The sequence below is a fragment of the uncultured Campylobacter sp. genome (assembly GCF_938045345.1).
Taxonomy (GTDB): domain Bacteria; phylum Campylobacterota; class Campylobacteria; order Campylobacterales; family Campylobacteraceae; genus Campylobacter_B.
Genome location: NZ_CALIMS010000008.1, coordinates 1 through 44,127, shown reverse-complemented (window position 1 = coordinate 44,127; position 44,127 = coordinate 1). Strand labels below are relative to the sequence as shown.

Below are 44,127 nucleotides of genomic sequence, written 5' to 3'. Positions count from 1 at the left end.
GCTGCGTGATGAGCCACAGAAGCGGCGAGAGCGAGGATAGCTTTATCGCGGACTTCGCCGTCGCGATGAATACTGGCCAAATCAAAACGGGCGCGACCTCAAGAAGCGAACGCAACGCAAAATACAACCGACTGCTTGAGATCGAGCGCGAGACGGACGAGTTTTTGGGAAATCAAATTTAAAATGTTTTTTAAAAAAAAGTCCAAGCGGGGCTTAAAAGGCGGCGCGCAGCGCACCTATACGGACGGAGCGGATTATACGGACACGCAAGGCGGATATTCAGACGCAGACTTTGACGAGGACGATTTTTTTGACGATGATGAATTTTATAGCGATGAAGATTTTAGCGGAGGCTTTAGCGAGGTAGGGGCTGGCTTCCGGAAAAATCGCAACGGAACCTCACACAGCGTAGACGAAACAGGCTCTGCCTCTGAAGCCACAAGCAGCAGCTCTAATTTAAGTGGTAAAAGCTCCGCTGCAAACGGAAACTACGAAGGCAGCACGCAAGCAGACGCGGGCTTTTACAGCGCGGAATTTATTGGGGGCGGCGATTTAAAGAGTGCAGAATTATACGCGAGAGAAAATCACTTTCCAAACGACGCGGATTTTGCGGCTCAGAGCGTAGAGCATGGCTTTAATGGCACGGGCTTTGCGGCGCAAGACATAAATTATGCCACGCAAGGATTTTCTTTTATGCCGCAGAACGCAGATCCTGCCGCTAAAAAAGCTTTAAAAAAGCGTAAAAATTTAAAAGAACGGCTGAATTTTATCAATCCGTTTTCACCGCTTAAGCAGATTTTTGCAGCTCTTGCGCTGATCGTCTGCGTTGTTTTTGCAGGCATCTTCGTGGGTGATGTGCTATTTGGCAAGCGATCGTTTGAAGTGCTGCGCCAGCTGCAAAAAGAAAAGGCGTTTTTATTCACCGACGTCGAGCGGCTAAAAGAGGAAAACGCTGAGCTGCAAAAGCTTTATTTAGAGCGTCGCTCGCTCGATCCGGACCTTAAAAAATGAGAAAAATTTCTTTGCTAATTTTAGGTCTTTGCGCTTTTTTAAACGCTGAGAATTTAAATGGCGCAAATTCAAACGCTACGAAACCTAGCATCGTCGCGGTAAAAGAGCAAAATTCTACCGATTTGGCGATTAAAGAGCCAAAAACAGGTGCGCAAAGCCCAAACGCTAAAAAGCAAGCTGTAATGAGACCTGAAACATCTAAAAGTCCTACCGCAGCAATCCAAAAAAGCGCCGCAGAAGCTAATTCTAGTATTAAAGCAAGCGCCGCCAAAAAAGCCGTGAGTGCACAGCTCTCGCAGACCGAAAAAAAAGCTCCTGGCCCCAAAGCGGGCATCGACGCTCCTTTGCAGGTCATTAAAACGGAGCTGAACTCTTCTGTGCAGCCTTCAGTTGCGACGCTTCCGCCTCCTGATGAGTTACCGATCGTGCCAGAAGTAAGCGAGCCAAATTCTACGATAGCGCAAAATTTCAAGGCGGTACAGAATTCTACAGCGCAAAATTCTACAGTGCAAAACTCCACTATGCAACAAAACGCGCAATCTGCTCCGCAAAATTCCAATCCGGCGCAAAGCTCTGCCGCCACGCCGCAAAATACGCCCGCGCCTAAAAATTTCACGCAGCAAACCTTTGCGCTTCCCTCCGACGCCCTTACGATCGAAAGCCTGATCGTGCGATATAGGGACGACGACGGGGTCTTACACGAAAAGATCGTTGATATCAATCGCTCGATTGATTGGCACGATGATTTCGTGCTAAGCGCGAGCGCCAAACCTGCACTACATAGGGCACTGGACGTCTCGGTTACTTCGACTGATCCAAATTTACAAAAGCAGGCCTCGCAAAGTGGCATCACGCCTAGCTTCGCGCCGCGTTTGGAACTGCCGCTGGAAACGCTTAAATTTGACGATGGACTAAAATTCGTCATTCGCAAAGACAGCGTGCAGCTCATCACCGCAGATGATTTCAAAAGCTCCGACGCAAACGCTTCGGGCACGCTTGAAGCGGAGTTTTGGCGCCAAGAGATCCCACTTAGCGGCGCGAGCTTTGCTGTAAATATCGGCGGCTTTAGCGATATTAATGTCACTAAAGAGGACGGCTACTACCGCATCGGCGTGCGCTCGCATGAGGGTAACCTCAGCATCAGACGCAAAGATGGCGGGTATTTGATCTACAAAAATTCTAATTAAGGAGAGACTATGACACATTTAGAGATTATGAAATTTCGCCACGCGTGCAAAATTTTTGACGAGAACAAAAAAATCGGTAAAGCCGATTTTGACGCCATTTTACAGGCAGGCATCTTAGCACCTAGTTCTACGGGGCTAGAGCAATGGGACTTTTTGGTTGTGCAAAACAAGGCGTTGCGCGAGCGGATCCGCGAAAAATCGTGGAATCAGCCGCAGATCACCTCTTGCTCACATCTGGTCGTGATTTTAGCAAAGATCAAGGACATAAAGCTAGGAAGTGATTATATCGAGCGAATGATTACGCGTAAAAAAGATGAAGCGCCCAAATATATCGGCGACAGGCATAAATTTTATCAAGATTTTTTAAGCGGTTATTTTCACAACGACGATGAGGAGCTATTTAATTGGTCGCACGCGCAGTGCATGTTCGCAGCACTTGCGATGATGAACGAGGCCGCAAGTCGCGGCATCGACAGCTGCCCGATGGAGGGCTTTGATCGCGCAGCGCTAAATGAAATTTTAGGCATCGATTGGAATGAGCGCCGCGTGGCGCTACTCGTGCCTTTCGGCTACCGCGTAAATCCGCAGCCGCAAAAGATCCGCCGCAGCATGGATGACGTGGTAAAGTGGATCGAATAAGCTAGCAAGCGCTTTTGAATCGCTAAGCTTGAGGCGCAGTAAATTCCAAACCGAGTGCGAAAGCGCGGTACGCGCATTTTTAGGAATTTACCGCGCTTTAGCCTTTTTCTCGCCCGCAAATCTTGTGCGGCGAGATTTAAAATTTTTTAGTATCTCAAAATAAAATCTATCTCAATAAACATACAGCTGCAAAACGACTTAAATTTTAAGACGGGATTTTAAAATTTCATCGCAAAATTCTAAGATACGCGCAAATTCTTAGCGGGCGCAAGAAAAGTTAGAATTTTTTGCTAAAATTTTGCGAAATTTACATAAGCAGGATCAAAAATGAAACTTCCCAAACAGCTTTTAGATCGTTACGGCGCCGAGCGTCAAAGCGCGGGCGAGGCGCAACGGACGGCGAATGAGATCGCCTTTGCGCCGGTGGTCTTTCAAGTCTCGCGGCTGATGAAAAAATTTGGAATTTTAAGCGCGCTTCATGAGGCGCGGGACGGACTAAGCATAAGTGAGATCGCGCAGAAGACCTCGCTTAGCGAATATGCCGTAAAGCTGCTTTTGGAAAGTTCGCTTAGCATCGGCACGGTGCTGCTGTGCGGCGAGAAATTTAGGCTCAGCAAGGCGGGGTATTTTCTGCTTACCGACGAGCTCGTCGGCGTGGATATGGACTTCATCCACGACGTGTGCTACGAGGGGCTATTTAGGCTTGAAGAGACGCTAAAATCAGGCAAACCAGAGGGGCTAAAGGTTTTTGGACAGTGGGCTACGATCTACGAGGCGCTTTCGCATCTGCCGCCGCATGTGCGCAAGAGCTGGCTCGCGTTTGATCATTTTTATTCGGATTTAGCGTTTGAGCCCGCGCTAAAGATCATTTTCTCGCGCAAGACGGATAAAATTTTAGACGTAGGCGGCAACACGGGGCGCTTTGCTAAGCGGTGCATAGGCTACGACGAAAATGTGCGCGTCACGATAATGGATCTTGCGGGGCAAATTTCGATGATGAAAGACGCCGTCGCAGGCGCGCGCGGAGCTGAACGTATAGAGGGGCTTGCAGCCGATCTGCTAGATCCCGCTACGCGCTTTCCGCGCGGCTTTGACGCGATCTGGCTTAGTCAGTTTTTGGACTGCTTTGCAGAGGAGCAGATCGTAAGCATCCTCTCGCGTGCAGCGGAGTCGATGAGCGAGCAGGCGCGGCTTTATATTTTGGAGCCGTTTTGGGACAGGCAGCGCTACGAAACCGCCGCGTATAGCATGACGCAGATCAGCGTGTATTTCGCCGCGATGGCAAACGGCAATAGCAAAATTTATCACTCGGACGATATGATTAAATTTGCTCAGCACGCGGGACTTAAAATTTCACAAATTCACGACGGGCTGGGCGTCGGACACACGCTGCTGTGCTGCGAAAGGGCGCGATGATGGATGCGCGAAGTTTAAGCGCGCGGCTAAATAAGCCGATTAAAATTTTGCTAGTGCTTTTTGGAATCGGAATTTTGGCAAACGTAGCGATGGAATTTTATGCGGAGAAAAAACGCGGCGAGCTAGAGCGAAATTTCTGCGAAAGCAAACAGGTGCGAGATGCGCTAGCGCGGATAAACGAGGGCGCACCACGCAGGATCGACGATGCTACGATTTTAAAAGGCGCCGCATGCGAAGAGGGTAGCTTCATATACGACTACGCGCTAAATAGCTCGCCAAATTTAGACCTTAGCGCGCTGGATGCGGGCGATGCGGAAATTTTAAAAGAGATGCTGTTTGCCAAGGCGAAGGCCAGCTTTTGCAGCACGGAATTCTCGCAGCGTCTGCGGGAGCTCGGCAAAACGATGGTGTTAAATTACGAAATAGAGGGCTTGCCGCCGATACGGCTAAAGCTTGATAAAAATAGCTGCGCGCGGTGAATTTTAAAACCCAAGCGAGGCATTTGATTAGCCGCGTTTTGTGCGGCGGCACATTGGCGGCTGACACATCTGCAAGTTTGTGAACAGGCTCATGCTTTGACGCAGAATTTATGTGAGCAGGTCGCGGATAAAATTTAGTAAGATTTCATCGCAGCAAATGCAGCGTAATAAATCCTAAAATTCTGACTCAAAATCTATGATGCTGTTTCAAATAAAATTCCGCGCAATTTATAGAATTTCGCGCGAAAGCTTTACGCGGTGTTTGCGCTGCTACACAGATATAATTCCGCGTGAAATAGTGAAATTTTAATGAAAAACGCCAATGGCCGAATCTGACGCAAAATTAGATCGTGGCTCAAAAAGGACTCGGCGCGTTTTAGCGCTTTGTGGCGACGAAATACACGCTGATCTGCGTCATACTATACGCGGCGGCGCTGTAAAAGCTAAGCAGAAATTTTAGCATGTTGCTTTTGCACAGGCGAAATCAAAAGCGAAGCGGATAAATTTTAAACGAATGCTGCGCGGGCGAGCAGGCAAAGGCTCACGCCACGCTAAATTTTAAATCTCGCGCAAGCGCTACTTGCAGTCGCTAGGCTTAAATTCTACCCTTATAAATTCTTCGCCACTTTTTATCTTATAGCTCCATATCGCGCTGTTTATTAATGGATGCATTACCTTCATCTGGTTGCAAAAAATTTGCTTATTTTGGCTATCTATGACATTTTGTATCACGGTTTTTTGATCATTTCCGACACTGTCAAATTTCATCCCCATGCCGTCATTTAGCTCGTAGTTATAGATGAAGCTGCCATCCTTGCACTCGGCGCCCGTTAAAGTGGTAATCTCGTCGACTCGCATCGGCGCACTCTTATTGATACCTTCCACAGCCGCTTTGAGTTGGACATTATCGCAGCTTGGTGCCGCAAAAAGCGCCGCGAAAGCAAACGGAAGCAATAAAACTTTTTCATAATTCTCTCCTTAAAAAATTTAGTAATGACATAAAAATTAATATTAATCGGTGCTTTAAATTTAGGGCGAATTTTTGGTGCTGCGAATATGGAATTTTATGCAAGCGTAGCAGCGAACGCGAAAAGTTTATTTGCGGAGCTTAGCCCTAAAAAACGTAATTAGGCAGTATGTCAAAGTGCGGAATTTATTGGCTCGCCGCACTTAAATACAAACTGCTGAGTTAAATTTCATAGTGCATTTTACGGAATTTACCCAGCTTGCGGGATTAAATTTGATGCCTGGAGCGCTGGCAAACTCGATATCAAAATCCAATGCCCCAAATGAGTAAATACCGCAAGAAAGCGCGTCTATGGGAGCTTTAAAGCCATGCTAATTATATCGCAGAGCTTTAGGCGCAACGATCCGCAAGTGCGTGTCGTAAGATCGCCGCGACAAATTTTACCACAAGACGGCAGGCAAAAATAATCGACCAGATGCCACTTACCACGCACAAAGGCGCAAGCGCGATTAGTTATCGTTGATTACGTCCAAAATCTCTCTAGCGTGTACGGCGTAATCATTCGCCATAGATTTTTGAAAGATCCCGCCGATCTGCGCGTATGAGCCCTGACCGCCACCGAAGAATTCCTCCTCGCCGAAGTTGCGCTCGTTTACGGCGATATTTTGGTTGTAGATCGGCTTTCCGTTTTTAAACATTTTTAGGCGTAGATTGTAGCGCACATAGGGCTTTGCCGAAACGTCGATGCCGTCGGAGCTGTAAAAGCCAAAGCCGAATGAGCTAAGCTCAGGCGCGATAACGAGCCCTTTACCTTGCAGCGCTTTTTCGTCGTCGGTAACGCTTACGCGCCTTAGGTAGGTGCCAAAGAAGCGCTTTGCCTCGCCTGCGACGAACTCGCCGACATCGATTTTAAGCTCATCGTCTCTGCCTAACTTCGAGCTTGCGGCGTAGCTTTTCGTCCCCATTAGCTCACTAGGGATATAAATGAGCGCGCTTTGCATGGCGTTAGTCGCGCTTATAGTATCGTCAAACGGCGCCACATCGGCGTTTTGATTAAACTGCGCTTCATATGCACAACCGCTAAAAAGCGCGCAAACTATTGCGGCTAGAAAGAAATTTTTCATTGTTTGCTCCATGTAAAAATTTTTGTAATTCTACCCCGCGGGTCTAAATTTTACGCTGAAACGGGCGGAATCGCTCTTCAATCCAAGCTAAAAAATCGCCTAAGCTTTCGCTTAAACGTGTCTTTTGGAATTTGCGTATCGCCGAAATCATCGCTCCAAATTTCGTTTTTATCAGTGAAATAGGTAAAATTTTGCCAATGCGGGATGAAATTTATTTTCTGCTCCACGGTTATATTTTTGTCTTTGCAATACTGCAAAATTTCATCCAGTTCGCGCTTTGAGTAGATGTTTATCAAAAAATAGTTGCGATTTTTAAATTTAATCACGACATTTTTATTTAGCAGACTTAGCGGCTCTTTGTTTTTAATCAACATAAAAATTTTAAATGGCAAAACAAGCAAGATAAAATTTATCGTATAGTATAAAAATAGCGCCAGTTTGCCGATATGCACTCCAATAGATGATTTTTTATAAAGCTCGTAGGAGGTAAAGTAGTGAAATCTACCGAAGCTATCCATAAGCTCTGAAAGCACGCAAAAGCTTATTTTCTCTATATCCGTAAGATTGCATATTTTATTGGGCTCTGTACCTTGCATGAAATTATAAAATAGCTTGTCATTATAAAACGTAAAATAAGAGGCTTGGAAATTGCATTTTACGTACCACCATATCTGTGCGATGAATAGCACTACGGCGCACAATACCATAAACAAATCGTCGCCTTTTATAATATCCATAAAAGTGGCATTAGTCGTATATGCAGAGTAAAAAAGCACTATGGATAAAAATAGGCTTTTTTCTTGAAAATATACCGCCCTATCTATAATTTTGATCGGCTCTTTGTCGTAATCCCTCATAAAATTCCTTTTCGATATGATTTTTGACGAAGCGCATTTTATCACCGCCTCGCTTTCGACGCGTTTAAGAGCGTAGGATATTTGCGGAGGCGCTTGCGGCGAGGCGAGTTGCGACGAGCGGCGATCATCCTCACTAAGCGGACGGACAATGTGGATCTTTGCGACTAATTATGGGGCTTTCAGACACAGAGCGAGCTTGTTTGCGACTGCTTAGAGGACTACTTCGAGTACTGAGCGATCTCATCTGCGACTGCTGAGGACGGAATTTTGCTCGAATCCAGCCCAATCTCGCCGTGAAATACTCGCGCGGCATCCGCCTTTGCGCTTCGTTTACGTTTAGTTTTACCCAGACATCCAGCGGGTCTATTTTACGCTGAAAACCGAAAAATTTTACGCCTTAATGTCGTAGCTGAAATTTTTCAAAAAATATATCCGTAAAGCTTCGCGCTCGGCGCGGCTAGGACGGATGCAAAAAAATACCGCCGCGCCCGTATCGTCCCTCCCGCGCAGTAGCAGGCAGTCGCGCAGTCGTAGCCCCGCTCGTCCGTCTAGCCTTCGCGCGACGACGAGCTTTGAGGCGATCAAAATCGCAAAAATGCCTGCCGCTGCATAGATCGCAGCTTCGACAAGGCCGAATTTGATCGTCAAAAACACGCCCGCGGCGTATGCGAAAAGAAGCAAGAACTTTAAAATTTCTTGCAGTTTCAAAAACCGTTCGTAGCTTAGAAACGGCACGCGAAACGTCCGCACGAGGCCGAGCGACGGCTCTATTAGATCAACGCATCCAAGCATAAGATCGTATTTGTCTAGCCCTCTGCGAAAGGATATTTTAAGCTCGTCAAATTCCATGCGCGCCGCCTCTTTGCTGCCACTTCGCAGATAAAGTAACGCTAAAAACACAAAAACAATCGTCAGGCTAGGTTTGGCTCGCTGCGAGCGTAGCAGGCTGTCCGTGTAAAACAGCTCCCCCGATCCACCGATGTCCAAAGAGATAAAAATGCAAAAAAACGCAAGGATAGAGGCGGAGAAAATTTTATAAAACGTATCGTCGCAGATGAGGCTGAATTCGGGCTTTTGCATTAGTTTTTATATAACGGCGCGTCGGTGATTTTAAATCTAAATTTATTGCCCGCGCCGGTAAATTTCACGAAGCTCGCTACGTCAAATTCCTGCTGCGGCGCCGTTAGCGGCGGCTTAGCAAGGATCTCGAAGCTTAGCCCCGCGTAGTTGAAAAACTTGCCGCAGCGCCGAAAGCCGTGCCTGCCGTAGAATTCTATGCGGCGCAGGCGCTGCGCGAGGTTGGGCGCGTCCTCGTGCGGCGGCTCGACGTCAAGGACGATTTGCGCACGTGGATTTTGCTCGGCGATGAGCGCGAGTAGCCTTGAGCCGATCCCCAGCCCGCGAAATTTCGCATCGATGCCGAGGTAGGCCACGTAAAAAATCTCGCTCTCTCCGCCGCTTGGAATTTCACTCTCATCGTAGCGCAAAATTTCGCTTTCTACGGTACCTGACGAAATTCTGCCCTCTGCGGCGCTTGATGAAATTTCATCCCTTCTGGCGCTTGATAAAATTTTGCCGCCCGCACCGCAAATCAAACAGTCTGCGTCGATCGAAATTTTGCTATCTGCGCTCGCGTTTAAAATTTTATCGCCGCTCAGAGACTGCGTTTTTTGACTTGCGATTTCGCCGCTTGCAACGCTAAAAAATTTTGCCTCGTCGCTTAGAATTTCATCCTCTGCGCCGTCAAATGCGCCGTCAAATTCCGCGCCGCTATGGGCTTTGGATTTTAAAATTTTATCCGCATTGAGGCGAGGCGGCGGCTGTTTGTGGTGCGAAATCACGCGCTTGTAAGTTTGCTCGGTTCTATAGACGCAAAACCCAACCAGCTCCTCGCCGCTTAAATTTTGCGCTGCCGCGTTTGAATTTTCGCCTGTCGCCGCGCTGGAATTTTTACTTTCCAAGCTGGATTTTTCACACGTCGCATTAGATTTTTTATCCGCCGCGTCGCGATTTTCGGAACTCAAAGAGGTTAATTCTGCCGCGCCGCAGTCGCTCGCATCGGAATTTTTACTCGCAGCATCGCGATCTTGGCTAGCTTCGCCGCAATCCCGCTTTGCCGCGCAAAAATCCTGCTTCGGCGCGCATAAATTTTCGCTCGACGCATGATGTTTATCTGCCGAGCCGCCGCCCAGGGCGCTAAAATCCTCGAATATCGCCGCGATTTCAAGCTGTCCTTTGCTCGACATTTTTAAAAAATTTTTTATGCTGATACGCTCGATTTCGGGGAACGCCGCGACATTGATCGCCTCTATGCGCACGATCAGTGCCGAGTCCTTGCCGATACGCTCAAGTCTCATTTGTTCTCCTTGTCGCGATAGGCCTACCGCGTAAATTTAAAATTGCCCGCCTAGCTCGCGGGAATTTCATCGCTTGGCCCTTAAATTTAATGAAATTTCACAAAATTTAAGGGCGCCCCTCTAAATTTAATCCTCGCCGTAAATTTGCTTCAAATTCCCCAGCGTCGCGCTCGCGTTTAGCAGTAGCGCATCGGCGATCGCCAGTCGCGCCATCGCGGTGGCTACGACGCTGCCGCGCACGGCGATACACGGATCGTGCCGCCCGCGCAGCTCGCAGACCGCGTCCGCACCGTGCACATCCACGCTGCGCTGCGCCATAAAAATGCTCGGAGTGGGCTTAAAATGCGTCGCAATCTCGATAGGCGCGCCGCTACTTATGCCGCCCAAAATTCCGCCTGCGTTGTTACTTGCAAAATTTGCGTCGATCTTGCCGCCGTTGGTACGGATCGCATTCTTGCTAGCGCACATAAAATCGCTATTTTCGCTGCCTTTTAGCGTGCTTGCCTTCACTCCTGCGCCGATCTGCACGGCCTTTACGCCGTTTATGCCCATCAGCGCGCCCGCAAGCGCCGCGTCTAGCTTGCCGTACAGCGGTTCGCCGAGCCCCGCAGGCACGCCCGTAACGCGAGTTAGCACGCAGCCGCCGATACTATCGCCGGCATTTTTAACGCTTAGAATTAGCTCCTTCTGCGCGCTCTCCGCAGCGGGATCGAGCGCGAAAATTTCGCTGTTTTGCGCAAAATCAAAATTTAAATCTTTGGCGTAAATTTCGCCCACGCCGCAGATTCCGCTTTTTACGGAAATTTTAAAGTGATCTAGCAGGATCTGCGCAAACGCTCCCGCAGCCACGCGCACGGCGGTTTCGCGCGCGCTTGCCCGTCCGCCGCCTCGGTAATCGCGCAGTCCGTATTTGGCAAAATATGTAAAATCGGCGTGTGCGGGGCGGAAAATATCCTTTAGATTTTCGTAGTCCTTTGAGTGTTGGTTTGCGTTGCGGATGATAAATCCGATCGGCGCGCCGGTGCTGCGACCGTCAAAAATCCCGCTTAAAATTTCGATCTCATCGGCTTCTTTGCGCGGCGTAGCGTATCTGCCGCCCGGTTTGCGGCGATCAAGCTCGCTTTGGATATTTGAAAGCTCGATCTCCACGCCAGCCGGCAATCCGTCCAAAACGCCGCCTATCGCCGCGCCGTGGCTCTCGCCGAAGGTGCTAAGGCGCAATCTCTCGCCGAAGGTATTCATAGCGCGTCTCCTTGATCGCCGCCGCTTTGTTTATCCGTATCGCGCCCGCTTCGCTCATTGCTTTTTTTAGCGCTCGGCGTGCCGCCCGATGTGCCGGCGCGATCGCTTTTTTTGCTACCATGCGCCCGTCCGTTGCCGCCTCGTGAGCCTTTTTTGCCGCCCTGTGCGCAGTTCGCGCCGCTTTGTGCGTCGCCGCATGCCGTTTGCTCGCCATTTTGCGCGTCAGTGCCGTGCGAGGCGCCGTTTTGTAAAAGCTCGAGCGCGATTTGCGCGCATTTTTGCTCGGCCTCTTTTTTGCTCGCTCCCACGGCGGATGATAGCCGCTTGCCGCCTACGAGCGCCGCCATTTCAAAGCTTTTTTTATGATCGGGGCCGCTCGAGCCTAAAAGGATATATTCGGGCGTGACGCCGAATTTTGCCTGCGTGAGCTCTTGCAGCGCGGTTTTGTAGTCTCGCACGAGCTCGTTAAAGCTGATGCGCGGATAGAGGATTTCTAAGATTGCGGTCGCGATGCGGGCGGTGTTTTGCAGCCCGCTCTCAAGATAGACGGCGCCCATTATCGCCTCAAAGGCGTCCGAAAGCAGCGATGGCTTCTCGCGTCCGCCGTTGCGCTCCTCGGACAGCGACATATTCAGGTTCTCCCCGATGCCCAAAAATTTTGCAAATTTAGAAAAGCTGCTTTCGTTCACGAGTGCGGCGCGCAGCTTGCTCAGATCGCCCTCGTCGCTACTAAATTTTTTGAAAAGATACTCGCCCACGATTAGATCCATCACCGCATCGCCTAAAAATTCCAGTCTCTCGTTGTTATGTCCGTTTTTGGCGCTTTTGTGCGTAAGAGCGATCTTGAGGTGGGTTAAATTTTTAAATTTGTAGCCCAGTTTTTCTTGTAATTTTTCTAAATTTTGCATCTTTGCCCTTTTTTATAAAATTTTACGAAATCAGTGGCGGTCCGCACGCAAACGGCATCCGGTGCGAACAAAACCTACGCAAGCGAAACGAACGCGAGCAAGCACAGCCCGCGCTAAATTTGTATTAACGCCGAATGAAACGCGCTAGCGCCAATCTGCGGCGAATAAAATTTAAACGTAGCCCGCTAATTCTAACGCAAACCGCGCTAAGGCTCACTTGCCGCAAACGAAATTCTCGCCAAAAACACACTCGCCGCGAATACAGTCGCACCAAAGCCTGCTCACTGCTAACGAAATTTCCGCCAAAGCTCGATTGCGTGAACGAATGCGCTAAAACCGGCGGCGATAAAATTTACGCCGAAGCGGCTCTGCGTGCAAAGCAAACGCGGGCAAATCCATGCTTAATCCGCGCAACCGCGAGCTTTGTCGTAGAATTTCAGCCTTTTATCGCTTCTGCAGCCGCGCGAGCCATAGCGTCGCACTCCTCGTTTTGCGGATGACCCGCATGCCCCTTGACCCAAGAGGCCTTGATCTCGTGAGGCGCCGCCGCCGCAAGGTATCTGCGCCACAGATCTGCGTTTTTCTTGCCCTTGAAATCGGTAACGACCCACTTTGCGAGCCAGGAATTTATCGCCTTAACGACATACTCGCTATCGGTAAAAAGCTCGACGCGGCAGGGCTGCTTAAGCGCGCTAAGCCCCATTATAGCGGCCGTTAGCTCCATTTGATTATTAGTCGTCATCGCTTCCGCGCCGCTTGCCTTTTTTATCGCGTCGCCGTATTGCAAGATGTAAGCCCAGCCGCCTGCTCCAGGGTTTCCGAGACAGCTGCCGTCGCTAAAAAGTTTGACCGATTTCACCGGTTTTCTCCGAAATTTGCGCTCTGATCTCCATGCTGCCTAGCTCGTAGCAGACCGGGCAGCGGTGTGAGAAAAGCCCCACCGAGCTTTTGCACTTCGCGCAGGTGTAGCTAAAGCTAAGCCTTGCGTCCTCAAAGCCCGCGTCTTTCATAGCCATAAGCGCGTTGATCTCAAAAATTTTACTCGCGCTCTGCGGCTTTTGATCGCTTTTTCCAAGCGCATAAAAAAGCGCGTTGTACTCCGCATCCTGCGTATTTACCGCCGCAGGGAAATCATAGATCAGATCGATTGCCTGCTCGATCGGCGGGAAGCGGTCAAAGCCCTCCATAGGCTCTTTGTTTTTGATAAAAAGCTCCATGCAGAACCGCCCTGCGCCTTTGAAGTTTAGCTTTGAAATTTTGGCGATCTTTTTATTAAACGGCGTATTCGCGTCGTTTGCGATGATCTGGGCGCGCTCGAACTGGCTTTGGGCGTATACTTCGGCATCCTGTTCGCGCAGCGCGTCAAGCACCTCAAGCGCCTCATTAAAGCGCTTCAGCCGCTCATAAATCACCGTAAGATGCGTAAGAGCCTCTTTGTTTCTCGGGCGCAGCTTCAGCGCCTGCAAAAACACCTCTTCGGCGCGTCCCAAAAAGCCCGCTTTGAAATATACGATACCGAGATTGGTGAGGATAAACTCCCTCTGCACGCCGCCGCTAGCCTTACTTAGCGCAATTAGATAAATTTCTATCGCACGCTCGAAGTCGCCGCTTTTGACGAAAGAGCTAGCTAAAATTCCAAGCGTCGGGATGTCTATTTGCGGGCTTGCCAAAAGCTGTCTGTGCTCGGTGCTAAGCGCGTCTAGGGTGTCAAATTTTTTGATGAAATTCTCTAGGCTCTGCCTCTCGTTTTTTTTAGAAAAAACTCCCCAAATGTAGCTTAGAATCGACACTAGCAAGATTATGCTTATCAGCATGATAAGCCCGAAAATCGGGTCGCGATCGTCTAAGAAAAAATTATCCAAATCAAACCTCGTCGCAAAAATAAAGGGCAATTATAGCAAAGTGCGGGTATAATTTCGCTTATGATTAAAAACGAAAGCATAGAAAATCTGCTGGCCACCGTAGATATCGTAGACGTCGTAGAAAAATATGTCCCGCTTAAGCGCAGCGGCGCAAATTTCGTGGGCGTTTGCCCCTTCCACGACGATTCGCATCCGAGTATGAGCGTGAGCTCCAAGCTCGGAATTTTTCACTGCTTTTCGTGCAAAGCAGGCGGCAACGCGATTAAATTTATCCAAGATTACGAAAAGATAAGCTTTCCCGAAGCGGTCGAAAAGCTTGCGGGGATGTATAATTTCGCGCTGCAATACACCGGTGCCAAGGTGCAGGAGCGCAGCGAAGAGAAGAAGGTGCTCGGGATTTTAAACGCCTATTACCAAAGCTGCCTTTATCAAAATCCTACCGCCGTGAAATACCTGCACGATCGCGGACTGAGCGATCAAAGCATTCGCAAATTCGGCCTTGGCTACGCAGGAGCTAGCGCGCAGACGATCAGGGTTTTGCAAAACGAAGAAATTCCGCCGCAAGACGCGCTAAATGCGGGCGCGGTGAAGCAAAACGAGCGCGGGCTCTACGCTAGCTTCATCGAGCGCATCACCTTTCCGATCTACAACCACGCAAGCAAGCTCGTGGGCTTCGGCGGCCGCACGATAAGCGATAATCCCGCCAAATACGTCAATTCGCCGCAGTGCGCGCTGTTTGATAAATCTAAAATTTTCTACGCATTCGACCTTGCGAAAAAAAGCGCGATCGCTAAAAAAACCCTCATCATCACCGAGGGCTACATGGACGTTATCATGCTTCATCAAGCGGGCATCGATAACGCCGTAGCGGTGCTCGGCACGGCGCTGACGCCTGCTCATCTGCCGCTCATAAAGCGCGCGGAGCTTAACGTCGTGCTTAGCTTCGACGGCGACGCTGCGGGCATCAATGCGGCGATAAAATCGGCGCGGCTTTTGTGCCTGAATAAGATCGACTCAAGCGTCGCTATAATCGGCGGCGGTGCCGATCCTGCGGATATGATTGCGGCGGGCAAGGTGCGCGAGCTAGAGCAAATTTATGCTAGCGGCATGGAGAGCGGGGAGTTTCTGATCCGAAGAATCGCTAAAAAATACGACCTCGCCCGTCCTATGCAAAAAGAAGCGGCGCTAAATGAGATCAAAGAATTTACCGCAGCGCTCGGCCCCGTGCTCGCCGAGTCCTATCAGAGCCTAGTGGCGCAAATTTTAAACGTCTCGCCCGCTTCGTTTAATCTCTCTAACGGCGGTAAAAATTTCGGCGCGGGCTTTGAGGGGCAAAATTTTAACGAGAGCGAAAGCTTCGGCTCTCGCGATTTCGGCTCTTACGAGGGGCGCGACGCAGACGGCAGGGGCGGTGCAAGCGGGAGCTTAAACGGCGGAAATTTTGATCGCACGCAAAACACGGCGCGCTACGAAAGCTCTGCGTCGCCTGCCGCTTCGGCGAGGCTCGGGCGGACGCTACTGCGCCGCAAGGAGATCGCGGAGCTTCAGATCATAAAATCGATGCTGCTTGATGGCGAGATGGCACAGCTCGGGCTTGGCTGCTTGGAGCGGCGCGATTTTCGCATGCACGGCGATATTTTCGAGGCGTTTTTGGCTTTCTCTCGCAGCGGCGGGAATTTTAAAAATTTCATCGCAGGCGAGGGCATCAATGCGAATAGTAATGTAAGCGAGAATTTTACCGCAGGCGGCGCGGGAGAAAATTTTATCCGTAGCGAGAGCGTGAATTTAAAAAGCGGTGAGAATTCTATCGAGCAAAATTTTATCGGGCAAGGCTCCGCAGGCGCCGTAAATTTAAAAGGCTCCTCCGCGCAGCAGGGCGCAAACGGCGGCGAGAAGCAAGACGTAAACAACGTCGCAAAGCAGGGCGAGAGGGAAGCCGCAGCTCAAAATGCTCAAAACGCCGAAACCGAAGCCTGCGAAAATCTGCGCGCGCTTGCGCTGGACGATGAAATTTTGCCGATCGGCGGTACGGCGCTTTTTAATGACGCGTGCAAAATTTTACGCCGCAACGCCCTGCAAGATCTGATGCAAAAGCTCAAAAACTCCGACGCGCCCGACAAGATCGAGCGAATCTTGGAGTATCAAAAAAAGATCAATCAACTCAAGTAAAGGAACGAAATGAAGGCATTGGCGCTCTTTAGCGGCGGGCTTGATTCAATGCTCGCGGTCAAACTCATCGTCTCGCAAGGCATCGAGGTGCTCGCGCTGAATATGGATATCGGATTTGGCGGCAAGGACGATAAGAGCGAGATCATGCGCCGCAGAGCCGCAGCCGCGGGGGCGGATTTTAAAAGCGTCGATATCAGAAGCGAATATCTACGTCAAGTGCTTTTCGAGCCCAAATACGGCTACGGCAAGCACTTCAACCCCTGCATCGACTGCCACGGATATATGTTTAAGACCGCGCTTGCGATGCTACAAAGCGAAGGGGCGAGCTTCATCATCACGGGCGAGGTGCTCGGACAGCGCCCGATGAGCCAGCGCGCGCAGGCTCTAGCACAGGTCGGCGGGCTTAGCGGCGATGAGGAGGGGCTGATCCTGCGTCCGTTGTGCGCGAAGCTGCTGCCACCCACGACGCCTGAGATCAAAGGCTGGGTGGATCGCGACGCGCTGCTTGACATCAGCGGGCGCGGGCGGGTTAGGCAGATGCAGCTGGCGGCGGAGTTCGGCTTTGAGGATTACGAAATGCCCGCAGGAGGCTGCCTGTTGACCGTGCAGAGCTTTAGCGAGCGGATCAAGGATGCGGTAAAATTTGAAAAGATCGAAACGCCCGCGGACGCTGAAATTTTAAAATTCGGACGCCATCTGCGCCTGCCGGGCGGCGCGAAGCTCATAATCGGGCGAGATGAGAATGACAACAAAAAGCTTGCCGCAGTGCAAAATCCAAAATTTAGCGAGATAAAATTTAAAGATGGCGTCGTGGGCGCGCTAAGCCTGCTAAGCAGAGGCGCGAGCGAGGCGGATAGAAAGCTTGCGGCGAGGCTGGCGCTAACCTATGCCAAAACGGACGCCGCGCGCCGCTACGCTCTGCTCATAGACGGCAGCGAGCTGAGCACAAGCCCATTTGAGAGCAAGGATGCCGCCCGCGAGTATTTTGTATGATAAGCCATGTCAATAAATATAGGGATTGGAGTGCAATATGAAGCTTGAACGTTTTCCCGGTATAAATATTATAGTTGAAGAAAAACGTGTTGTTTTTGAATTAAAAATTAAAAACCAAAAATCTGTATATATGTGCCACCCATTTACAAATAACACTGGAGATATTGCGTTTGTTGATAGCATAAAATTCTTAGAATTATGACGTAATAGTAAAATTGATGTAGATAAAGAAATAAGCAATAAAACGGAAGATGGTTGGCGAGACGATTACAAATATAGTTGGGCAGAAGAGGGCTTTAACGGGGTCTTGGTAATCCTGTGCCATTGGCTAGAGTTTGTTGTTATTCTGATGAGTATTATGTACCAATAAAAGCAAGATGTATTCCGTTTTTTAAAAGGAATATGTGAAAGAAATAAAATACGCTTGTTCATTTTCTGACGGAATAACACGTGCTATTTGGCTGCTTTCTAATGGAGTGAAATCATTTCCAGTACATTTAAGCTCTTCCGATGAGACAAAAATATTGGCAAAATTTGCAGGTATTACAGAAAATTTTTATTATATAAAGACAGAAATCCAAAGTGAACTGAATTTATGGGATAAGAAATGATATATAAAATTTTAGTCATAAATTTATAGAATTTTAGTTAAAATCCTTTCACCAAAATTTCGCGTAAAAGCTCTGCGAAAATGTCAAATTTAGGAGAATCCTTGAAGCTTCAAATGTCCTTGATGTCGGTTGCCTGCGTCATAATCATCCTGGCTGGTCTTAAAGCCGCGCAGGCTATCGTCGTGCCATTTTTGCTAGCTATTTTCATCACGGTGCTCGTCTCGCCGCTGGTGCTTTATGTCCAAAAGATCCGCGTCGGGCGTGTTTTTAGCTTCCTCATCATTACTTTCGCTTTCGTAGCGATTATAGTGTTTTTCGGTGCGGTCATCTTTGATGCGATCAAGGAATTTTCAGCGCGCCTGCCCGAGCTTCAAGCAAAATTTGAAGAGGTGCTAGGAGGCGTGAGCGCGAAGCTCTCTCGATTTGGCATAGAGCTTAACGCCGCAAGCCTAGGCATCGATCCGAGCGAAGCCGCCGCGCAGCTATCTGCACTACTGCGCAAAACAGGCTCGATAGTCTCGACGGGATTTTTCATTTTTATAATGGTTTCATTTATGGTCTTTGAAAGCTCCGTAATCGACGAAAAAATCCGCTATTTTTCGCAAAGTAGCCGCGCTACGCACACTTTCGTGAAGAAATTTGCCTCCAGCCTCAAAAAATATCTACTAATCAAAACTATCGCTTCAGCTTGCACTGGCGCGCTCATCGGACTTGGGCTGTGGGCGCTCGGAGTTCCTTATGCTGCGCTATGGGGGATTTTAGCTTTCGTGCTAAATTTTATTCCTACGATAGGCTCGATCGTAGCGGTCTTTCCGACGCTTTTCGTGACGCTAGCTACGATGGATATAAGCTCTAGCATCTGGACTATCGCAATCTATTTAGTCGTAAACGTAGCGATCGGAAATATCATCGAGCCACGATTTTTAGGGCAAGGGCTCGGGCTTTCAACGATCAGTGTGCTTGCAGGACTACTGCTGTGGGGCTTCGTGCTTGGTATCGGCGGGCTATTTTTGGCTGTGCCGCTTACGATGAGCTTGCAAATCGCGCTTGCCTCAAACGACAAAACACGCTTCATCGCGACTCTATTAAGCAACAAGGTCGAAAGATAAAGCGAAATTCCGCGGAATTTTAAAATTCTATAAATTTTAGCTTGAGCGCGCTCAAGAGTATTTTTGTCTCTTTTAGATAAAATCCGCCCCAAAGGATTAAAGATGACGAGTGAAAAATTTATTTACGAAGTAAACACGGTGACGAAATTTATCCAAATTTACTGCGACGATAAGCACACGGACGCGCCCAAAAAAGATGGCGCCGTGCTTCATGACTACAAAGACGATAAGGGGCTAGTGCAGACGCACTTTCATCTCTGTAGCGACTGCGAGCGAATGCTACGCTATGCCTACGCGCGCCTTGGTGCCTGCCCGCATACCGAAAAGCCGCGTTGTCACCACTGCCCGCATCCGTGCTACGAGCGTGAAATGTGGGTAAATATGGCTAAGATGATGAAATATAGCGGCATGAAGCTAGGACTTACAAAGATCAAAAAGCTTTTTTCGTTTAAAAAAAGCTAATTTGTGCGGGCAATTTAGTTAAAGTTTGCGGGTAAAATTTATCTCTGCAAACCCGCTTCATCTCTACACAAAAAAGTATAAAAAAGCAGCGTGAGAAGAAGCACAAAAAGATATAAAAATCAATCAAAATGCTAAATTTTAGTGCGTAAAATTCTGCCTTGCAAACGCAAATCCTCCGCAATCCTTGATAATAAATAATTAAATTTGAGTTTATAGTTTTAAGTTAGAATTGTGCCCAATCAAAGGAGAAAATATGAAGGTCATTACCATCGCGGTCGTTAACGGCAGGGTCGTAAACGAAAAGGAGCTGATCGCGGGCATCATCGACTACGACGATTTTACCGCAGTCGCCGAGCAGCTTCGCAAAGCGCTGAAATCCTCTTATTTTACGGCCAACGAGCATGCTAGAATTTATAAAAAAATCAGCGCCGAGACGGGCTTTAGACGCGTGCGATTCGACTACAAACCGTATAAAGATAAAATTTCAAACCTCATCGCCCAAGGCTACACCGTCAAGGCGATCTTAAAAAAGATCGGCGAGGAGGACGAAGCGTTCAAAAACGCCGTTACTGCGCCCGGGCTTACGCACTTTATCTCCGTGACGTTCAAAGATGAAAAAACAAGACTTCGCGCAACCGCCAAAAAAAGCGAAGATTTCTTATACGCATATCGCTTCGAGATTAAGAAAATGCACTTCCAAGGCGTTAGCAATAAAGAAATTTTAAAGCATATGAAATCTCAATACGAAAAGGATTTTGCCAAAGTAAGCGAGCGCGATCTTGCCGCTTTTATCGAGGCAAACGCCGTGCTTGATACCGACCGCAAACTCTCGCTGTATAAAAAGCCGAGCCTTTATGATCCGCATTTTAGCGAGATTATGAAGCTTTACGCAAGCGGTATGCGCGTCTATGACATATGGAAGACGCTTAAGGCCAAATACCCCGAGCTAGCCAAGCTTCAAGCGCCGAGCCTTTATCAGTTCATCGCAAATAACGCCCTTGGCAAAGCCAAATATATGCAAAAAGACTGATATGCCCACGCTTCTTTCAAATTTTACTTTCAAATTTAAAATTTCGCCGCGATAAAGATCGATGAAAGCCGGTGAAATTTCGATGAAAACCTGCGTCATTCTCTGCGGCGGCAAAAGCTCGCGTTTCGGCAGCGACAAAACGCTGTTTCCATTTCGCGGGTATCCCAGCATGACGCACTTTCTTTTCTCGCGCCTAAGCCGCGAGTTTGAGCGGGTTTTCGCCTGCGCCAAAAGCTCTAAATTTAACCCGCCGCTTCCTATGATCTACGACGAATTTGAGGAATTTTCGCCGATGGGCGCGCTATATTCGGCGCTAAAGCCATTTAGCGACGAGCGCATTTTTATCATCCCCGCCGATATGCCATTTGTAGAAATTTCCACTATTCGCGCTCTTAGCGAGCAGGAGGGACAAATTTGCGTGGCGGGCGACGAAGCGCATAGACACAGCCTGTGCGGATTTTTTGACGCAGCTCTCGCTCCGCGCGCGCTTGAGCTCTACCACGCAGGAGAGCATAAGATCGGCGCACTCATCGGATCTGCAAATTCCAAAGTGCTAAATTTCAAAAACAAAGAGCAGTTTTTAAATATAAATTATCAAAACGATTTAAAGGGCGTAGATGAAATTTAAAGCTTTAGCGCTCGCGCTTTGCGCCATGAGCCTAGCCGCGCAAGATCTATCCGAGCTATACGCAAAGGCTAGCGAATACGAGGCCAAGGGCGATTACAAAAACGCGATGATCTATTACAAAAAGATCGCCGCGGCAAATCTAGCGGAAAGCGGCGAAAAGTCGCGCCGAAATTCAGCAAAAAATTCTACCTCGTCCGCAGAAAACCGCGCTTCGCACGATGATACCGCCGTTTTAAACTCCGCTGAGTCGCAAAATTCTGTCGCACAAAATTCCGCCGCGCCAAAACCTGTCGAGCCACATTCCACTTCGTCAAATTTCGCAGACGCAGGCTCAGCTGTGTCAGACTCCGCGTCAAATTTAGAATCATCAAATTCCGCCTCGCTATCTCAGAATTCCACGACATCGAGTTCTGCGATGCAGGACGAACGGAATTTTCTAGCGCAAAATTCCGCGCCGCAAGGCGAGCAAAATGGCCGAAATTTCGGATTTTTAGGGCTTAAATACTACGAGCCGATCTATATGCTCTTTACTCATGATTTTAGCAAAAAATCCGATCGCAAGGCGGATGAGCTACATTTTGAGTTTAGCTTCGAGCGCCCGATTACCTACGACGCGCTGGGACTTGGAGAGAAAATTTCATTCGCTTACGCGCAAAATTCCTGGTGGCAGATTACGCAGGATAGCGCCCCTTTTCGCGAAAGCAACTATCGCCCAGAGCTCTACGTTAGCGCGCCGGTACCGTTTGCGGACGAGCTAAAGATAGGCGCCATGCACGAGTCAAACGGCAAGGGCGGCGAGGAATCGCGCTCATGGAATAGGCTCTACGCGCAAAGCACGTGGAGCGCGGACGGATTTTCGATCACCCCCAGAGCCTGGTATGCGTTTTGGCTGGACCGCACGAACGAGGACATCGCGGATTATATGGGCTACGGCGATCTGCGCGCGTCATATACCTTCGGCAAGCAGCGACTCAGCGCTCTGTGGCGAAACAACCTCCATTTTGACGGCAGTAACCGCGGCGCGATCGAGCTGAACTACAGCTTCCCGATCTTTAACAGCGGATTTTACGGCTATCTGCGCTACTTTGGCGGCTACGGCGAGAGCCTCGCGGACTACAGACGCAGCGTCAATAAGATCGGCATCGGGCTTTCGTTCGTAGAATTTTAATGCCTTCTGCACCGAGTTTCGGGCCAAATTTGAACTCATGACTCATTGTGCGTCTTAAAATCGCACCAAATTTCAACCGCTTTTAAATTTCTTAGAAATTAATATTGTTTTAGCTAAAATCGCAGATTAAATTTTAAACAAAAGGATCAAAAAATGGCACAAATTCAAGAGGCCGAGCTCATCTGGAAAGACGGCAAGCTAATCCCATGGGCGGAAGCCACTACTCACGTTTTGACGCACTCTTTGCACTATGGAAACGCCGTATTTGAGGGCGTACGCGCTTATAAAACCGATAAAGGCTATGCGATTTTTCGCTTGGATGAGCACACTCGCAGGCTTGAAATTTCGGCAAAACTCTGCCTAATCAAGCTTCCGTTTAGCTTCGAGCAGCTCCGTCAGGCTCAGATCGACGTCGTCGCAAAAAACCGCTTCGATCAGACCGTATATATCCGCCCGCTAGCATACTTCGGCTATGGCTCGATGGGCGTTTCGTCCAAGGACTGCTCGGTAAACGTCATCGTCGCAGCGTGGCAATGGGGCGCGTATATGGGCGAAGAGGCGCTACGCAAGGGTATCAAAGCCAAAATTTCATCGTGGATAAAGCCGGCGCAATTTTCGATGATGGCAAAAGCCAAAGCGAGCGCGAATTATTTCAACTCGCAGATGGCAAATTTCGAAGCGGTTGATGCGGGATACGATGAGGCGATACTACTCGATCCTCAAGGCTTCGTCGCGGAGGGCCCTGGCGAGTGCCTATTTATCGTAAAAAATGGCGTCATCATCACTCCGCCGAACGACACCAGCTTAGAGAGCATCACTCAAAACTCGGTCATCGAAATCGCGCGCAGCCTGGGCTACGAAGTCCGCAGAGAGCGCATCGCTCGCGATCAGCTCTATGCCGCGGACGAGGCGTTTTTCACCGGCACCGCCGCGGAGGTCACGCCGATTAGCAACATCGACGGCAGGATCATCGGCAAGGGCGAGATGGGCGAGATCACGAGCCGCTTGCAAAAGGCGTATTTCGCGGTAGTCACGGGCAAAGACCCTAAATTTGAGCACTGGCTCACCTACGTTAAATAAGGACGCGCATGCCAGCGGATTTGAATGATTATTTTAATAAGAAAAACAGCGACAAAAAAGGCGGGAATTTAAATTTTAAAATTCCTAATTTCGGAGGGATGGGCAAGTTTAGCGGCGTGCTTTACGTGATAATCGCGCTAATTGCGCTGCTCGTGATTGCAAAGCCCTTCGTCACGATCCAATCGGGCGAGGTGGGTATCAAGTCAAATTTAGGCAAATACGATCCGACGCCTCTTGGCGCGGGACTTCACTTTTTCGTGCCGTTCATACAGGACGTATTCGTCGTAGATACTCGCACGCGTATCATCAACTACACCAGCAGCGAAGATATGAGCGCGGGTATCGCTACTAAAAGCGGCACCGCGGGCGGTATCATCAGCAAAAACTCGCTCTCGGTGCTAGACTCGCGAAATTTGCCCGTCAGCATCGACATCACCGTGCAATACAGGCTCAATGAAGCCACGGCGCCCAACACGATCGCCGAGTGGGGCTTTTTGTGGGAGGATAAGATCATCGATCCGCGCGTAAAGGACGTCGTGCGTAGCGTCATCGGCAACTATGCCGCCGAGGAGCTGCCTACCAAACGCGATGAGATCGCTAAAGCGATCGACGACGGCATCCGCAAAAATATCGAAGCACTGCCGAATTCGCCCGTAGATCTGCTAGCCGTGCAGCTTCGCGAGATCATCCTACCGGCGAAGGTAAAGGAGCAGATCGAGAGCGTGCAGATCGCCAAACAGGAGGCTGAGCGCACTAAATACGAGGTCGAGCGCGCAAATCAAGAGGCGCTTAAAAAGGCTGCTCTTGCCAAAGGTAACGCAGACGCCGTCAAAATCGAGGCTCAAGGTCGCGCCGATGCCGCTAAGATCGAAGCCGACGCGCAAGCCTACGCCAACAAAGAGGTCGCAAAGAGCTTGGACGCAAATCTTTTAAGCCTCAAGCAGATCGAGACGCAGGCTAAATTTAACGAGGCGTTGCGCGAAAACAGCGACGCGAAAATTTTCCTAACGCCGGGCGGCGCGGTGCCTAATATCTGGGTCGATACGAAAGATAAGGCGAAGCAAAGCGCCATCGAGCGGGAAAATTAAAATTTCAGGCGGTTATACGCCCCGACTTCGCAAACTAAATTTGATAGCAAGTCGCTCCTAGCGCATAAGCCTAACTCGCGGTTTTGTGAGTTAAGCTTAGCGGCGAGCGTGAAAGCTTGTGATAAACGAAACTTGCGCCCGTTGCGGCTTAAGCTTAGCGGTCGCTTAAAATTTAGCCGCCGGGTTTATTCTTTAAATTTACTAGGCGCGCCGCTTCGTAAATTCACAACTCAAATTCCGCGTGCGGCGGCTAAATTTAAGGCGCTCGACTTCGCAAATTAAGGATCAAAGATGAAGGTAGATTGGCAAAAATTAGGCGGGCTGCTCCCAGCGATCGTGCAGGACGCGGGCGACGGCGCAGTTTTGATGCTCGCGTATATGAACGAAGAGGCGCTAAGCCTGACGCTGCGTACCGGCTACGCGCACTACTTTTCGCGCAGCAAGGGGCGCATCTGGAAAAAGGGCGAGAGCAGCGGACACGTTCAGCTTGTGCGAGAGGCGTTTTTGGACTGCGATAACGACGCGTTGCTGCTTAAAGTAGAGCAATGCGGCGGATCTGCCTGCCACACGGGCGCGCGAAGCTGTTTTTTCAAAGAGATTTCGCTGCAAAAAGGCAGTGAAAATTTCGATAGTTCGAGCGCTTGCGGCGCGATAAATTTTGCAGAGCACGGCTCTGTAACCTCTCTCGCGCAGAAAAATTCCGAGAATTCCCGCACAGGGCAAAATTCTACAGCCTGCGACAGCTTGCACAATTTAACGCCCAAAAATTCTACCGATGGTAATCAAAACTCCGCAATGCAAAGCCCCGCTGCGGCAAATTCCACTCTCACAAATTCCGCTGCGGAGCGCAGCGAGCAAAATTTAGACGCCGTCTCGCAAAATTCTTCGCTCAAAAACTCCGCAGAAAAAAGCCCGTACGGCATTTTGGACGAAATTTATCACGTTTGCTTGGATCGCAAGCTAAACGGAGAGCCCGCGCTCTCCTACGTCGCCTCGCTCTACGCGAAGGGCGAAAACGCCTATCTCAAAAAGATCGTCGAGGAGGCGTGCGAGTTCGCGCTGGCGTGCAAAGACCTCTCGCGCAGCGGGCTTTACGCAGACGTCGCGCGAGAGAGCTTTGGAGAGCACAGAACGGGCGAGCCGCGATACGACGTAATTTATGAGGGAGCGGATCTTTTATTTCACCTTCTGCTCGCACTTGCAGCGCACAATATCCATCCAGATGCCCTGCTTGACGAGCTAGCGCGCAGGCAAGGGCAAAGCGGTATCGAAGAGAAGCGTCGCCGCGAAAAATGATGCGTAAAATTTAATCACAAAAGCACCTCTTCCGCTCGCCCGCTTTGCGCGGCGAGCTAAATTTAAAAAGCGTTGCTGAAATTCTGTGCCGAATTTCAACGACGAAAGTATATTTCAATCGCGCTATTGCTGCAAAATTTAATTGTGCAGCGCGAGCTAAAATCCGCGCGTAAATTTCAGCGCCTTGCGCAAATCGTAAAATTTCACTAAAATTTTAAAATCAAATTTTAAAGGATAGCTGATGAGGCAGATCACGATGCAGGAGGCTTTGGACGCGGTTAGCGAGCGCTACTGTAAAGGTTATCACTACGAAAACGTAGCACTCACCGATGAGATGGTGCGCCGCATCTGCGAGGTAAAAAGCCTCGTAAATATGGGCTTTATAGCCACGGCGATTACGGACGCGGCACTACAGCATCTAGCCACGCTGCCGAAGCTTGCGTATCTGTTTTTGCAATATAGCGACAAGATAAGCGGCGAGGGTTTTAGATACTTTGCGGCGCACGCCAAGCTCGAACACATCGGCATCGAAAACGTCAGCATCACGGATGAGGGGCTAAAAGCGATCGCGCAAACCCCGAAGCTAAAATCGTTGCGCCTGGTCAATTCGCGCGTGAGCTTTGCGGGGCTGCTAGCCGCGGCAGATACAAAAATCCAGTTTTATCTTGGCGGCGGGCAGTTTAGCAAGGAGCAAATCGCGGAATTCGAACAGGCGCAAAGAGACGCCGCAAAGAGCAAAAAGAAGCTTGATCCAGATGACCTGGCGGCGGCGCAGAGTGCGCTTTTAGAATTTTTCGCGGCGATGAGCGAGTGGGAGAAATTTGCCGCTTCGCGAATTGATGATCTGGACGACGGCGAGGTGTAGCGCAGATGCAAGGAGCTATTTGCGAGCTACTGCACGCCCGTTAGGCGCAGCGGCTTCCGCCCCGATGGCATCTCGTTTTCGATGATGGAGGGCGGCGCCTACGGCGGATACGGGCTAACGGACGCCGAATGCGAGAGCAAAAATAAAATTTACATCTACGCCAAGGACGAACACGGCTTTGCGCGCCGCTTCCTGCTCGTGCGCAAGGACGGGCGCTGGCTCGTAGATAAGTGCCAAGGTATGGACGGCAAAAACCGCGGGCTGTAAAATTTGAGCGTAAAATGGGCTCAAATTTCATTCTCGGCGCGATCGCAGGATAAAATTTAGCCTGCTGCAAGCACGGCGATAAAATTTCATCTGCGCTGCGAAACAAAAACAAAGAGGACAAATGAGCGGTAAAATTTCTGCGCACGATGCGCACGGCGATCAAAGAAAGGTGCGAATGAAAAGGCAAATTTTCTCCGAGCTGGGCGGCTTCGTGGTGTACGAGCCCGCGCTGCTCGCGCGCTATCTGGATGAGCATGGACTTGTAGGCGGTGACGTTCTTGCTTATTTTACGCAGACCGAGCACGGGGGCGCGGTCACAGAAAAGGGGATCGCGGTGCCGATATCGGGCGTCCGTAGCGATTATTACGATTTTGCGGTTAGCACGGGCGAGGCGAGCGAGGAGATATTCGCACAAAACGAAGCGAAAATCATCTCTCGCGGCTGGATCTTTCACTCATCAGGCACGCTAAGGATCGTCGGCATCGGCTATTTTAAAGATATGAGCTGCATTAGCGAGCAAAACAGCCTAAGCTTTAAGCTAGAGCGCGGTCGGTATAGCTTAGAAATTTTAGGCGGATACCGAGGCGCAAATTTTAGCGGCGCGCCTGCCTCCCGCGATGATACGCCCGTTTTTCATCTGCGGCTTACGCCTTCTGCCGAACCTAAATTTAGCGGCGATTTGGAAGCGCCGTTTTATTTTTAGCCGAATTTATAAAATTTTGCGTAAAATTTCTCTTTAATGCGCGGCGAGCAGGCAAAATTTTCTAAATTTAACCGCTGCGCCCAGCAAAATGCTATAATCGGCGCCAAATTACGGGAGGCGAGATGGTTTTTGACAAACTTATGGGCGCGCTGGCGCAAAATGGCTGGCAGATACGGCGCAGGGATGAAATTTGCCCGCCGCAAAGCGAATTTTTGGGCAGCAGATTTAAAAATTTAAGCGAAGATTTTTACCGCTTCGTTTGCTCTTTTGAGACTTTACATGACGCTGCGGACACCGTTTGGTTTGTGTCCGCTAGGGATTATGCATCGTCAGGCGTGGACGAGGCGGAATTTCACTACGGAGATTTTGAAAAAGACAGCCTGGAGTGCGCGGCTAACGATGCGCAAAGAGCCGCCGTGAGCGCGTTTTGGAGCGGGTGCTTGCCGTTTTTGTTTTCAGTCAGGGGCGAGCGCTGCTTCGCGGGCATCCTCACGAAAGGCGCGGACGCGGGCAAGATCGTATTCGGCGCAGAACCGATCTATGAGGACGTCTCGATCATCGCGCAAAGCTTCGAGGAATTTATCGCTCTTTTCCTCGCCGCGCTCACGGACAAAAGCGCCGCGAAATATCCGCTTTCTTGTTTTGCGTAGCAGCATGCGATACGAACAAAGCGGTACTGCGAGCGCGAGTAAAACAGCGGCGGAGTGCGGGACACAAATTTTACCCTCGCGCAAAATCTGCGCCGTAGATCATATCGGAGAGTAAAATTTCGCTCGATGTTTAGAGAAAAGCGCAGGAAAAAACGGTGCTGTAAATTACACAAGCCAAAAACCAGCCCGATGATTTGTAATAAATTTTGAGTTTAAATTTTACACGCTTAGGCCAAAGGCTTCGGCGCCTCCGAACAAGCCTCGTCCGCAAAAATTTTGCTCTAAAATTTGAGCAGCCCGTCCTCGTCAAATTTAAAACCGGGCCCCCAAGCCACCTCCCAGTAGTATCCGTCGGGATCGGCAAAATACGCGTGGTATCCGCCCCAAAACGTATCTTGGGGCTCCTTGACGATGGTGCCGCCCGCCTTTTTTACTAGCTCTATGACGCTAGCTACGTCCTCTTTGTTTTTTACGTTATACGCTAGCGTGATGCCGCCAAATCCGCTGCCCTTGGGCGGATCGTTTTCGCTGATATCTCGCACCAGCGCGTCCAAGGGATAGAGCTCAAATTTGGTTCCGGGCGTATTAAAAAAGCATACCGGCGGGTCGTCGTCTTTGCAATCCGTCTTAAATCCTAGGCTGTCTCTGTAAAATTTGAGCGCCCTTTGCATGCTTCGTACGCCTAGGCAGATGCAGGTTATTTTATTCATTTTTGCCTCCATAAATTTTAACGTATCTATTTTGGTTTCTTATACCGTAGTCAAAACAGCTACCTGCGCCTTACGGCTCGAACAAGCCGTCGCCGCACTAGCCGAGCGCGCCTTCTGAAATTTTAAATCGCCGATCATAAAATTCTAAAATTCCGCTTCCAAACTCGGCGTTAAATTTTAAAATTTAAACCGCTTTTGATCTAGCCCGCAAGCTGGCTCAAAGCCCGCGCCTCACGGCTCAAACGCGAGACGGCGATTTTAGATGGCAAAATTTACGAACTTAAAGTCTGCATTTTACGGCTCAAACGAGCAGGCTTTTAGGTTTCCGCCCGCCAAGCCCTTTTTAAACCACTCTTTGCGCTGTGCCGAAGTGCCGTGCGTGAAAGAATCGGGTACGACGCGACCGCTAAATTTACGCTGCAACGTATCGTCGCCGATCGCGCTGGCGGCATTTAGCGCCTCGTCGATATCGCCCGCCTCCAGCACGCGCCCTGTTTTTGCGAGATAATGCGCCCAAACCCCCGCGTAGCAGTCTGCCTGCAGCTCGACTTTGACCTGAAGCGCGTTTTGCTCGACTTCGCTGCGAGCGCGCCTTTTAAGAGCGCTAACCTGCTCCAGCGTACCGATTAAATTTTGAACGTGGTGCCCTACTTCGTGCGCGATGACGTAGGCCTGCGCGAAGTCGCCGCCAGCTTTGTACTTATTCGCAAGTTCATCGAAAAAGCTAAGATCCAGATAAATTTTGCGGTCCCTCGGGCAATAAAAAGGTCCCGTTTGCGCGCTCGCAAAGCCGCAGCCGCTTGCGATCTGATCGCGGAAAAGCCGCAAGCCGGGCTCCTCGTAGCGCGCGCCCGCACTTTTAAATATCTCGCCCCAAACATCCTCGGTTTGAGCTAGCACCGCCGAGACGAAGGCGAGCTTTTCCTGCTCTTGCGGGCTGTCCGTCGGCTCTCTCTGCGTGCTAGCGCCCCCGTCTAAAAGCGCCAAAGGGTTGTAGCCCATAAAATACGCCACCGCGCCGATTACGAGCACTATGCGCCCGATCTTTGAGCCGAGCAAAAACCTGATGATCGGGATCAGCATCCCAAGCGAGCCGGAGCTCGTGCGCATGCTGCTTGCGCGGTCATCCTCCACGTTTGAACTTCGTCTGCCGTCTTGCCATTTCATGTTTTTCCTTTAAAATTTTTGAGCCATTATACTAAAATTTTAAAAAGAGCGCCGCCTTGCTTCTACAAAAGCGATGCGCGCGTAGCGAAATAAATCTGAAATTTTGCTTATTTTAAATTTCTTTTAAGCTGTTTAAAATTTTAAATTCTATATAATCGCCCTTTTTAAATTTAAAAGAAAGGAGAATTTGTGGCAAAAGACGACGTCATAGAGATCGACGGCAACGTCATAGAAGCGCTGCCGAACGCGACTTTTAAGGTCGAGCTCGATAACAAACACGTGATTTTATGTCATATCGCGGGCAAGATGCGGATGCACTACATCAAGATAATGCCGGGCGATCGCGTAAAAGTTGAGCTGACCCCTTACAGCCTCGATAAAGGCAGGATCACCTACCGCTATAAGTAAGGATAAAGTTAAATTTAGATATACTCGCGATTTTGCGACTAAACTGTAGGAAGAAGTGTTTTCAAAATCCCCACTATTTTGAAAACAGTTGGTTTGATACTTTCGCTTTTGAAATTTCATTAAACCTAGGTGCAGTTTGCATTTAAAGTGGAGAAAATTTTAGGAGAGTGGAATGAAAGTTCGTCCATCCGTTAAGAAAATGTGCGACAAATGTAAAATTGTCAAGCGCAAAGGTGTTGTTCACGTTATTTGTGAAAATCCAAAACATAAACAAAGACAAGGATAAGTTATGGCTCGTATCGCAGGTGTAGATCTACCAAAGAAAAAAAGGATTGAATACGGACTAACTTATATCTACGGTATAGGTTTATTTACGTCGAGAAAAATTCTCGATGCGGCAGGAATTTCTTACGATAAAAGAGTCGCCGATCTGAGCGAAGATGAAGCCGCCGCTATCAGAAAAGAGATCCAAGAGCACTATATGGTCGAAGGCGATCTTCGCAAACAAGTGGCTATGGATATAAAAGCACTTATGGACTTGGGCGGCTATCGCGGCCTAAGACACAGAAAGGGCCTTCCTGTTCGCGGTCAAAAAACAAAAACGAACGCCAGAACTAGAAAAGGCAAACGCAAAACCGTCGGCGCGGCAGCTAAATAAGGATTGAGATATGGCACAAAAAAAAGTAGTTAAGAAAAAAACCGTCAGAAAAAATATCGCCAAAGGCATAGTTTACATCTCCGCTACGTTTAATAACACTATGATTACCGTAACGGACGAGATGGGCAACGCGATCGCGTGGAGCAGTGCGGGCGCTTTAAATTTTAAAGGCAGTAAAAAATCCACCCCTTATGCGGCGCAGCAAGCCGTCGAGGACGCGTTAAACAAAGCCAAAGAGCACGGCATCAAAGAGGTAGGCGTCAAGGTTCAGGGTCCGGGAAGCGGACGCGAGACCGCCGTTAAAAGCGTAGGTAGTGTAGAAGGGATTAAAGTTACATATTTCAAAGACATCACTCCTCTTGCGCACAACGGTTGCAGACCGCCTAAACGACGTCGCGTGTAATTATAAAAGGAGAAATTTATGGCTAGATATACAGGACCGGTTGAAAAATTAGAAAGAAGGCTCGGCGTCGATCTATTTATGAAAGGCGAGAGAAGGCTTGCGGGCAAGAGCGCGCTTTTAAAACGCCCTTACGCTCCGGGTCAGCACGGACAAAGACGCGCTAAACTAAGCGAATACGGCTCACAGCTTCGCGAGAAGCAAAAGGCTAAATTTATGTACGGCGTAAGCGAAAAACAGTTCCGCAGGCTATTTGCTGAAGCGGCTCGTAGAGAGGGTAACACCGGAGCGATCTTGGTTCAGCTTTTAGAGCAGAGGCTAGATAATGTCGTTTACCGCATGGGCTTTGCTACGACTAGACGATTTGCGCGCCAGCTCGTTACGCACGGACATATCTTGGTAGACGGCAAGCGCGTCGATATCCCTTCGTACTCCGTCCGCGCAGGACAAAAGATCGAAGTGATCGAAAAGAGCAAAAATAACCCGCAAATTTCAAGAGCGCTGGATCTTACTGCACAGACCGGCATCGTAGCGTGGGTAGATGTAGAAAAAGAGAAAAGATACGGAATTTTTTCTAGAGTTCCGGAGAGAGAAGAAGTTGTTATTCCTGTAGAGGAAAGATTTATCGTAGAGCTTTACTCGAAATAGTAGGTGCTAATATGAGAAAAATCACAACATCAGCTCATATGCCAACTGAAATAAAGGTTGAGAATGTCAGCGAAAATGTTGCTAAAATCATAGCATATCCCTTTGAAACGGGATATGCCGTCACTCTAGCTCATCCTTTACGAAGGTTACTTTATACGAGCACGGTCGGTTTCGCGCCGACTGCGGTTAAAATCGAAGGCGTAAGCCACGAATTCGACAGCATGCGCGGTATGCTCGAGGATATGGCGGCTTTTATCATAAATTTAAAGGGCTTAAGATTTAAAATCAAAGGCGATTCCCTACGCGAGGTCGTGGAATACAGCTTTAAAGGGCCTAAAGAAATTTACGGCAGCGACCTAAATAACGACGCCGTAAAGATCGTAAATCCAAGCGCTTATCTGGCTACGATAAACGAGGATGCCGATCTTAAATTTACGCTCATCATCGAAAAGGGCATCGGCTACGTTCCAAGCGAAGAGATCAGAGAAAATTTAGACGCTGATTTCATCGCGTTGGATGCGTTTTTTACCCCGGTAACTAAGGCCGTTTACGACATCGAAAACGTATTTGTAGAGGACAATCCCGACTACGAAAAGGTGGTCTTTACGATCACTACCGACGGTCAGATCAGCGCGATAGATGCGTTTAAAAACGCACTTGAGGCGATGTATCAGCAGCTGGCGGTTTTCAAAGGTATCGTAAATATCAGCGCTGCGGATACTTTCGGTAGAGCGATCCCCGCAAATTCCGAGTTTGCAAAGCTTTTTGAGAGCGTTAGCAATCTAAGCTTAAGCGCACGAAGCTTCAACTGCCTAGATCGCGCCGATATTAGATTTATCGGTGAGCTTGCGATCATGGAGGAAAGCGAGCTTAAAGACCTTAAAAATTTAGGCAAAAAATCGCTTGAGGAGATCAAAGCCGTAATGGAGGAGATCGGTTATCCTATCGGCAACCAAGAGCTCGGCGATAAAAAAGAGCAGCTAAAACGCAAGCTTGACGAGCTGAAGGCTCAAAGACAAAAGAATGAAGGACAATAAATGAGACATAATCACGGATATAGGAAGCTAGGGCGCACTTCGTCTCACCGTGCCGCCCTGCTTAAAAATTTAACCATCGCTTTAGTTACTAGCGGCAAGATCGAAACTACGCTTCCTAAGGCAAAAGAGCTAAGAAGCTATGCCGAGAAGCTAATTACTCGCGCGCGAAAAGGCGACAGCGAAGCGCATAGATTTGTTTTCGCGGCGCTTCAAGATAAGGCTGCTACAAATAAGCTAGTCACCGAGATCGCTCCAAAATACGCAGGCGTAAACGGCGGCTACACTCGCATCATCAAAACCCGCCTTCGCAAGGGCGACGCTGCCGAGATGGCTTATATCGAGCTAATCAGCAAATAAAATTTCGGGATCACTCCCGAAATTTCTTCTATGAAATTTAAAATTTTACTTCCGCTTGTTATCATCGCTGCGGGTCTAGCGTGGGCATTGGACAACTATCTTAGCTATAAAAATATCGAAACGATCAACTCCGAAATTCCGCTAAAGCAGGCATTGGACGGCGAGCAAATTTCTAAAATCCGCGTCTATAAATCCAAACGAATTCTTGAAATTTTGACCTCAAAAGGCGTCGCAAAAAGCTACAAAATCGCCCTCGGACGCGAGCCTGAAGGACATAAAGAAATTCAAGGCGACGGCAAAACCCCAGAGGGCAACTACACCATAAACGGCAAAAATCCAAACTCGGCGTATCATCTAAATTTAGGCATCTCCTATCCGAACAAAGCCGACGTAGCGCACGCAAAATCCCTCGGCAAGAGCGCAGGCGGCGATATCAAAATCCACGGGCTACCGAATAAATTTAGCTACCTAGGGCAGAGTATCGCGGCGTTCGGCGACTGGACGGAGGGCTGCATAGCGCTCGTCAACGACGATATGGACGAGCTTTTTGAACACGTGAAAATCGGCACGCCGATAGAAATTTTGCCGTGATTGCACGCGCCTGCGCTAAAATTTCACAGCCGTGATCGATATAAAACGTAGCGTAAATTTTATCTACGAGCTTCAAAATAATGTTTGCCGTCCAGGCTTTTGTAGTCGCAAAATTTGCAATTAAAAGCAGGATTGTTTTTCTAAAAATTTAATCGTATCGGCGCTTGTCCTAATTAAATTTAGACAGTTTCGCTTTAAATTTTACCTACCGCTCAAGCAAAATTCCTTTTCAAATTTAGCCCTCGATCTGGCTGAAATTTCATCCCAAATTTATGGCGCAAATAGTCTAAATTTAAATATACGCAAGCCCGATGATTTGTAAGTTTCGTCCTTGCCTAAATCGATAAAATTTTAAAATCGCGGCTCGCCGTTCGCGGCGTATAAAATTCTTTGCGAGCCATTACGCAAAATCCGCGTCCTCGCGCAAAATTTCAGATTAAATTTCATCCCCGATAAGCCTTTTTTTATCGCTTTTGGATATAATGCGCCAAAATCAAAACAAGGAATTTTAATGATACCATTTACAGACGAAGAGCTTCTAGCCCCGGTACAGGATAGCTTGGAGCTAATCCGACCGATGCTGCAAAACGACGGCGGCGATATGAAGCTTTTAGGCATAAAAAATGGCGTCGTCTATGTCCGCCTTACCGGGCATTGCCACGGCTGCGCTGCAAGTGCGCAGACCCTAAAATACGGCGTCGAGCGCCAGCTTCGCATGGATATTCACCCCGAGCTTAGCGTCGTAAACATCCCCGAAGGCGAAGAGTTTGAACTATAAAAAGCTGGGCCTAAAGGCCTTTTCGCGCGGAGAATTCGAGCTTGCGAAGCTGTATTTTTCGCTCGCATACGAAAAAAGCGGCGAGGAGGAAATTCTATTTTTGCTCGAGCTTTGCCAGACTGCGCTGGCAGACCGCGAAGAGGCGCTTATGCTCTTTGATTTTTACAACCTCAGTCCTAAAACTCAAACCGCGGAGCTTTTTAAAATTTTAAATTCCATCAACGAAAAGATCGCGAATGAAGCGGCTTCCGAACCTGGCGCCGAGGATGAGATTGCAGTCATTGCTTATGCCGATTTTATGCGTGCAGTAGACCAAAGAGGCTTTAAAGACGCTTTCGAATCGATCATTTTTTCATCCAAAATCGCCATTTCGGACAAAACAGAGATGATAGAATTTTTAGAAAATTTGATAGAAAACGGCTACTACGAAATGGGGCTTAATTACGTCGAGAGCTCGGCTGCCGCGTATGCAGGCGATGAGCGCTTCGAAGCGCTAATGCAAAAAATCAAAAATCATGAAAATACGACTAGAAAATAATTTCATCACCGACAACTCGGCCGAGTGCGAGGCGGGCTGCTTTTTTATGCGCACGAGCGCGAACGCTAAATTCCAAGCCGAAGCGGCGCAAAAAGGCGCGCAAATCATCTCCATCGCGCAAGCAAAGGAGCTTTTAAAGATCGATTCGCGCATCAAAATCGTAGGCATCACCGGTACGAACGGCAAAACGACGACCGCGGCGGCGATCTATTCGACGCTGCTGGATCTGGGCTTTAGCTGCGGTCTAAGCGGCACGCGCGGCGCCTTTATAAATGAGCGCAGGATCGATGAAAAGGGGCTTACAACGAGCTCGGTTTTTAAGACGATGAGCTATCTTTATGAAGCCGGCAAGCAGGGCTGCGAGTATTTCGTCATGGAGGTTAGCTCGCACGCAATCGCGCAAAACCGCATAGAAGGGCTAAATTTTGCGCTTAAAATTTTTACGAATTTAAGTCAAGACCATCTCGATTATCACGGCAGCATGCAAGAATACGCCGCAGTCAAGAGCTCGTTTTTCGCAGACGACGCGCCAAAGCTCATAAACGCCGACGACGGACATATTAAATTTAACCCCGCAAACGCCCTTACCTACGGTATCAAAAACGCCGCAAGTTTCGGCGTGAGCGGATACGGGCTAAAGGGCGGTATCGACGCGCTCCTGCGTACTCCAAACGGCGATAATGCGCAGCTTCAAAGCGATCTCATCGGCGAGTTTAATCTCTACAACCTTACCGCGGCGTTTGCGGCGGTTAAAATTCTAACCAAGCTGCCGAACGAAAAGATCGCAAAAGCCCTGGCAAACTTCGGCGGCGTCGAGGGTCGCGTGCAGATCGTAAATAAAAACCCGCTTGTGATCGTCGATTTCGCCCATACCCCAGACGGTATCGAAAAAGTGCTAAACGCGCTGCGCGCAAGCGGCGAAATCATCGCGGTTTTCGGCGCGGGAGGCGATCGCGACCACGGCAAGCGTCCGAAAATGGGCGCCATCGCCGAGCACTTTGCCAAAATTTGCATCGTCACGAGCGATAATCCGCGCAGCGAAGAGCCGAGCGAAATCATCGATCAAATCTGCGCCGGAATGCGCCGAAAGGATAAAATTTTAAAGATCGCGGATCGCAAAGAGGCCATCGCGCGCGCGCTAGATCTTGCCAAAAACGGCGAGATGATCGCTATTTTGGGCAAGGGCGACGAGACCTACCAGGAGATCAAGGGAGTGAAGCACCCCTTCAGCGACAAGCAGGTCGTGAGCGAGCTCGTCGCGGCGCGAGGCGAGTCAAATTTAGACTATTTAAAGGACGGCCAATGAAAATCGAAATTTTATCAAGCAAAATCCACCGCGCGCGCGTGACGGACGCCAACCTCAACTACGTGGGCTCCATTACGATCGGGCCCGAGCTCATCGAGGCTGCGGGGCTCTGCGAGTACCAAAAAGTAGAGATCCTAAACGTCAATAACGGCGAGCGCTTCGCTACCTACGTGATCCGCGGTGAGAAAAAGGGCGGGATCTGCCTAAACGGCGCGGCCGCACGCAAAGTCTGCGTCGGCGATGTCGTTATCATAGTGGCTTATGCTCAGATGAGCGCCAAAAAAGTAAGAAGCTTCAAGCCTAAAATCGTGCAGGTAAACGAAAAAAACCAAATAACGGAGTAAAGATGTTCGAAGGAATGGATTTTTCAAAAATGGGGCAGATGCTCGATCAGATGCAGGCCAAGGCTAAGCAGATCGAGGAGGAGAATGCGCGCAAGGAATTTACCGTAAAATCGGGCGCGGGCATGGTCGCCATCAGGCTAAACGGCGCGGGCGAGGTGCTCGATCTAAGCATCGACGACAGCCTTTTTAACGACAAAGAGAGTTTGCAGATCCTGCTAATTTCGGCGATAGGCGACGCGATAAAACTCGTCGAAAATGAAAAGAAAGGCGCCGCAGCGTCCATGCTAGGAGGGCTCGGCAGCCTAGGCGATCTGCTCGGCAATAAGGGCTGAACCTATTTCAAAATCGTTGAAAGCAGGCTTTTTAGAGAGGGCGACTACTTCCCGCCTGGCGAGCGGTTTGGATTTTACGAAGCAGGCGGCTTCTGTAGCGAACTAAATAAAGCCCGATTTTATAAGGCGGCGTTAATTTAGATTTTTGCGACGGTACGTTTTGCATAAAGTGCAGCCTGCTTGATTTGACGCTAGGTTATTAAATTTTAACCTTAGCAAATCAGTCAAATTTAACGGGCGGCACGAGGACAAATTCTAAAATTTCGGCAGGCTGCTACACTGCGGCGCAAAGTAAAATTTAGCTAGCGCAGCTTAAATACAAAGCAAGGCGAGCCGTTGTGCGACATCCGCGAGCAAAATCGAGCGTAAGATGCGGCTCAAAAAAGCGGAGCATCCTTCGCCTCGCGCACTGCGTAAAGCTAGGGAAATTAAAATTTAAAATTTTAAGCGGCATGATTACTTCTACGCGACATACAAACGGCTCGCGACAGCAAAGTCTAAGCTGCGCAACGAAAAGGCATTCGAAGGGCGCGAATTTGCATTCGTCAAGGGCGCACCTAAGCAGAGCAAATCAAAACCGCAAGGTAGGATCGATGGATATTTTAGAAAAATTTAAAGACTATTTAAAGCATAACGAACTGAAGGCGTCTAGCTTTCATCCGTACTTCGAGGAAGCGCTCAATTACATGCTACAAGCGGGCGGCAAGCACTTTCGCGCACAGCTGCTACTAGGCGTCGTCTCGGCGGTGGATGAGCGGCGCTTTGAGGGCGCGTTGGCGATGGCGATGGCGCTTGAGATGATCCACACCTACTCGCTTATCCACGACGATCTGCCTGCGATGGACGATGCGGATCTGCGCCGCGGGCAACCGAGCCTGCATAAAAAATACGACGAGGTCACGGCGATTTTAGTGGGCGATGCGCTAAATACAGACGCGTTTTTGATCGCCGCAAGCGCGAACCTAAGCGACGAGATTAAGATAAAATGCATTAAAACTCTAGCGCGAAACGCAGGCAGCAGCGGCATGGTGCTGGGTCAGGCTATCGATTGCCGTTTTGAAAACAGCCCGTTAAAACAAAGCGAGCTTGAGTTTTTGCATCTGCACAAAACGGGCGCGCTGATTGCAGCGGCGTTTGAGCTAGGCGCCATAATCGGCGGGCTAAAGGACAAGCTCGCGCATGAGCTTTATAAAATCGGACTAAAGCTAGGTCTCATATTTCAGATCGAGGATGACATCATCGACGCCACGGGCGACGAGGCAAGCGCGGGCAAACCAGTAGGAGCAGACGGCGCGAAAAATTCCTTCGTAAATTTACTCGGACTTGCGGGCGCTAGAAGCTACAAGCAACGCCTAATAGACGAGGTAAGCGGCGCGATGAGCGGCTATGATGCGAGCCTACGCGATTTGGTTTTAAATTTGATAGAAAAATACCTGAAAGGATGAAAAATGTCGAGCGAGCAGCTAAGTAAAATTTCAAACACGATCAAATTTCTAAGCGCGGATATGATCCAAAGCGCCAACTCAGGCCATCCCGGCACGCCGATGGGGCTAAGCGACGTAATGAGCGTCTTTATGGGCAAGGTCCGCCATAACCCCAAAAATCCTGCGTGGCTAAACCGCGACCGCGTCATATTCTCGGGCGGACACGCAAGCGCGCTCGTGTATAGCTACCTCTACCTTAGCGGATATGATTTGAGTATGGACGATCTGAAAAGCTTCAGGCGCCTGCACTCCAAAACACCGGGCCATCCGGAGATCACTACCCCGGGCGTCGAGATCGCTACCGGACCGCTCGGTCAGGGCGTCGCAAACGCAGTCGGATTTGCGATGGCCGCAAAATACGCCGCGCATCTGCTAAATGAGGAAGGAAACGAGATCATTGATCACCGCGTCTATTGCTTCTGCGGCGACGGCGATCTACAGGAGGGCATCAGCTACGAAGCGTGCGCGCTTGCAGGCAGACATAACCTCGACAATCTCACGATAATTTATGATTCTAACGGCATCACGATCGATGGCAGCACCGATATCGCGTGGTTTGAGGACGTGAAGGTGCGATTTGAAGCGCAAGGCTTTGAGGTCGCGCGCATCGACGGGCATAATTTCGATCAGATAGAATTTGTCCTTGACGAGGTCAAAAACAAAGCAAAACCCTACCTCATCATCGCAAACACCACGATCGGCAAGGGGGCGCTAGAGCTTGAGGGCACGGCCAAGACGCACGGCGCGCCGCTTGGAGAGGAGCTGCTTGCGCGCGCTAAGCAAAGCCTGGGCTTTGATCCCGCCCAAAGCTTCATCGTAAGCGAGGATGTGCTTTTTGAAACGCGCGCCGCGGTCGAGAAAGGCGATTTGGAGGAACGGCTTTGGAAGGAGAAACTCGCAAAGCTAAGCGATGAAAAAAGAGCGCTTCTAAACGAGCTTTTAAATCCCGATTTTAGCAAGATAGAATTCCCCGATTTTAGCGGGCTTAAGGTCGCCACGCGCGATAGCAACGGTAAAATTTTAAACGCCATCGCAAACGCGGTGCCCGGCTTTTTGGGCGGAAGCGCCGATTTGGCGGCATCGAACAAGACCGAGCTAAAAGGCGGCGGCGACTTTCCGTGCGGCAAAAATTTACACTTCGGCATCCGCGAGCACGCGATGGCGGCGATCGGCAACGCCTTTGCGAGATACGGGCTTTTCATTCCGTTCAGCGCAACGTTTTTTATCTTCAGCGATTATCTCAAAACGGGCGCTAGACTTGCGGCGCTGATGGGTTTGCGCCACTACTTCGTCTTCACGCACGACAGCATCGGCGTGGGCGAGGACGGACCGACGCACGAGCCTATAGAGCAGCTTAGCACCTTCCGCGCGATGCCAGACTTCTACACCTTCCGCCCCGCAGACGGCAACGAAAACGTAAAATGCTGGCGCACGGCGCTTGCTCTGAATGCGCCCGCGGCGTTCGTCTGCTCGCGTCAGGGACTTGAGCCGCTGCCTAAGGCGGTCTTGGGCGACGTACAAAACGGCGCGTATCTGCTAAGGCAGAGTAAAGAGGCGCGTATCACGCTCATCGCAAGCGGCAGCGAGGTTTCGCTCTGCCTAAAAGCGGCGGCAATCCTGCAAGAGCAAGGCATCGGCGCAAACGTCGTAAGCGCGCCGTGCTTCGAGCTTTTGTGCGAGCAGGACGCTGACTATCTGGCGCAAATCCTGCAGGCGCAAACTAAAATTTTAGCCGTCGAGGCCGCAAGCGCGCTTGAGTGGTATAAATTTGCAGACGCGGTACATGGCATGCAAAGCTTCGGCGAGAGCGGCAACGCAAACGAGCTATTTAAGCTTTTCGGCTTCACCGACGTCGCGATCGCAAAGCAGGCCAAAGAGCTTTTAGAGCAGTAGCGGAAAGGGTAAAATTTGAGCGAAAAAATCAAAATTTCGTATTTAGACGGATTTAAAATTTACGGATTAAAAGCCCGCACGAAAAACGCGGACGAGCTAGGCGGAAGCGGCAAAATTCCCGCGCTGTGGGCGAAATTTATGAAAGAGTGTTATGACGGGCGGAGCGAGATTTACGGCGTCTATTACGATTACGAGGACGGCGCCGACGGGCTTTACGATATCTTTATCGGCACCAAAGCGCCCCGCAGCGACGAAGCCTTGGAGATCAAAAGCGGCAAATACGCGGTTTTTAGCTTCCCGAATGAGCCGCAAAACGTAGCAAAGTTTTGGAGCAAAATTTGGAGCTTTTTTGAGTCCGGCGAACTAAAAAGAGCGTTTGAAACGGATTTTGAGTTTTACGGCGGAGACGAGATCAAAATTTTTATCTCGGTTTTGTAGGGCGGCGCATGAAATTTATAAACGGCGAGTGATTTTTCGCCGCCGCGACGATGAGCTTTTGCGTAAAATTTCATCCATAAATCGGTAAAATTCCGTGCCCAAAACTACGCGCACGAAATAAATTTTATACCAAAAGCCGCACCGGGCCGTACCTTAAGCCGTAGATTTAAATCGAAATCTAAATTTGCGCCGTTAAATTTCAACCCCCGCCCGCAAAATCAGGCAAAATTTCACGCGGAATTTCATTTTTAAATCTGTTATTAAGCCATTTTTGGCTTAAATTACATTTTCATTCGGGTAGATGTCCGAGCGGTCGAAGGAGCGCGCCTCGAAAGCGCGTAAGGCGTCAGCCTTCTAGGGTTCGAATCCCTATCTACCCGCCATTCATTCAAATTTCACCCAATACTTTGGAGTTAAGATGAGCAATAAACTCCTTTCGATGAGCCTGCAGGAGCTGTGGCGACTCTTTCCAATACGTCTCGTGCCGCACGATCCGCGCTGGAGCGAATACTTTAGGCAGGAGCGCGAAATTCTGCGCGGTCTGCTGCGAGATCATGGCGAGATCAAGATCCACCATATCGGCAGCACCGCGGTAAGCGGTATTTGGGCGAAGCCTATCATAGATATTTTGATCGAGTGCTCGGATATCGCCGCCGCCAAACAGCGCCTGATAGACGCGGGCTATCTGCTAATGAGCGAAAGCGAGAGCCGCTGCAGCCTAAATAAGGGCTACACCGAAGCGGGATTTGCCGAGCGCGTTTTTCACGTGCATCTGCGAAATTTCGGCGATGCGGATGAGATATTTTTTAGAGATTTTTTGCGGGCGAATGCGGATATCGCCAAGCGGTACGAGGCACTTAAATTAGAGCTTTGGAAGCGCTACGAGTTTGACCGAGACGCCTACACTGCGGCAAAAAGCGAATTTGTGCTTAAATTTACGCTTATTGCTAAAGAAAACTCGAAATAGCCGCACAAATTTATCCTCTGCGTAGAAGCTCGCTCGCCAAGAGCGATAAAAAATGGCTAAATTTTATAAATGATACGGGCGGATAGTGCCACACCCCGTAAGATCATTTTTATAAAATTTTGATCGTATTTTTAAATTTAAAGGGCGACTGCCCAATTATCGTAGATAAATTTTACAAATCCAACTAACGGCAAAGTCGTCCACAAAACGCGCCGTATCACACCGCAAACAAAAGGTGTTCCCGCGCTTCGGTACAAGTTTAAATTAAAAGCCTACGCGTCGTTAAATTTTTAGAATTTCACCAAAAACAAACTCACAAACTCGCTAAATTTAAAGCGGCGAAAATTTTAAATTCCTCGCCGCTAGCTAGCCGCACAAATCCGTCTGGCGCTTAAAATTTAATGATCGCTCTTTAACCCCGCGCCGCAAAGCGGGATGATGCTATCTCCTTGCAGATCGCGGCTTTCTTTGTAGCGCAGATACGCCGCGTAGGTAGCTGCGGTCGTATGCTCGACGTAAAATCCGCCGCGCGCAAGCGCCGCTCTGGCTGGCAGTATGTCGCCCTCGCTCGCTAAGATCACCTCTCGTTCGCCCGCGTAACTAGAGCCAAGAATTTCACCCGCGCGCATCGGTCTTGCGATCGCGATACCCTCCGCTAGCGTCGGCTGTGACTCTATCGCGCGCGCCGTACCTTTAGCGTCAAAAAGCGGAGCGCAACGCTCGCCCTGAACGATGAAAATTTTCGGCAGCGCCTCGATAAGACCGCCCTCATATAACTCGCCTAGCGCCGCTTGAGCGCCCAGCAGCAGCGTGCCGTTGCCCACAGGGATGAAGATATTGCGTGGCACCCTACCCAGCTGCTCGTAGATCTCATAAATGTAGCTCTTCGTGCCCTCGTAAAAGATCGGATTATAGACGTGGTTGGCGTAATAGATCTGCTCCTGCGCGGCCTTTTTGCGGCACGCATCCGCCGTCTCGTCGCGGCTGCCGTCAAACACCGTGACGTGCGCGCCGTGGCTTTTGATCATATCGATCTTTTTGGGCGACGTGCCCTTTGGGACGTAAATTTCGCACTCGATGCCCGCGCGAGCGCAATACGCCGCCACGGCATTGCCCGCGTTGCCACTGGAGTCTTGCAGCACCTTTTTCACGCCGATATTTTTAGCATGCAGCGCCAAAACCGCCGCGCCGCGATCTTTGAACGAAAGCGTAGGCATCGCGTAATCGAGCTTGAGATAGAGATTTTCGCCGAATTTCACGCTAGCCGTGAGCCCCTCGCCCATCGAAATTTCTCTAAATTTAGCCGTGTCGATGCCCATAAATCTTCGGTATCTAAAGATGCTAAACTCGCTTTGATCTACGAGCGCGGGGTTAAATTTAGGCGCGTCGGAGTTTAGCTTATACAGCCCGCCGCAGTCGCATTTATAACTCAAAGTATCGATGGGCGCGTGCTTACCGCAGCCCGTGCAGATGAAATCGCTCATTTTCACTCCTATTTTTTCTCTTTGATTTTTGCGAGGGCCTCGATCTCTACAAGGCAGCCGAAGTGTAGAGCCGTAGTCGGTACCACGACGCGAGCGGGCTTGTGCGCGCCGAAAAACAGCGCGTACTGCTCGTCGATCACGTCCCAATTCGCGACGTCAGGCGTATAGACGCGGCACATCCGCACGTCGCCTTTATCCGCACCCGCGGCGGCCAGCACTGCCGCGACGTTGCTTAGAGCCTGCGCGGTCTGCGTAGCAAGACTCTCCGCGATGGCTCCCGTGCGTGGATCCACGCTTAGCTGCCCAGAGACATAGAGCGTACCGTCGTCGTCTAAGATGCCCGGCGCATAATGCGCCTTTTTCGGCGCGAAACCGGTTGGATAAATTTCTTTCATTTAAGCTCCTTTGCATATAAAATT

49 protein-coding genes, 1 tRNA gene and 4 pseudogenes are annotated in these 44,127 nt (G+C 49.6%); 41 read left to right on the top strand and 13 right to left on the bottom strand.

Annotated elements, in window-relative coordinates:
• From eno to Q0144_RS02605, 6 genes and pseudogenes are all read left to right on the top strand, one after another.
• Window positions 1-182 (top strand): annotated as a pseudogene (gene eno, locus Q0144_RS02630) (phosphopyruvate hydratase); the annotation flags it as partial.
• Window position 183: 1 nt separating this feature from the next.
• Window positions 184-1,011: a hypothetical protein gene (locus Q0144_RS02625; RefSeq protein ID WP_297988461.1), complete on the top strand. Its 828-nt coding sequence runs from the start codon at window positions 184-186 to the stop codon at window positions 1,009-1,011.
• A complete protein-coding gene (locus tag Q0144_RS02620; RefSeq protein ID WP_298061446.1) occupies window positions 1,008-2,198 on the top strand; it encodes a hypothetical protein in 1,191 nt (396 codons plus the stop codon). The genes Q0144_RS02625 and Q0144_RS02620 overlap by 4 nt, the downstream gene beginning before the upstream one ends.
• Window positions 2,199-2,207: 9 nt before the next feature.
• A complete protein-coding gene (locus tag Q0144_RS02615; protein WP_298061444.1) occupies window positions 2,208-2,837 on the top strand; it encodes an NAD(P)H-dependent oxidoreductase in 630 nt (209 codons plus the stop codon).
• 327 nt (window positions 2,838-3,164) lie between these two features.
• On the top strand, window positions 3,165-4,253 hold the full coding sequence (locus tag Q0144_RS02610; protein ID WP_298061441.1) for a class I SAM-dependent methyltransferase: 1,089 nt from the start codon (window positions 3,165-3,167) through the stop codon (window positions 4,251-4,253).
• Window positions 4,253-4,732, top strand: coding sequence for a hypothetical protein (locus tag Q0144_RS02605; RefSeq protein ID WP_298061438.1), 480 nt, complete (start codon window positions 4,253-4,255; stop codon window positions 4,730-4,732). The genes Q0144_RS02610 and Q0144_RS02605 overlap by 1 nt, the downstream gene beginning before the upstream one ends.
• A 576-nt stretch (window positions 4,733-5,308) precedes the next feature.
• Here the strand turns inward: Q0144_RS02605 and Q0144_RS02600 are convergent.
• The 9 genes and pseudogenes from Q0144_RS02600 to Q0144_RS02560 all read right to left on the bottom strand — a co-directional run bounded on the left by Q0144_RS02600 (window position 5,309) and on the right by Q0144_RS02560 (window position 14,049).
• Window positions 5,309-5,617: a hypothetical protein gene (locus tag Q0144_RS02600; protein WP_005871465.1), complete on the bottom strand. Its 309-nt coding sequence runs from the start codon at window positions 5,615-5,617 to the stop codon at window positions 5,309-5,311.
• Between the two features lie 591 nt (window positions 5,618-6,208).
• A complete protein-coding gene (locus Q0144_RS02595; RefSeq protein WP_005871467.1) occupies window positions 6,209-6,823 on the bottom strand; it encodes a hypothetical protein in 615 nt (204 codons plus the stop codon).
• Window positions 6,824-6,900: 77 nt separating this feature from the next.
• Entirely contained in the window at window positions 6,901-7,680 is a 780-nt protein-coding gene (locus Q0144_RS02590) for a hypothetical protein (RefSeq protein ID WP_298061436.1), read from the bottom strand.
• 390 nt (window positions 7,681-8,070) lie between these two features.
• On the bottom strand, window positions 8,071-8,760 hold the full coding sequence (locus Q0144_RS02585) for a hypothetical protein (RefSeq protein ID WP_298061434.1): 690 nt from the start codon (window positions 8,758-8,760) through the stop codon (window positions 8,071-8,073).
• The gene (locus Q0144_RS02580) at window positions 8,760-10,037 is read right to left on the bottom strand and encodes a GNAT family N-acetyltransferase (protein ID WP_298061429.1); all 1,278 of its coding nucleotides are present in this window, start codon (window positions 10,035-10,037) and stop codon (window positions 8,760-8,762) included. The genes Q0144_RS02585 and Q0144_RS02580 overlap by 1 nt, the downstream gene beginning before the upstream one ends.
• Window positions 10,038-10,163: 126 nt before the next feature.
• Window positions 10,164-11,279, bottom strand: a complete 1,116-nt coding sequence (gene aroC, locus Q0144_RS02575; RefSeq protein ID WP_298061427.1) for a chorismate synthase — start codon at window positions 11,277-11,279, stop codon at window positions 10,164-10,166.
• 245 nt (window positions 11,280-11,524) lie between these two features.
• Window positions 11,525-12,187 (bottom strand): annotated as a pseudogene (rnc, locus tag Q0144_RS02570) (ribonuclease III); the annotation flags it as partial.
• Between the two features lie 436 nt (window positions 12,188-12,623).
• Window positions 12,624-13,046 carry a ribonuclease HI gene (gene rnhA, locus Q0144_RS02565; protein WP_291938667.1) on the bottom strand — a complete coding sequence of 141 codons (423 nt, stop codon included), beginning with the start codon at window positions 13,044-13,046 and terminating at the stop codon, window positions 12,624-12,626.
• Complete coding sequence (locus tag Q0144_RS02560; protein ID WP_298061423.1) at window positions 13,024-14,049, bottom strand: tetratricopeptide repeat protein; 1,026 nt, start codon at window positions 14,047-14,049, stop codon at window positions 13,024-13,026. Before Q0144_RS02560 ends, rnhA begins: the two co-directional genes overlap by 23 nt.
• A gap of 60 nt (window positions 14,050-14,109) precedes the next feature.
• Here Q0144_RS02560 and dnaG point away from each other — a divergent pair, with 60 nt between their 5' ends.
• The 17 genes and pseudogenes from dnaG (at window position 14,110) to Q0144_RS02475 (ending at window position 28,168) form a co-directional block, all read left to right on the top strand.
• Window positions 14,110-16,218 (top strand): DNA primase, encoded by a 2,109-nt coding sequence (gene dnaG / locus Q0144_RS02555; protein ID WP_298061420.1) that lies wholly within the window; start codon window positions 14,110-14,112, stop codon window positions 16,216-16,218.
• A 9-nt stretch (window positions 16,219-16,227) separates the two neighbouring features.
• The gene (locus tag Q0144_RS02550) at window positions 16,228-17,211 is read left to right on the top strand and encodes an argininosuccinate synthase domain-containing protein (RefSeq protein ID WP_298061418.1); all 984 of its coding nucleotides are present in this window, start codon (window positions 16,228-16,230) and stop codon (window positions 17,209-17,211) included.
• 37 nt (window positions 17,212-17,248) lie between these two features.
• Window positions 17,249-17,413 carry a hypothetical protein gene (locus tag Q0144_RS02545; RefSeq protein ID WP_297897552.1) on the top strand — a complete coding sequence of 55 codons (165 nt, stop codon included), beginning with the start codon at window positions 17,249-17,251 and terminating at the stop codon, window positions 17,411-17,413.
• A 202-nt stretch (window positions 17,414-17,615) separates the two neighbouring features.
• Entirely contained in the window at window positions 17,616-17,822 is a 207-nt protein-coding gene (locus Q0144_RS02540; protein ID WP_298061416.1) for a hypothetical protein, read from the top strand.
• Window positions 17,823-17,923: 101 nt separating this feature from the next.
• The gene (locus Q0144_RS02535; RefSeq protein WP_177387122.1) at window positions 17,924-18,931 is read left to right on the top strand and encodes an AI-2E family transporter; all 1,008 of its coding nucleotides are present in this window, start codon (window positions 17,924-17,926) and stop codon (window positions 18,929-18,931) included.
• 102 nt (window positions 18,932-19,033) lie between these two features.
• Window positions 19,034-19,393 (top strand): nitrous oxide-stimulated promoter family protein, encoded by a 360-nt coding sequence (locus Q0144_RS02530; RefSeq protein WP_298061414.1) that lies wholly within the window; start codon window positions 19,034-19,036, stop codon window positions 19,391-19,393.
• A 253-nt stretch (window positions 19,394-19,646) separates the two neighbouring features.
• Window positions 19,647-20,423 carry a hypothetical protein gene (locus Q0144_RS02525; RefSeq protein WP_298061413.1) on the top strand — a complete coding sequence of 259 codons (777 nt, stop codon included), beginning with the start codon at window positions 19,647-19,649 and terminating at the stop codon, window positions 20,421-20,423.
• 61 nt (window positions 20,424-20,484) lie between these two features.
• Entirely contained in the window at window positions 20,485-21,051 is a 567-nt protein-coding gene (locus tag Q0144_RS02520) for a molybdenum cofactor guanylyltransferase (protein ID WP_298061411.1), read from the top strand.
• A complete protein-coding gene (locus Q0144_RS02515; RefSeq protein ID WP_298061409.1) occupies window positions 21,041-22,219 on the top strand; it encodes a phospholipase A in 1,179 nt (392 codons plus the stop codon). Before Q0144_RS02520 ends, Q0144_RS02515 begins: the two co-directional genes overlap by 11 nt.
• Window positions 22,220-22,372: 153 nt before the next feature.
• Window positions 22,373-23,299 carry a branched-chain amino acid transaminase gene (locus Q0144_RS02510; RefSeq protein ID WP_298061407.1) on the top strand — a complete coding sequence of 309 codons (927 nt, stop codon included), beginning with the start codon at window positions 22,373-22,375 and terminating at the stop codon, window positions 23,297-23,299.
• 8 nt (window positions 23,300-23,307) lie between these two features.
• On the top strand, window positions 23,308-24,387 hold the full coding sequence (locus Q0144_RS02505) for an SPFH domain-containing protein (protein WP_297942190.1): 1,080 nt from the start codon (window positions 23,308-23,310) through the stop codon (window positions 24,385-24,387).
• Between the two features lie 291 nt (window positions 24,388-24,678).
• A pseudogene (hisI, locus tag Q0144_RS02500) lies at window positions 24,679-24,996 on the top strand (phosphoribosyl-AMP cyclohydrolase); the annotation flags it as partial.
• A gap of 186 nt (window positions 24,997-25,182) precedes the next feature.
• Complete coding sequence (locus Q0144_RS02495; protein WP_298061450.1) at window positions 25,183-25,683, top strand: phosphoribosyl-ATP diphosphatase; 501 nt, start codon at window positions 25,183-25,185, stop codon at window positions 25,681-25,683.
• Between the two features lie 241 nt (window positions 25,684-25,924).
• Window positions 25,925-26,548: a hypothetical protein gene (locus Q0144_RS02490; RefSeq protein ID WP_298061404.1), complete on the top strand. Its 624-nt coding sequence runs from the start codon at window positions 25,925-25,927 to the stop codon at window positions 26,546-26,548.
• A 15-nt stretch (window positions 26,549-26,563) separates the two neighbouring features.
• A pseudogene (locus tag Q0144_RS02485) lies at window positions 26,564-26,815 on the top strand (NTF2 fold immunity protein); the annotation flags it as partial.
• A 121-nt stretch (window positions 26,816-26,936) separates the two neighbouring features.
• Window positions 26,937-27,518, top strand: coding sequence for a hypothetical protein (locus Q0144_RS02480; RefSeq protein ID WP_298061402.1), 582 nt, complete (start codon window positions 26,937-26,939; stop codon window positions 27,516-27,518).
• A gap of 122 nt (window positions 27,519-27,640) precedes the next feature.
• Window positions 27,641-28,168 (top strand): hypothetical protein, encoded by a 528-nt coding sequence (locus Q0144_RS02475; RefSeq protein ID WP_298061400.1) that lies wholly within the window; start codon window positions 27,641-27,643, stop codon window positions 28,166-28,168.
• 281 nt (window positions 28,169-28,449) lie between these two features.
• On the opposite strand, the gene Q0144_RS02470 is transcribed toward Q0144_RS02475, so the two are convergent.
• Both Q0144_RS02470 and Q0144_RS02465 read right to left on the bottom strand, forming a co-directional pair.
• Window positions 28,450-28,878, bottom strand: a complete 429-nt coding sequence (locus Q0144_RS02470) for a VOC family protein (RefSeq protein WP_298061398.1) — start codon at window positions 28,876-28,878, stop codon at window positions 28,450-28,452.
• A gap of 294 nt (window positions 28,879-29,172) precedes the next feature.
• Window positions 29,173-30,045, bottom strand: a complete 873-nt coding sequence (locus Q0144_RS02465; protein WP_298061396.1) for a neutral zinc metallopeptidase — start codon at window positions 30,043-30,045, stop codon at window positions 29,173-29,175.
• Window positions 30,046-30,234: 189 nt separating this feature from the next.
• On the opposite strand from Q0144_RS02465, the gene infA reads away from it, so the two are divergent.
• The 18 genes from infA (at window position 30,235) to Q0144_RS02375 (ending at window position 42,224) form a co-directional block, all read left to right on the top strand.
• Entirely contained in the window at window positions 30,235-30,453 is a 219-nt protein-coding gene (infA, locus tag Q0144_RS02460; RefSeq protein WP_005869854.1) for a translation initiation factor IF-1, read from the top strand.
• A gap of 172 nt (window positions 30,454-30,625) precedes the next feature.
• A complete protein-coding gene (gene rpmJ / locus Q0144_RS02455; RefSeq protein ID WP_005869855.1) occupies window positions 30,626-30,739 on the top strand; it encodes a 50S ribosomal protein L36 in 114 nt (37 codons plus the stop codon).
• A 3-nt stretch (window positions 30,740-30,742) separates the two neighbouring features.
• Window positions 30,743-31,111 (top strand): 30S ribosomal protein S13, encoded by a 369-nt coding sequence (gene rpsM / locus Q0144_RS02450; RefSeq protein WP_005869856.1) that lies wholly within the window; start codon window positions 30,743-30,745, stop codon window positions 31,109-31,111.
• 10 nt (window positions 31,112-31,121) lie between these two features.
• The gene (gene rpsK, locus Q0144_RS02445) at window positions 31,122-31,514 is read left to right on the top strand and encodes a 30S ribosomal protein S11 (protein ID WP_177387174.1); all 393 of its coding nucleotides are present in this window, start codon (window positions 31,122-31,124) and stop codon (window positions 31,512-31,514) included.
• Window positions 31,515-31,532: 18 nt separating this feature from the next.
• Complete coding sequence (gene rpsD / locus Q0144_RS02440) at window positions 31,533-32,159, top strand: 30S ribosomal protein S4 (RefSeq protein WP_005869858.1); 627 nt, start codon at window positions 31,533-31,535, stop codon at window positions 32,157-32,159.
• Window positions 32,160-32,170: 11 nt separating this feature from the next.
• A complete protein-coding gene (locus Q0144_RS02435; RefSeq protein ID WP_298061395.1) occupies window positions 32,171-33,196 on the top strand; it encodes a DNA-directed RNA polymerase subunit alpha in 1,026 nt (341 codons plus the stop codon).
• The gene (gene rplQ, locus Q0144_RS02430) at window positions 33,197-33,553 is read left to right on the top strand and encodes a 50S ribosomal protein L17 (RefSeq protein WP_005869862.1); all 357 of its coding nucleotides are present in this window, start codon (window positions 33,197-33,199) and stop codon (window positions 33,551-33,553) included.
• 30 nt (window positions 33,554-33,583) lie between these two features.
• Entirely contained in the window at window positions 33,584-34,144 is a 561-nt protein-coding gene (locus Q0144_RS02425; RefSeq protein WP_298061393.1) for a L,D-transpeptidase family protein, read from the top strand.
• 511 nt (window positions 34,145-34,655) lie between these two features.
• Window positions 34,656-34,922 (top strand): NifU family protein, encoded by a 267-nt coding sequence (locus Q0144_RS02420; RefSeq protein WP_295150604.1) that lies wholly within the window; start codon window positions 34,656-34,658, stop codon window positions 34,920-34,922.
• Complete coding sequence (locus tag Q0144_RS02415; RefSeq protein WP_298061391.1) at window positions 34,912-35,460, top strand: histidine kinase; 549 nt, start codon at window positions 34,912-34,914, stop codon at window positions 35,458-35,460. The genes Q0144_RS02420 and Q0144_RS02415 overlap by 11 nt, the downstream gene beginning before the upstream one ends.
• The gene (locus Q0144_RS02410; protein WP_298061389.1) at window positions 35,438-36,766 is read left to right on the top strand and encodes a UDP-N-acetylmuramoyl-L-alanyl-D-glutamate--2,6-diaminopimelate ligase; all 1,329 of its coding nucleotides are present in this window, start codon (window positions 35,438-35,440) and stop codon (window positions 36,764-36,766) included. The genes Q0144_RS02415 and Q0144_RS02410 overlap by 23 nt, the downstream gene beginning before the upstream one ends.
• Window positions 36,763-37,110 (top strand): aspartate 1-decarboxylase, encoded by a 348-nt coding sequence (gene panD / locus Q0144_RS02405; protein WP_298061387.1) that lies wholly within the window; start codon window positions 36,763-36,765, stop codon window positions 37,108-37,110. Before Q0144_RS02410 ends, panD begins: the two co-directional genes overlap by 4 nt.
• A 2-nt stretch (window positions 37,111-37,112) precedes the next feature.
• Window positions 37,113-37,442, top strand: coding sequence for a YbaB/EbfC family nucleoid-associated protein (locus Q0144_RS02400; protein WP_298061385.1), 330 nt, complete (start codon window positions 37,113-37,115; stop codon window positions 37,440-37,442).
• Window positions 37,443-38,035: 593 nt separating this feature from the next.
• Complete coding sequence (locus tag Q0144_RS02395) at window positions 38,036-38,887, top strand: polyprenyl synthetase family protein (RefSeq protein ID WP_298061383.1); 852 nt, start codon at window positions 38,036-38,038, stop codon at window positions 38,885-38,887.
• 3 nt (window positions 38,888-38,890) lie between these two features.
• Window positions 38,891-40,819, top strand: coding sequence for a transketolase (tkt, locus tag Q0144_RS02390; RefSeq protein ID WP_298061380.1), 1,929 nt, complete (start codon window positions 38,891-38,893; stop codon window positions 40,817-40,819).
• A 27-nt stretch (window positions 40,820-40,846) separates the two neighbouring features.
• Window positions 40,847-41,257 carry a GyrI-like domain-containing protein gene (locus tag Q0144_RS02385; protein WP_298061448.1) on the top strand — a complete coding sequence of 137 codons (411 nt, stop codon included), beginning with the start codon at window positions 40,847-40,849 and terminating at the stop codon, window positions 41,255-41,257.
• Window positions 41,258-41,552: 295 nt separating this feature from the next.
• Window positions 41,553-41,640: transfer RNA gene (locus Q0144_RS02380), tRNA-Ser, on the top strand.
• Between the two features lie 35 nt (window positions 41,641-41,675).
• Window positions 41,676-42,224 (top strand): GrpB family protein, encoded by a 549-nt coding sequence (locus tag Q0144_RS02375; protein WP_298061377.1) that lies wholly within the window; start codon window positions 41,676-41,678, stop codon window positions 42,222-42,224.
• 398 nt (window positions 42,225-42,622) lie between these two features.
• On the opposite strand, the gene Q0144_RS02370 is transcribed toward Q0144_RS02375, so the two are convergent.
• Window positions 42,623-43,708 carry a threonine synthase gene (locus Q0144_RS02370; protein WP_298061374.1) on the bottom strand — a complete coding sequence of 362 codons (1,086 nt, stop codon included), beginning with the start codon at window positions 43,706-43,708 and terminating at the stop codon, window positions 42,623-42,625.
• An 8-nt stretch (window positions 43,709-43,716) separates the two neighbouring features.
• A complete protein-coding gene (locus tag Q0144_RS02365; protein ID WP_298061372.1) occupies window positions 43,717-44,103 on the bottom strand; it encodes a RidA family protein in 387 nt (128 codons plus the stop codon).
• Window positions 44,104-44,127: the final 24 nt, after the last annotated feature.

Coding starts and splice junctions, on each gene's coding strand:
- Q0144_RS02465 (WP_298061396.1), bottom strand. CDS start 30,045: ATGAAATGGCAAGACGGCAGACGAAGTTCAAACGTGGAGGATGACCGC.
- Q0144_RS02595 (WP_005871467.1), bottom strand. CDS start 6,823: ATGAAAAATTTCTTTCTAGCCGCAATAGTTTGCGCGCTTTTTAGCGGT.
- Q0144_RS02395 (WP_298061383.1), top strand. CDS start 38,036: ATGGATATTTTAGAAAAATTTAAAGACTATTTAAAGCATAACGAACTG.
- Q0144_RS02585 (WP_298061434.1), bottom strand. CDS start 8,760: ATGCAAAAGCCCGAATTCAGCCTCATCTGCGACGATACGTTTTATAAA.
- Q0144_RS02520 (WP_298061411.1), top strand. CDS start 20,485: ATGAAAGCCGGTGAAATTTCGATGAAAACCTGCGTCATTCTCTGCGGC.
- Q0144_RS02365 (WP_298061372.1), bottom strand. CDS start 44,103: ATGAAAGAAATTTATCCAACCGGTTTCGCGCCGAAAAAGGCGCATTAT.
- Q0144_RS02410 (WP_298061389.1), top strand. CDS start 35,438: ATGAAAATACGACTAGAAAATAATTTCATCACCGACAACTCGGCCGAG.
- Q0144_RS02470 (WP_298061398.1), bottom strand. CDS start 28,878: ATGAATAAAATAACCTGCATCTGCCTAGGCGTACGAAGCATGCAAAGG.
- rpsM (WP_005869856.1), top strand. CDS start 30,743: ATGGCTCGTATCGCAGGTGTAGATCTACCAAAGAAAAAAAGGATTGAA.
- Q0144_RS02375 (WP_298061377.1), top strand. CDS start 41,676: ATGAGCAATAAACTCCTTTCGATGAGCCTGCAGGAGCTGTGGCGACTC.
- tkt (WP_298061380.1), top strand. CDS start 38,891: ATGTCGAGCGAGCAGCTAAGTAAAATTTCAAACACGATCAAATTTCTA.
- Q0144_RS02545 (WP_297897552.1), top strand. CDS start 17,249: ATGAAGCTTGAACGTTTTCCCGGTATAAATATTATAGTTGAAGAAAAA.
- Q0144_RS02495 (WP_298061450.1), top strand. CDS start 25,183: ATGCAAAGCCCCGCTGCGGCAAATTCCACTCTCACAAATTCCGCTGCG.
- Q0144_RS02505 (WP_297942190.1), top strand. CDS start 23,308: ATGCCAGCGGATTTGAATGATTATTTTAATAAGAAAAACAGCGACAAA.
- Q0144_RS02530 (WP_298061414.1), top strand. CDS start 19,034: ATGACGAGTGAAAAATTTATTTACGAAGTAAACACGGTGACGAAATTT.
- Q0144_RS02615 (WP_298061444.1), top strand. CDS start 2,208: ATGACACATTTAGAGATTATGAAATTTCGCCACGCGTGCAAAATTTTT.
- aroC (WP_298061427.1), bottom strand. CDS start 11,279: ATGAATACCTTCGGCGAGAGATTGCGCCTTAGCACCTTCGGCGAGAGC.
- Q0144_RS02550 (WP_298061418.1), top strand. CDS start 16,228: ATGAAGGCATTGGCGCTCTTTAGCGGCGGGCTTGATTCAATGCTCGCG.
- dnaG (WP_298061420.1), top strand. CDS start 14,110: ATGATTAAAAACGAAAGCATAGAAAATCTGCTGGCCACCGTAGATATC.
- Q0144_RS02580 (WP_298061429.1), bottom strand. CDS start 10,037: ATGAGACTTGAGCGTATCGGCAAGGACTCGGCACTGATCGTGCGCATA.
- Q0144_RS02475 (WP_298061400.1), top strand. CDS start 27,641: ATGGTTTTTGACAAACTTATGGGCGCGCTGGCGCAAAATGGCTGGCAG.
- Q0144_RS02490 (WP_298061404.1), top strand. CDS start 25,925: ATGAGGCAGATCACGATGCAGGAGGCTTTGGACGCGGTTAGCGAGCGC.
- Q0144_RS02400 (WP_298061385.1), top strand. CDS start 37,113: ATGTTCGAAGGAATGGATTTTTCAAAAATGGGGCAGATGCTCGATCAG.
- Q0144_RS02425 (WP_298061393.1), top strand. CDS start 33,584: ATGAAATTTAAAATTTTACTTCCGCTTGTTATCATCGCTGCGGGTCTA.
- Q0144_RS02625 (WP_297988461.1), top strand. CDS start 184: ATGTTTTTTAAAAAAAAGTCCAAGCGGGGCTTAAAAGGCGGCGCGCAG.
- Q0144_RS02420 (WP_295150604.1), top strand. CDS start 34,656: ATGATACCATTTACAGACGAAGAGCTTCTAGCCCCGGTACAGGATAGC.
- Q0144_RS02480 (WP_298061402.1), top strand. CDS start 26,937: ATGAGCGGTAAAATTTCTGCGCACGATGCGCACGGCGATCAAAGAAAG.
- Q0144_RS02435 (WP_298061395.1), top strand. CDS start 32,171: ATGAGAAAAATCACAACATCAGCTCATATGCCAACTGAAATAAAGGTT.
- Q0144_RS02590 (WP_298061436.1), bottom strand. CDS start 7,680: ATGAGGGATTACGACAAAGAGCCGATCAAAATTATAGATAGGGCGGTA.
- Q0144_RS02605 (WP_298061438.1), top strand. CDS start 4,253: ATGGATGCGCGAAGTTTAAGCGCGCGGCTAAATAAGCCGATTAAAATT.
- Q0144_RS02525 (WP_298061413.1), top strand. CDS start 19,647: ATGAAGGTCATTACCATCGCGGTCGTTAACGGCAGGGTCGTAAACGAA.
- rpsK (WP_177387174.1), top strand. CDS start 31,122: ATGGCACAAAAAAAAGTAGTTAAGAAAAAAACCGTCAGAAAAAATATC.
- panD (WP_298061387.1), top strand. CDS start 36,763: ATGAAAATCGAAATTTTATCAAGCAAAATCCACCGCGCGCGCGTGACG.
- rpsD (WP_005869858.1), top strand. CDS start 31,533: ATGGCTAGATATACAGGACCGGTTGAAAAATTAGAAAGAAGGCTCGGC.
- rpmJ (WP_005869855.1), top strand. CDS start 30,626: ATGAAAGTTCGTCCATCCGTTAAGAAAATGTGCGACAAATGTAAAATT.
- Q0144_RS02510 (WP_298061407.1), top strand. CDS start 22,373: ATGGCACAAATTCAAGAGGCCGAGCTCATCTGGAAAGACGGCAAGCTA.
- rplQ (WP_005869862.1), top strand. CDS start 33,197: ATGAGACATAATCACGGATATAGGAAGCTAGGGCGCACTTCGTCTCAC.
- Q0144_RS02610 (WP_298061441.1), top strand. CDS start 3,165: ATGAAACTTCCCAAACAGCTTTTAGATCGTTACGGCGCCGAGCGTCAA.
- Q0144_RS02370 (WP_298061374.1), bottom strand. CDS start 43,708: ATGAGCGATTTCATCTGCACGGGCTGCGGTAAGCACGCGCCCATCGAT.
- Q0144_RS02515 (WP_298061409.1), top strand. CDS start 21,041: ATGAAATTTAAAGCTTTAGCGCTCGCGCTTTGCGCCATGAGCCTAGCC.
- Q0144_RS02620 (WP_298061446.1), top strand. CDS start 1,008: ATGAGAAAAATTTCTTTGCTAATTTTAGGTCTTTGCGCTTTTTTAAAC.